This is a genomic window from Luteimonas sp. RC10 (assembly GCF_014192745.1).
Taxonomy (GTDB): domain Bacteria; phylum Pseudomonadota; class Gammaproteobacteria; order Xanthomonadales; family Xanthomonadaceae; genus Luteimonas.
The window spans coordinates 1-57,671 of record NZ_JACHYJ010000006.1 but is presented as its reverse complement, the minus strand read 5'-3'; the positions used below and the strand labels follow the sequence as shown (position 1 = coordinate 57,671).

General features: G+C 67.5%; 46 protein-coding genes, 1 other RNA gene and 1 riboswitch (1 of these 48 running past the window's edge). Of the genes, 15 read left to right on the top strand and 32 right to left on the bottom strand.

From position 1 onward, the window contains the following. From FHW73_RS11480 to FHW73_RS11430, 11 genes are all read right to left on the bottom strand, one after another. Positions 1-183, bottom strand: the 5' end (the start) of a protein-coding gene (locus FHW73_RS11480) for a DUF1684 domain-containing protein (protein WP_183426858.1). The gene continues 786 nt to the left of window position 1, outside the view; 183 of the gene's 969 nt are visible here — the first part of the coding sequence; the start codon lies at positions 181-183; its stop codon lies off the left edge, out of view. Between the two features lie 3 nt (positions 184-186). Further along, on the bottom strand, positions 187-3,189 hold the full coding sequence (locus tag FHW73_RS11475) for a TonB-dependent receptor plug domain-containing protein (protein ID WP_183426857.1): 3,003 nt from the start codon (positions 3,187-3,189) through the stop codon (positions 187-189). A 120-nt stretch (positions 3,190-3,309) separates the two neighbouring features. Beyond that, the gene (locus FHW73_RS11470; RefSeq protein ID WP_183426856.1) at positions 3,310-4,491 is read right to left on the bottom strand and encodes an OsmC family protein; all 1,182 of its coding nucleotides are present in this window, start codon (positions 4,489-4,491) and stop codon (positions 3,310-3,312) included. Positions 4,492-4,677: 186 nt separating this feature from the next. Next, on the bottom strand, positions 4,678-7,269 hold the full coding sequence (gene acnB / locus FHW73_RS11465) for a bifunctional aconitate hydratase 2/2-methylisocitrate dehydratase (protein WP_183426855.1): 2,592 nt from the start codon (positions 7,267-7,269) through the stop codon (positions 4,678-4,680). Between the two features lie 42 nt (positions 7,270-7,311). After that, positions 7,312-7,713 (bottom strand): type II toxin-antitoxin system VapC family toxin, encoded by a 402-nt coding sequence (locus FHW73_RS11460; protein ID WP_096006801.1) that lies wholly within the window; start codon positions 7,711-7,713, stop codon positions 7,312-7,314. Next, entirely contained in the window at positions 7,710-7,964 is a 255-nt protein-coding gene (locus FHW73_RS11455; protein WP_183426854.1) for an AbrB/MazE/SpoVT family DNA-binding domain-containing protein, read from the bottom strand. Before FHW73_RS11455 ends, FHW73_RS11460 begins: the two co-directional genes overlap by 4 nt. A gap of 155 nt (positions 7,965-8,119) precedes the next feature. Further along, positions 8,120-9,550 (bottom strand): porin, encoded by a 1,431-nt coding sequence (locus tag FHW73_RS11450; RefSeq protein WP_183426853.1) that lies wholly within the window; start codon positions 9,548-9,550, stop codon positions 8,120-8,122. Positions 9,551-9,750: 200 nt separating this feature from the next. Further along, positions 9,751-10,527: an ABC transporter permease gene (locus FHW73_RS11445; RefSeq protein ID WP_183426852.1), complete on the bottom strand. Its 777-nt coding sequence runs from the start codon at positions 10,525-10,527 to the stop codon at positions 9,751-9,753. Then, positions 10,511-11,302 carry an ABC transporter ATP-binding protein gene (locus tag FHW73_RS11440; RefSeq protein WP_241946099.1) on the bottom strand — a complete coding sequence of 264 codons (792 nt, stop codon included), beginning with the start codon at positions 11,300-11,302 and terminating at the stop codon, positions 10,511-10,513. Before FHW73_RS11440 ends, FHW73_RS11445 begins: the two co-directional genes overlap by 17 nt. A gap of 56 nt (positions 11,303-11,358) precedes the next feature. Next, positions 11,359-12,384 (bottom strand): ABC transporter substrate-binding protein, encoded by a 1,026-nt coding sequence (locus FHW73_RS11435; protein ID WP_183426850.1) that lies wholly within the window; start codon positions 12,382-12,384, stop codon positions 11,359-11,361. 55 nt (positions 12,385-12,439) lie between these two features. Then, positions 12,440-13,747: a 4-oxalomesaconate tautomerase gene (locus FHW73_RS11430; protein WP_255492935.1), complete on the bottom strand. Its 1,308-nt coding sequence runs from the start codon at positions 13,745-13,747 to the stop codon at positions 12,440-12,442. Between FHW73_RS11430 and FHW73_RS11425 the strand changes: the two genes are divergently transcribed. The 4 genes from FHW73_RS11425 to FHW73_RS11410 all read left to right on the top strand — a co-directional run bounded on the left by FHW73_RS11425 (position 13,658) and on the right by FHW73_RS11410 (position 20,449). After that, on the top strand, positions 13,658-14,575 hold the full coding sequence (locus FHW73_RS11425) for a LysR family transcriptional regulator (RefSeq protein WP_183426849.1): 918 nt from the start codon (positions 13,658-13,660) through the stop codon (positions 14,573-14,575). The two genes, FHW73_RS11430 and FHW73_RS11425, sit on opposite strands and share 90 nt — an antisense overlap. 151 nt (positions 14,576-14,726) lie before the next feature. Next, positions 14,727-17,486, top strand: coding sequence for an aconitate hydratase AcnA (acnA, locus tag FHW73_RS11420; RefSeq protein ID WP_183426848.1), 2,760 nt, complete (start codon positions 14,727-14,729; stop codon positions 17,484-17,486). A 198-nt stretch (positions 17,487-17,684) separates the two neighbouring features. Beyond that, positions 17,685-19,364 (top strand): long-chain fatty acid--CoA ligase, encoded by a 1,680-nt coding sequence (locus tag FHW73_RS11415; protein WP_183426847.1) that lies wholly within the window; start codon positions 17,685-17,687, stop codon positions 19,362-19,364. Positions 19,365-19,531: 167 nt separating this feature from the next. Next, positions 19,532-20,449 (top strand): crotonase/enoyl-CoA hydratase family protein, encoded by a 918-nt coding sequence (locus FHW73_RS11410; protein ID WP_183426846.1) that lies wholly within the window; start codon positions 19,532-19,534, stop codon positions 20,447-20,449. A 19-nt stretch (positions 20,450-20,468) separates the two neighbouring features. Here the strand turns inward: FHW73_RS11410 and FHW73_RS11405 are convergent, their stop codons facing one another. From FHW73_RS11405 to hrcA, 16 genes are all read right to left on the bottom strand, one after another. Continuing rightward, positions 20,469-22,601, bottom strand: coding sequence for an ATP-binding protein (locus FHW73_RS11405; protein WP_183426845.1), 2,133 nt, complete (start codon positions 22,599-22,601; stop codon positions 20,469-20,471). Between the two features lies 1 nt (position 22,602). Continuing rightward, a complete protein-coding gene (locus FHW73_RS11400; RefSeq protein ID WP_345776183.1) occupies positions 22,603-23,709 on the bottom strand; it encodes a two-component system response regulator in 1,107 nt (368 codons plus the stop codon). A gap of 82 nt (positions 23,710-23,791) precedes the next feature. After that, positions 23,792-25,312, bottom strand: coding sequence for a lysine--tRNA ligase (gene lysS, locus FHW73_RS11395; RefSeq protein WP_183426843.1), 1,521 nt, complete (start codon positions 25,310-25,312; stop codon positions 23,792-23,794). A gap of 225 nt (positions 25,313-25,537) precedes the next feature. Then, positions 25,538-26,666, bottom strand: a protein-coding gene (gene prfB, locus FHW73_RS11390) for a peptide chain release factor 2 (protein ID WP_183426842.1) whose coding sequence is annotated in 2 segments (ribosomal slippage) — positions 25,538-26,590 and positions 26,592-26,666 — 1,128 coding nt in all. Because the reading frame shifts where the segments join, the coding sequence is not laid out codon by codon here. Between the two features lie 94 nt (positions 26,667-26,760). Further along, positions 26,761-28,095, bottom strand: coding sequence for a hypothetical protein (locus FHW73_RS11385; RefSeq protein WP_183426841.1), 1,335 nt, complete (start codon positions 28,093-28,095; stop codon positions 26,761-26,763). A 184-nt stretch (positions 28,096-28,279) separates the two neighbouring features. Then, positions 28,280-30,007: a single-stranded-DNA-specific exonuclease RecJ gene (gene recJ, locus FHW73_RS11380; RefSeq protein ID WP_183426840.1), complete on the bottom strand. Its 1,728-nt coding sequence runs from the start codon at positions 30,005-30,007 to the stop codon at positions 28,280-28,282. Then, complete coding sequence (locus FHW73_RS11375) at positions 30,004-30,963, bottom strand: phosphoglycerate mutase (RefSeq protein ID WP_183426839.1); 960 nt, start codon at positions 30,961-30,963, stop codon at positions 30,004-30,006. Before FHW73_RS11375 ends, recJ begins: the two co-directional genes overlap by 4 nt. Before the next feature lie 4 nt (positions 30,964-30,967). Next, positions 30,968-31,444, bottom strand: a complete 477-nt coding sequence (gene greA, locus FHW73_RS11370; protein ID WP_183426838.1) for a transcription elongation factor GreA — start codon at positions 31,442-31,444, stop codon at positions 30,968-30,970. Beyond that, the gene (gene carB, locus FHW73_RS11365) at positions 31,441-34,725 is read right to left on the bottom strand and encodes a carbamoyl-phosphate synthase large subunit (RefSeq protein ID WP_183426837.1); all 3,285 of its coding nucleotides are present in this window, start codon (positions 34,723-34,725) and stop codon (positions 31,441-31,443) included. The genes greA and carB overlap by 4 nt, the downstream gene beginning before the upstream one ends. 180 nt (positions 34,726-34,905) lie before the next feature. Next, positions 34,906-35,463: a hypothetical protein gene (locus tag FHW73_RS11360; protein ID WP_183426836.1), complete on the bottom strand. Its 558-nt coding sequence runs from the start codon at positions 35,461-35,463 to the stop codon at positions 34,906-34,908. After that, a complete protein-coding gene (carA, locus tag FHW73_RS11355; protein WP_183426835.1) occupies positions 35,460-36,587 on the bottom strand; it encodes a glutamine-hydrolyzing carbamoyl-phosphate synthase small subunit in 1,128 nt (375 codons plus the stop codon). Before carA ends, FHW73_RS11360 begins: the two co-directional genes overlap by 4 nt. 131 nt (positions 36,588-36,718) lie before the next feature. Continuing rightward, positions 36,719-37,453, bottom strand: coding sequence for a 4-hydroxy-tetrahydrodipicolinate reductase (gene dapB, locus FHW73_RS11350; protein ID WP_183426834.1), 735 nt, complete (start codon positions 37,451-37,453; stop codon positions 36,719-36,721). A 1,449-nt stretch (positions 37,454-38,902) separates the two neighbouring features. Beyond that, positions 38,903-40,030: a molecular chaperone DnaJ gene (gene dnaJ / locus FHW73_RS11345; protein WP_183426833.1), complete on the bottom strand. Its 1,128-nt coding sequence runs from the start codon at positions 40,028-40,030 to the stop codon at positions 38,903-38,905. Positions 40,031-40,144: 114 nt separating this feature from the next. Continuing rightward, positions 40,145-42,070, bottom strand: coding sequence for a molecular chaperone DnaK (gene dnaK, locus FHW73_RS11340; protein WP_183426832.1), 1,926 nt, complete (start codon positions 42,068-42,070; stop codon positions 40,145-40,147). Positions 42,071-42,203: 133 nt separating this feature from the next. Beyond that, positions 42,204-42,734, bottom strand: coding sequence for a nucleotide exchange factor GrpE (gene grpE, locus FHW73_RS11335; protein ID WP_183426831.1), 531 nt, complete (start codon positions 42,732-42,734; stop codon positions 42,204-42,206). Positions 42,735-42,841: 107 nt separating this feature from the next. After that, the gene (gene hrcA, locus FHW73_RS11330) at positions 42,842-43,927 is read right to left on the bottom strand and encodes a heat-inducible transcriptional repressor HrcA (protein WP_183426830.1); all 1,086 of its coding nucleotides are present in this window, start codon (positions 43,925-43,927) and stop codon (positions 42,842-42,844) included. 117 nt (positions 43,928-44,044) lie between these two features. Between hrcA and recN the strand changes: the two genes are divergently transcribed. After that, a complete protein-coding gene (gene recN / locus FHW73_RS11325; RefSeq protein WP_183426829.1) occupies positions 44,045-45,715 on the top strand; it encodes a DNA repair protein RecN in 1,671 nt (556 codons plus the stop codon). Between the two features lie 60 nt (positions 45,716-45,775). Here the strand turns inward: recN and fur are convergent, their stop codons facing one another. Continuing rightward, positions 45,776-46,180, bottom strand: a complete 405-nt coding sequence (fur, locus tag FHW73_RS11320) for a ferric iron uptake transcriptional regulator (protein WP_047135112.1) — start codon at positions 46,178-46,180, stop codon at positions 45,776-45,778. A 128-nt stretch (positions 46,181-46,308) separates the two neighbouring features. Between fur and bamE the strand changes: the two genes are divergently transcribed. Continuing rightward, entirely contained in the window at positions 46,309-46,692 is a 384-nt protein-coding gene (bamE, locus tag FHW73_RS11315; RefSeq protein ID WP_183426828.1) for an outer membrane protein assembly factor BamE, read from the top strand. Positions 46,693-46,699: 7 nt separating this feature from the next. Here bamE and FHW73_RS11310 read toward each other — a convergent pair whose 3' ends face one another. After that, the gene (locus FHW73_RS11310; protein ID WP_183427098.1) at positions 46,700-46,978 is read right to left on the bottom strand and encodes an RnfH family protein; all 279 of its coding nucleotides are present in this window, start codon (positions 46,976-46,978) and stop codon (positions 46,700-46,702) included. Further along, the gene (locus FHW73_RS11305; RefSeq protein ID WP_183426827.1) at positions 46,975-47,409 is read right to left on the bottom strand and encodes an SRPBCC family protein; all 435 of its coding nucleotides are present in this window, start codon (positions 47,407-47,409) and stop codon (positions 46,975-46,977) included. Before FHW73_RS11305 ends, FHW73_RS11310 begins: the two co-directional genes overlap by 4 nt. Positions 47,410-47,447: 38 nt before the next feature. On the opposite strand from FHW73_RS11305, the gene smpB reads away from it, so the two are divergent. Then, positions 47,448-47,948, top strand: coding sequence for an SsrA-binding protein SmpB (smpB, locus tag FHW73_RS11300; protein WP_047135116.1), 501 nt, complete (start codon positions 47,448-47,450; stop codon positions 47,946-47,948). An 11-nt stretch (positions 47,949-47,959) separates the two neighbouring features. Here smpB and FHW73_RS11295 read toward each other — a convergent pair whose 3' ends face one another. After that, positions 47,960-50,077: a CHASE domain-containing protein gene (locus tag FHW73_RS11295; RefSeq protein WP_183426826.1), complete on the bottom strand. Its 2,118-nt coding sequence runs from the start codon at positions 50,075-50,077 to the stop codon at positions 47,960-47,962. A 323-nt stretch (positions 50,078-50,400) separates the two neighbouring features. Between FHW73_RS11295 and FHW73_RS11290 the strand changes: the two genes are divergently transcribed. Continuing rightward, positions 50,401-50,676, top strand: coding sequence for a hypothetical protein (locus FHW73_RS11290; RefSeq protein WP_183426825.1), 276 nt, complete (start codon positions 50,401-50,403; stop codon positions 50,674-50,676). A 105-nt stretch (positions 50,677-50,781) separates the two neighbouring features. On the opposite strand, the gene ssrA is transcribed toward FHW73_RS11290, so the two are convergent. After that, positions 50,782-51,134: a transfer-messenger RNA gene (gene ssrA, locus FHW73_RS11285) on the bottom strand. A 197-nt stretch (positions 51,135-51,331) separates the two neighbouring features. Further along, positions 51,332-51,460: riboswitch (yybP-ykoY riboswitch) on the top strand. Positions 51,461-51,513: 53 nt separating this feature from the next. On the opposite strand from ssrA, the gene mntP reads away from it, so the two are divergent. From mntP to FHW73_RS11250, 7 genes are all read left to right on the top strand, one after another. Further along, positions 51,514-52,104, top strand: coding sequence for a manganese efflux pump MntP (mntP, locus tag FHW73_RS11280; protein ID WP_183426824.1), 591 nt, complete (start codon positions 51,514-51,516; stop codon positions 52,102-52,104). A gap of 106 nt (positions 52,105-52,210) precedes the next feature. After that, on the top strand, positions 52,211-52,708 hold the full coding sequence (locus tag FHW73_RS11275; RefSeq protein WP_183426823.1) for a hypothetical protein: 498 nt from the start codon (positions 52,211-52,213) through the stop codon (positions 52,706-52,708). Between the two features lie 718 nt (positions 52,709-53,426). Further along, positions 53,427-54,572: a site-specific DNA-methyltransferase gene (locus FHW73_RS11270; RefSeq protein ID WP_183426822.1), complete on the top strand. Its 1,146-nt coding sequence runs from the start codon at positions 53,427-53,429 to the stop codon at positions 54,570-54,572. After that, positions 54,505-55,071, top strand: coding sequence for a hypothetical protein (locus FHW73_RS11265; protein WP_183426821.1), 567 nt, complete (start codon positions 54,505-54,507; stop codon positions 55,069-55,071). Before FHW73_RS11270 ends, FHW73_RS11265 begins: the two co-directional genes overlap by 68 nt. Then, positions 55,068-56,090 carry an AAA family ATPase gene (locus FHW73_RS11260; RefSeq protein WP_183426820.1) on the top strand — a complete coding sequence of 341 codons (1,023 nt, stop codon included), beginning with the start codon at positions 55,068-55,070 and terminating at the stop codon, positions 56,088-56,090. The genes FHW73_RS11265 and FHW73_RS11260 overlap by 4 nt, the downstream gene beginning before the upstream one ends. Beyond that, on the top strand, positions 56,077-57,465 hold the full coding sequence (locus tag FHW73_RS11255) for an McrC family protein (RefSeq protein ID WP_221187526.1): 1,389 nt from the start codon (positions 56,077-56,079) through the stop codon (positions 57,463-57,465). Before FHW73_RS11260 ends, FHW73_RS11255 begins: the two co-directional genes overlap by 14 nt. Before the next feature lie 66 nt (positions 57,466-57,531). Then, the coding region (locus FHW73_RS11250; protein ID WP_183426527.1) for a leucine zipper domain-containing protein at positions 57,532-57,671 on the top strand (140 nt) is incomplete at its 3' end.

Here is a 57,671-nt window from a genome sequence, read left to right as displayed (position 1 = left end):
CGTCCAACCATCGGGCTTGTTCAGTTCGTCGGCGCGCTGGCGCGCCCACGCCGCGTGCGCCTGGCGGAACTCGGGCGCGGTGTCCGCCGAGGCAGGCGGCGCCGCGCCGGGCGCGTCCGGGCGGTCGCAGGCGGCGAGCGCCGGGAGCAGCAGAACCGCGAATGCGAGCGTACGGGTCTTCATGGGTCACCAAGTCCTTGAAATGCCGAGATGCAGATAGCGGCCATAGGATTCGTGCAGGGCCGTCAGATAGTTACCAGCGGCGTTGAGCGGCGGCGACTTGTCGAACAGGTTGCGTGCGCCCACGTCCACCGTCGTGCCGGCGAGCGGCCCGCGGGTGAAGGCATGCGCCACCGACAACGCCCAGCGCTGGGTGGACGGGACGACGAACGGGCTGCGATCGGCATACGCACCGGCGGTCACGCTGCCGATGTAGTCGTCGCGCAGCCGCACCGTCCAGCCGGCACGCTGCCAGAGCAACGTCGCGCTGCCGCGCCATTCCGGCTTCGCACCGTTGATGCCCACTTCGTTGGCCGCGCCCAGGTTTGCGGCGACGATGTCCAGCACGCCGCTGTCGATGGCCTCGGCCACCTGTTGCACTTCGATCGGCTTTTGCTGGGTGTAGGCTTTGAGGCGGCTGACGTCGAGCAGCAACGCAAAGTCGCCCCACCCCGTCTCGCGGAACCGCCAGGCCAGGCGGTAGTCCACCCCGGACGCGGTCAGCGGTTGCCGGTTGCGATAGGTGTCGAGCACATGGGTCACGACACCGGCCGGCGCGATGCCCGAGCCCTCGAACAACGCGATGTCTTCGGCGGTCACCGGGGCGCGGACCACGTTCGGGTTGCTGCGGCCTTCGACGACGCGCAAATACGCGTCGTAGAGCACCTCCTCGCCCATGGTGCCGATCGGATTCTCCACTTCGATCCGCCAGGCATCCACGCTCAGACTCAGATGGCCGAGCCCCGGCGGCAGGAACCGGGGCTCGAACACCGCGCCCCACGAGGTTTGCCGGGTCGTCTCCGGTGCGACGTCGTCGCCGTAGGCAGTGACGGCACTGACCGAGGGCTTGACCTGCGATCCGTTGCTGTAGGCGTTCAGGCAGGCGGTGTAGTCGGGATGCGCGCCCTTGACCACCAGCGCATGGCAGCGCACGGCGTCGTTGTTGAAGCCGAACCCGTAGGTCGGCGGGGAGTTCACCAGTTCCAGGCCGGGCGCGCGGAAGCCGCCGCTGATCGACCCGCGCAGCAGCAGGCTGTCGTTGACGCCCCAGGCCGCGGCGATCTTCGGCTTGGCCACATCGCCAGCATCGCTGTAGTCCTCGTAGCGCCCCGCGATCTGCAGGTCCAGCGAACGCACCAGCGGGACGCCCTGGGCCGGCGCGATCAACGGCACCGCCAGCTCGATCAGCGCGGACTTCACATTGCGGCTGCCGCGCACGTCGGGCCGGGGACTGTGGGTGAAGAAGTTGCTCTGCGCGACGGTCCCGGTGTACCAGTCCACATAGGGCGTGCTGCCGTCGATGCTCCGGTCGCGATCGTCGAATCGGCTCTCGTAGCGGTACTCCACGCCCGCCGCCAGGCCGATGTCGCCGGCATACCAGGACAGCAGGTCGGGCCGGTCGACCTTGAGATCCCACAACGCCAGTTCGGTGGTCCCCTGCCGGGTGGCCTCGCCGATGAACGCCGACGTGTCGGACGGCGTGGCATCGCCGACCCGGATGCTGGCCGGATCACCGCCGTTGAACGGGTTGTAGGCGCTGGCATCGGGGCGGTTCACCGCGGCGATGAAGGCGTCGGTGAACCCACCCTGCTGCCGGTCGGTGCTGCGCGCCCGTGAGTACAGCAGCGCGGTCTCCCAGTTCCAGCCGGTGCCGGTCCAGCCGCGCAGCCCCAGCAGTGCGCGCGATTGCGTGTTGTCGACGCGGACCCGGCGGATGCCCGAATCGGCGAACTGGTAGTTGAGCAGCCGGATCGCGTCCGCGCCCCGCAGGGCGTCGGGCACCCAGTAGGCATCAGGCCGGATGTGCAACAGGAAGCCATCACCGCCGAACCCCGCCTCGCTGCTGACCCAGGATTCGGATTGCGCGCGGTAGTAGCCGAGTTCGCCGAACAGCTGACGGCTGTCGTCCAGGTCGAACCGTGCCGTGGCGAAGACATTGCCCTTGTCGATCGCAGGCGCGGTCGTGATGCCCGGCTCGGCACCGGCGTCGTAGTGGGAGCGGGTCGGCACCTGACCCGGCGCCAGTGCGCCGGTGGCCGGGTCGATGTGCCAGCTGCCGGTCCGCCTTCCGTCGACGTAGGTGTCGAAATGGCCCCAAGGCGTGCGGGTCGTAAAGCCCGTGGTGCCGTCGGGATCGGGGACGCTGGTGCCGTCGGCCAGCACGCGGCGGCCGTCGGTCGCGGTGAACCAGGCATCCGAATTGCGTTGCGCGGCGCGGGTGGACAGCCCATAGAGCACTGAGACATTGCCGCGGCCGCCGGCGAAATCGCGACCGACGTAGCCCTCGAGCGACACGTCCTCGCGGTGGCCGTCCTGGACCGCGCCGTAGCGCAGCGTGATGCCGCCACCGTCCTCCAGATTGGTCGGGGTGATCAGGTCGGTGACGCCGGCGATCGCATCGGAGCCGTAGATGGACGCCGCCCCATCGAGCAGCAGATCGATGCGCTCCAGGCCGAAGGTCGGAATCGCATTCGCGTTGTAGGTGGTGGTGTCCCCGCTGTTGCTGATCGGATGCTGCACGGTGCGGCGGCCGTTGATCAGCAGCAAGGTGTACTTGGCGCCGAGGTTGCGCAGATTGATGGCCCCCACGTCGCCACGCGCGACATTGGAATTGCGCCCCGAGTTGGTCGTGCCCTTCTCGGTCACGGCGACGTCGCCGAACTGCGGCAAGCTGCGGAACAGTTCGTTGCCGTTGGTCGCGCCGGTGGCCTGGATCTGGGCCCGGTCCACCGTCGCCACCGGCAGCGCCGCGGCGGCGCCGCCACCGGCGATCCGCGAGCCGAGCACCGAGACCTTGTCGAGCAAGCGCGCCGAGGATACGGACGCGGCGTCCGGCGCGTCGTCGGCCTGCGCGCTCGTCGACAGCAGCGCGCACAACGCCAGGGCCAGGCGGCCGCGCACCGGCGCGGGCAAGCGCGCGCCGCGGGGAGCGGCCGGCGGGACGGGATGGGCGCGGGCGGAACGGTGCATCAGGGACCCCGTGGTTCGATGGAAGGACGACACCGCTCGGTGGACCGCGCGCGCCCGTGCGCGTGCGATCCGGGCGCGTCGACTGTTCTGATGGCGCGCGGCGCACGCCGCGCGGCGACGCTAGCGCGGCGTCTGTACGAACGCGCCGCGCACGATGCGGCCGTCCAGCGTCTGCGCATCCTTGACCAGGTTGTAGAGCGGACAGGTCGCCTCGACCGCCTGGCGCAGGGCGTCGATGTCCTGCGCGGACGCAGGCGATGCGATGGTCGCGATGTAGCGGATGTTGCGGAACCGCGCCGGCGTGCTGACGTTCGCACCGAAACGCGGTCCGAGCTCGCCGTCCACGGTCAGTTCCAGAGTGTCGAGCAGCACATTGCGGGTGGCCGCCTGCACTTCGAAGATGTGCGTCAGGCAGGTCGCGGTCACGCCCAGCAGGTGTTCCTCCACGGTCGGCGCAAGCCCGTACCCCAGCAGCTCCGGCGCGCTGTCGTGCAGTTGCTGGTGGTAGCCGTCCTCGCCCAGGAACACCCGGCGCAGGCCGGTATGCGGCTCGACATGCGCGCGGGCGACCAGGGCGCGCGGCGTCGAGGTCCGCTCCGCCGCCTGGGCGCGCTTGCCCAGCACCGCGGGCCGCTTCTCCTCGGTGATGAAATCGCGCAGGCCGGGCGGCAGATCGGCTTCGCGCTGCGCCGGCGAGCGCGTGTAGCGCACCTCGGCATGGCCGACCTGCTGCGGTCGGGTGACCAGGTCGATCGCCGCCGATTGCGCATGGACGGCCTGGCGGAGCGAATCGAGCTGCGCGGCGTCGGCCGGCGAGTCGATGTAGGCCACATAGGACAGGTTGTTCGGATAGGCCAGGGTGTCACTCTTGCGCTCGGGCACGCTGGTGAACACCACATCCAGACCGTCGATCGGCACGTTCTGCACGGCGGCCTGCACGATGTACTCGTCGGCGACCGCACTGGCCAGCGTGCCGACCAGCGAATCCCAGGACCCTGCCCCGAGGTCGTAGCCGGCGTAGTCGCGACCACTGTCACTGAGGTACTGGTACTCGCCGGTCGGCCCCAGGCGCAGGCGGCGGACGCCCGAGCGGCTCTCGGCGGTGACCTTGCCATGCAGCGTGGTGGGCGCGGCGTCCTGCGCCTGCAGGGCCTGGATCGCCGCACGCTTGTCGCTCAGGTACGTGCGCAGCGGCGAGCCGGCGCCGTCATCGGCCCGGGCAAGTGGCGCTGCCACCAGCAGCACAGCGCAGAGTGCCGCGGCGACGGCCCAGGACGGAGACGCGGGGCGAGCGATAGACATGGACGAGCGTTCCTGCGGCGGTGACGTGATCGGCACTCTTTCACGATGCTGCGCCGCACGAAAACAACCATTCGGCATGTCCTCAGTCCTGCCCGCGATGGACTGCGACCGCGCTGCCGCAAGCAAAAAAACGCCGCGCCCGTCTGCACGGGCGCGGCGCTCAGGGAACGACCGGGACGTCGGAGGTCAGGCAGCGACCGACGACGCCGTGTCGCGGTACTCCTCGATCTGGTCGAAGTTCATGTAGCGGTAGATCTCCGCGCTCTGCGTGTTGATCACGCCCACGCCCGCCATGTACTCCTCGCGGGTCGGGATCCGACCCAGGCGCGAGCAGATCGCCGCCAATTCCGCCGAGCCCAGATACACGTTGGAGTTGCGGCCCAGACGGTTGGGGAAGTTGCGGGTCGAGGTCGAGAACACCGTCGCGCCCTCGCGCACCTGCGCCTGGTTGCCCATGCACAGCGAGCAGCCCGGCATCTCCATCCGCGCACCTGCGGCGCCGAAGGTGCCGTAGTGGCCTTCCTTGGTCAGTTCGGCGGCGTCCATCTTGGTCGGCGGCGCGACCCACAGCTTGGTCGGGATGTCGCGCTTGCCTTCCAGCAGCTTGGAGGCCGCACGGAAGTGACCGATGTTGGTCATGCACGAGCCAATGAACACCTCGTCGATCGCCACGCCGGCGACCTCCGACAGCGTCTTCACGTCGTCCGGGTCGTTCGGGCAGGCCAGGATCGGCTCGTGGATTTCGGCCAGATCGATCTCGATGACCGCCGCGTACTCGGCGTCGGCATCGCCCTGCAGCAGCTGCGGGTCGGCCAGCCACTGCTCCATCTTCTCGATCCGGCGCTGGATCGAGCGCGCGTCCTGGTAGCCCTGGGCGATCATCCACTTGAGCAACGTGATGTTGCTGGTGATGTACTCGATGATCGGTTCCTTGTTCAGGTGCACCGTACAGCCCGCAGCAGAGCGCTCGGCCGAGGCATCCGACAGTTCGAACGCCTGCTCGACCTTCAGGTCCGGCAGCCCCTCGATCTCGAGGATGCGCCCGGAGAACACGTTCTTCTTGCCCTGCTTGGCGACTGTCAGCAGCCCGGCCTTGATCGCGTAGAGCGGGATCGCGTTGACCAGGTCACGCAGGGTCACGCCTGGCTGCATCTCGCCCTTGAAGCGCACCAGCACCGATTCGGGCATGTCCAGCGGCATCACGCCGGTGGCCGCGGCGAACGCGACCAGGCCGCTACCGGCCGGGAACGAGATGCCGACCGGGAAGCGGGTGTGCGAGTCACCGCCGGTGCCGACGGTGTCGGGCAGCAGCATGCGGTTGAGCCAGCTGTGGATCACGCCGTCGCCGGGACGCAGCGAGATGCCGCCGCGGGTGGAGATGAACTCCGGCAGCGTGTGATGGGTCTTGACGTCGACCGGCTTCGGATAGGCCGCGGTGTGGCAGAACGACTGCATCACCAGGTCGGCCGAGAAGCCCAGACACGCCAGATCCTTGAGCTCGTCGCGGGTCATCGGGCCGGTGGTGTCCTGCGAGCCGACCGAGGTCATCTTCGGTTCGCAGTACGTGCCCGGACGCACGCCCTGCCCTTCGGGCAGACCGATCGCGCGGCCGACCATCTTCTGCGCCAGCGAGAAGCCCTTGCCGCTGTCGGCCGGCTGCTGCGGCAGGCGGAACAGATCGGTCGGGGCCAAGCCGAGCGACTCGCGCGCCTTCGCGGTCAGACCACGGCCGACGATCAGCGGGATGCGGCCACCGGCGCGCACCTCGTCGAACAGCACCTGGGACTTGACCTCGAACTCGGCGATCGTCTCGCCGTTCTTCAGCGCGCGCCCCTCGTAGGGGCGCAGCTCGATCACATCGCCCATCTCCATCTTCGAGACGTCGAGCTCGATCGGCAGCGCGCCGGCGTCTTCCATCGTGTTGTAGAAGATCGGCGCGATCTTCGCACCCAGGCACACGCCACCGGCGCGCTTGTTGGGGATGTAGGGAATATCGTCGCCGGTCCACCACAGCACGCTGTTGGTCGCCGACTTGCGCGAGGAGCCGGTGCCGACCACGTCGCCGACGTAGGCGACCAGATGGCCCTTCTGCTTGAGGTCGGCGATGAGCTGGATCGGCCCACGCTTGCCGTCTTCTTCCGGCACGAACGGCGCGTCGTCGCGCTTGTTCTTGAGCATCGCCAGCGCGTGCATCGGGATGTCGGGACGCGTGGTCGCGTCGGGCGCCGGCGACAGGTCGTCGGTGTTGGTCTCGCCCGGCACCTTGAACACCGTCAGCGTCATCGACGCGGGCACTTCGGGCTTGCTGGTGAACCACTCGGCCTCGGCCCAGCTGCGCAGCACGGCCTGGGCATTGGCGTTACCTGCCTTGGCCTTGTCCTCGACATCGTGGAAGGCGTCGAACACCAGCAGCGTGTGCTTGAGGCCATCGGCGGCGATCGCGCCAACGGTGTCGTCGTCGAGCAGTTCGACCAGCGGATGGACGTTGTAGCCGCCGAGCATGGTGCCCAGCAGCTCGGTCGCGCGCGCGCGGTCGATCAGCGGGTTGTGCTCGGTGCCCAGCGCAATCGCGGCCAGGTACGAGGCCTTGACCTTGGCGGCGTCGTCGACGCCGGCCGGCACGCGGTGGGTGAGCAGATCCAACAGGAACTCAGCCTCGCCGGCCGGCGGGTCCTTGAGCAGCTCGACGACCTCGGCGGTCTGCTGCGCGTTGAGCGGCAGCGGCGGAATGCCCAGCGCTTGACGCTCGGCAACGTGGTGGCGGTAGGCTTCCAACATGCGGGCAACTCCAAAAGTCTTGCGGTACCGGGAGAACCGGTCTCAGGCCGACGGTACGATCAGCTTGAGACCCTTGAAATAGGTGCGGAAGAACGCGTCATCGCGCGTGATCAGGCCATTGCACTGCAGCAGTGCGTGCGCCCCGACCAGGAAGTCGCGCGCCGCGCGGCCGGACGTGTCGCCGCGCTGCCAGGAGCGGCGCTGCATCTCGCCGGCACGCAGCGCCGACTTGGCCTCGATCGCGGAAAAGCGCACGCCCATGTCCTCGAGCACCGCCATGGTCTCGGCGCCGTCGCGCAGTGCGCCGCAGATCTCGGCCAGTGCCACGTCGCAGACCACGACCGGGCCTGCGCTCAGATACTGGCGCAGGCAGGCCTCGGCGGCGTCGGCCTGCGGGCCGTCGGCCAAGAGGTCCACCAGCACCGGCGCGTCGACTGCGATCACGGCGTGGCGTCGCCATTAGGGGCGTCGGCCGCCTCGCCACGGACTGCGCGCATTGCCGCGTCGGTGTCGCCGAAGCCTTCGAGCTTGAACCGGCCGCGCGCACGCGACACCGCGTCGTCGACGCTCTTGCGCAGCACGATCCGGCTGCCTTCCAGTTCGACCTTCAGGATCGTGCCCTTGCTCAGGCCCAGCGCATCGCGCACCGGCTTGGGCAGGGTGATCTGGCCGCGCTCGGCGACAGTGGCTTCCATGGCGGGCTCCCGGAAAGTATGCGTGCATTATACATACCTGACTGCGCATACTCCATCGCAAGCGCCGACCCGGATGTCCTGCGATTCACGCGTTCCAACGCAAACGGGCCGGGTTCAGACGCCCCGGCCCGTCGGACATCGCGTGGCGCGAGGCCTCAGAACGCCAACTGGAATCGGGCATTGAGCGTCGTGCCGCGATCCTCGCCGCGGTACTCACCGCTGCGGTTGTCGGTCTCCCAGCGGATCGCGTCGAGCATGACCCGGCTGAAATCGTTGAGGTACCAGTTCACGCCGACCGTCAGCGCATCGCCGGTGCCGCCGGCCGGCAGTTCGCCGTAGTCGACGTTCTCGTACCTCGCCTTGAGCTCCCATGCCCCCGGCCCGCCCGCGGTCACCGGCCGTGCGACCTTGACCCGGCTCCAGGTGCCGGTCTTGGCCGCGAACGCCGGGCTGGCGCCCGACAGGAACCAGCCGGCCGACAGCGCCCAGGCATCGTGCGCCACGTCGAAGCGCCCCGCCCCGCCGACGCCTGCGACCTCACGCCGGCCCCATTCGCCGTAGCCCCAGAACGGCCCGCGCACGCCCAACAGTTCCACGCCATAGCCCTGCCCATGGTCGGCGCTTGGCAACGCACCGGGCGCGATCTTGACCAGATCGTTGAGATGCCCGGCGATCGCCGAGCTGCGGAACACGCCGCTGCTGCCCGGCGCGATGTCCTCGTAGAACCCCCAGGCGCCCAGATGCAGCAGGCCGTCCGCACGCTTCACCGCCGTCCAGTGCACACGACCGGCCAGCGTCATCGAATCGTCGCTGTCGCCGACGTTGTTGAGGTCGTTGCCGGCGATCGACAGGCTCGCATGCCAGTGCTCGCCGTAGACGCGCTCGGTCAGACCGACGCCGAACAGCCCGCGCTGCGGCACGATCTGCGTGCCGACGACATTGCGGTCCTGGAACGGGGTGTTGCCGGTGCCGCTGGCGCCGTCGATGCCGCGGTCATTGAGACGGTTGCCGACCGTCAGTTCGGCCTCGCGGCCGAACAGCGTGTGGCCGATGGTCACATACGCCGATTTCCAGGCCACGCCGTTGTCGGCGAAGTCGCCCTCGACTGCGTAGCCGAGGATGCCGTAGCTACCCTCGACGCCCAGGCGCACCGAACGGATCTCGGTGCCGGTGATGTTGCGGGCGTCGAAATCGGAGCCATGGGTGCTGGAGGTGTCGACGAAGACCCGGCCACGTGGCCGGAAGGTGACTTGGCCGTCGGCGCTGGCGAACTGCGGCGCGCCTTTCGACCAGCTCACCGCCGGGGCCTTGGCCTGCGCGGCCTCGATCCTGGCCACGCGCTCGACCAGCGCGGCATCGGCAGTGGGCGCGGCGCGCGTTGCCGGCGGCGTGGTCGACACGCCGGGCGTCGGGCCGGCCTCCAGCGCGGACAGGCGGGCCTCGAGTTGGCGAATCTGTTCGGCCTGCTGACGTACGAGTGTCTCCAGCGCGGTCGGGTCCGATTGCGCGGACGCGGCACAGGCCGCGAGCAGACAGCCGACAGCGGCAGCCAGCGCGGTGGAACGGGGACGGAACGTGGGATGCATGGGCGATCTCCGGGCATGGCGTGCCGTGCAGCCAGCGACCAAGGCCGGCCAACGGGCAGCCGCAGACGGGCCTGCCGCAGCAGCGGCAGACAAGGCGGACGCAAGAGGAGCCGGCGCCGCGGACGCGGCGACCGGCGGGCACCCGGACGTGGGAACGGGTGTCGATGGGCCGCCCGGCGCAGTGCGCTAGGCGGCGACGCTCAGCTGGTGGCTTCGCGCGAGGCGTTCGGACGCCAGGTGATCAAGCGGTTCTCGGCGACGTCGAGCACCGCATCGATGATCAGCACGAACGCGGCCAGCAGGATGATGCCGGCGAACACGCCGACCGCGTTGAAATTGCCTTCGGCCTGCGCGATCAGATAGCCCAGGCCTGCCGAGGCACCGAGGTATTCGCCGATGATCGCGCCGACCACCGCAAAGCCCACCGAGGTGCGCAGCGACGACAGGATCCAACTCGCCGCAGCCGGGAAGTACACGTGCCGTAGCAGCGCGCTGCGGTTGGCGCCGAGGATGCGGGCATTGGCCAGCACCACCGGGTTCACCTCGCGCACGCCCTGCATGGCGTTGAAGAATGTGATGAAGAACACCAGCGTGACCGCCAGCGCGACCTTCGACCACAGCCCCAGGCCCAGCCACAGCACGAAGATCGGTGCCAGCACCACGCGCGGGATGGCATTGAAGCCCTTGATGAACGGATCGAGGATCCGCGCTGCACGTCGGCTCAGGCCCAGCCACACGCCGCCGGCCACGCCGAGCGCGGTACCGATGATGTAACCCAGCGCGGTCTCGGTCAGGGTGATGTACACGTGGGTGTAGAAGCTCGTGTCGGCCCGCCAGGTGAACATCTGCCGCGCGATGTCGAACGGCGCCGGGAAGAAGAACGGATCGATGACCTTCGCCGACACGCCGGCCTGCCAGCCGCCGAACACGACGACGACGAGCATCACCTGGATCAAACGGTCAGTCTTGGCGTGCATAGCTCTTCTCCACTTCGCCGCGCAGGCAGGCCCAGATATCGCGGTACAGGTCGGTGAAACGCTGGTCGAGCTTGATCTCGGCGACGTTGCGCGGGCGTTCCAGGCGCACCGGGAAACTCTCGACGACGCGGCTCGAGGGGCCCGAGGACAGCACCACCACGCGGTCGCCCAGTGCGATCGCCTCCTCCAGGTCGTGGGTGATCAGCATCACCGCACGCCGGTCCTCCTGCCACAGCCGCAGCAGTTCGTTCTGCATCAGGTGCCGGGTGTGGATGTCGAGCGCGGAAAACGGCTCGTCCATCAGGATGACCTTCGGCTCGACGATCAGCGCCTGCGCCATCTGCACGCGCTTGCGCTGCCCGCCCGAAAGCTGGTGCGGATACCGATGTTCGAAGCCCGACAGGCCGACCTTGGTCAGCCAGGCGCGGGCCTTGTGCTCGCGCTCGTCCTGGGCCACACCGCGAAACCGCAGGCCCAGTTCGACGTTCTGCAGCGCGGTCTTCCACGGCAGCAGGGCATCCTGCTGGAACAGGTAGCCCACGCTTTCCTGCACGCCACGCACCGGCTTGCCGTCGATGTGGATGCTGCCCGCCGACGGCGTCAGCAGGCCGGCGACGGCGTTGAGGATCGTGCTCTTGCCGCAGCCGGTCGGACCGACGATGGCGAGAAACTCGCCGTCGGCGACCTGCACGTCGACATCGCGCACGGCGGTGAAATCACCGAAGGACATGGTGACATTGTCGATCGCCACCGTGGGACGGGTCTGGATCGGCATCGGGTCTACTTCCCGCAGTCGGGCAACACTGGCGACAGCCATGGAACCTCCTGGCGTTACTGGGCCGGATCCGCGAGCGCGCGGTCGACGAAGGCGTTGGTGTAGGTCTTCTCCAGATCGATGTCGGCGTTGGCGACATCGGCGTTGAACTCGCGCAGCACCGTCAGCGGCGTGCGCAGGTCCTCGGGATTGAAGCGACCGTCGCGGGTGAAGATCGCGCGCGCGGCTTCGACCGCCTTGGCGTAGATCTCCCGATCGCCCGACACATACTTGTCGGGCAACGCGGCGACAATCTCCTCGGCTGAATGGTCGGCGATGAACGCCAGCGCCTTCTGTTGCACGCGAACGATCTTCTCGGCCACCTCGGGGCGCTTGTCGAGGAAGGACTGATCGGCGTACATCACCGACGTCGGGTAGATGCCGCCGTACACCTCCCGAGCACCGGCGTCGCTGCGCGCGTCGATGATGATCTTGCCCACGCCCCGCTCGGCGATCAGCGTCGCTGCCGGGTCGTAGTTGACCAGCAGGTCGACTTTGCCCTGGTCGAGCGCGGCAACCGCGGCCGCGCCCGAGCCCACGCCGATGATCGAAATGTCGTCGACCGGGATGCCATGCTGGGCGAGGAAATGCCGCACGAAGAAGTCCGACGACGAGCCTGGGGCGGTGATGCCGACATTCATGCCGCGGATCGAAGCCGGATTGGCCGGATCGAAGGTACTGTCGGGCCGGCCAGCCAGCACCAGGCCGGAGTTGCGCGACAGCAGCACGAAGCCGACCACGTTCTTGTGCTTGGCCTGCATCTGGATGGTGTGATCGTAGAAGCCCACCGCGACGTCGGTGGAACCTGCGACCAGCGCCTGCAGCACCTTGGAGCCGCCCTGAGCGAAGTTCTCGGTGCGCACGTCCAGCCCGACTTCATCGAAGTAGCCGTTGGCATCGGCGATGAAGAACGGCAGGTTGTTGAGGTTGTAGGAGCCGACGCTGATGCGGACGGACTCGGTGCCCTCGCCGCCGCGGCCGCTACAGCCGGCCAGGCAGACGAGTGCCGCCGCGCAGGCGGCGAGAATGAAGCGCTTGTACATCGATCCCTCCCAGGATGGTGATGGTGCGATCCGGGCTGCGCCCGGGTGAGTCAGGTCATGCCGCCGAGCTCCATGCTGCTGCCGCGTCCCTGCGCGGATCCGTGCTGGCGAACACACGGCCTTCGAACAGGCGTCGCGCCGTCCTGACGACGCTGGCGACGATCGCGGCATCCGGGCCAGGTCGGTGCAGCGCCACATCCAGGCGGCCGCTGGGGTGTTCGAGGGCGACGTCGGCAGGCAACGCCAGCTCGCCCGCCATGCGCTGCGCCAGGGTGCCCGGGGTCACGCACGCCGTCGAGATGCCGACCGCACCGGTAATCGCCAGCGCACTGTGGCACTGGTGCGGCATGAAGTACCGCACCTGAAGCGTGCCGCCGGCACGCGGCGGCAGCAGTAGCACCGGCTTTGGGATCACCCGGTCGGCGGCGTCGGCGATGCCCATCCGCTGCCCGGCCTCGATGCGGATCCGTTCCAGCCGGGCCAGCATCGCGGTGTCGGCATTGAGCGCGGCGACGCTCTCCTCGCCGGTCACGCCGAGCGCGGACGCGGCCAGCATCACCATCGGCATGGCGCAGTCGACGCAGCTCACTTCCACGCCATCGATCCACTCGCTGGCCGCGCCGGTGGGCAGCAGCTTGCCGGTGCGCGCGCCCGCCGCATCGAGAAACGCCAGCGAGATCGGCGCCGCGGTGCCCGGCGCGCCGGCGATGGCGGTGTCGCCCCGGTAGCTGACCCGGCCGCGCGGCGTCTGCACCGTCGCCAGCACCACCTTGCCGGTATTGACGTTGTGGATACGCACCAGCGTCTGCGGATCGGACGCGGCAACCATGCCCGATTCGATCGCGAACGGGCCCACCGCGGCCAGCATGTTGCCGCAATTGGGGGTGGTGTCGACCACCTTCTGGTCGGGCCGGACCTGCGCGAACAGATAGTCGATGTCTGCATCGGCACGGCTGGCCGGGCCGACGATCGCGACCTTGCTGCTCAGGGCGTTGCCGCCGCCGATGCCATCGATCTGCAGCGGATGCCCCGACCCCATCAGGTCGAGCAGCAGCCGATCCCGCTGGGCAGGATCGCCGGGCAGGTCCGAGGCGAGGAAGAACGGCCCTTTAGAGGTACCGCCCCGCATCAGGACACAAGGCAGGCTGTAAAGATCGTTGGACATGGCGCGGCCAGATTGATATGTATATCGAATCAATAATTCGATTCGTTCCGATCTTGTCATGGGCCGAATTGATCTGTGAATTGCTTTCTTCTGGATGATTGATCCGATATGAGCATTAATTGCGAAATTCTCGATCTGCGCGCCTTCCTGCTCGTCGCCGATACCCGCAGCTTCCATCGCGCCGCCGAGGCGCTGCATGTCTCGCAACCGGCGCTGAGCCGGCGCATCCAGAAGCTCGAACATGCCGTCGGGGCACCGTTGCTCGAGCGCACCACGCGCAGCGTCGCGCCGACCGCGGTCGGGCAGAACCTGCTGCCGCTGGTGCGGCGGATGATCGAGGAGTTCGACGGCTCGCTGTTCTCCTCGCGCGGCGTCGACGACGGCCGCGGCAGCCAGGTCACGATCGCCTGCCTGCCGACCGCGGCGTTCTACTTCCTGCCCAGCGTCATCGCCCGCTTCCACGAGGACCATCCCAATGTCCGCTTCCGGATCCTCGACATCCCGGCCACCGAGGGCCTGCAGGCGGTCGAGCGCGGCGAGGTCGAGTTCGGGGTGAACTTCATGGGCGCGTCCGACCCCGAGCTGGAGTTCGACGTCCTGGTCGAGGACCCGTTCGTGCTCGCCTGCCGCCGCGATCATCCGCTGGCGAAGAAGCGCCGCGTGACCTGGCACGACATCGCCCAGCACCCGTTGATCACCGTGCATCGCACCAGCGGCAACCGCACTCTGCTCGACGGCGCCCTGGCGCGCGAGAACCTCAAGCTGAGCTGGTTCTACGAGGTGACCCATCTGTCGACGTCGCTGGGCCTGGTCGAGGCCGGCGTCGGCATCTCGGTGCTGCCACGGATGGCCACGCCGCAGGAGGAACACTCCATCCTGGTGACCCGCGAGATCGCGCCCCCGGTGGTGTCACGTACGATCGGCATCGTGCGGCGGCGCGGTGCGATGCTGTCGCCGGCGGCCGAACGGTTCCTGCAAATGCTCAAGAGCACCTGGCAGGATCCGGCCACGGCCTCGCGGCGATGACACCTCCGCCACGCCGTGCGATCTACACTGACCGGATCGATACGGTGACACCCGCCCATCCGTCACAGACCGGGCCGACGTCCGGCCGCATGCAGCACGCCATGACCAGCCCGGCTGCGTCACCGCCAGCAACCGCGACAGGAGCTCCTCCATGACCGATTCCTTTTCCACGCGCGCCGAACTCGACGTCGCCGGCCAGCGCTATACCTATGCCAGTCTCCCGGCGCTGGCGGCGAAGTTCGATATCGCCCGCCTGCCCTACTCGATGAAGATCCTGCTGGAGAACCTGCTGCGCCATGAGGACGGCGAAACGGTGACCGCACGGCATATCGAGGCGGTCGCGCGCTGGCAGGCGACGGCCGAGCCCGATACCGAAATCGCCTTCATGCCGGCCCGCGTGGTGCTGCAGGACTTCACCGGCGTGCCCTGCGTGGTCGACCTGGCGGCGATGCGCGACGCGGTCGTGCGCCTGGGCGGACGGCCCGAGCAGATCAATCCGCTGATCCCCTCCGAACTGGTCATCGACCATTCGGTGCAGGTCGACGTGTTCGGCCGTCCCGACGCGCTCGATCTCAACGGCAAGATCGAGTTCGAGCGCAACAAGGAGCGCTACGGCTTCCTGCGCTGGGGCCAGAAGGCGTTCGACAACTTCAAGGTCGTGCCGCCCAACACCGGCATCGTCCACCAGGTCAATCTCGAGCACCTGGCGCGCGTGGTCATGACCGCCGAGCGCGAGGACGGCACGCGCTGGGCCTACCCCGACACCGTGTTCGGGACCGACTCGCACACCACGATGATCAACGGCATCGGCGTGCTGGGCTGGGGCGTGGGCGGCATCGAGGCCGAGGCCGCGATGCTCGGCCAGCCGTCGTCGATGCTGATCCCGCAAGTGGTGGGCTTCAAGCTGACCGGCCGTCTGCCCGAGGGCGCGACCGCGACCGACCTGGTGCTGACCGTGACCGAGATGCTGCGCAAGCACGGCGTGGTCGGCAAGTTCGTCGAATTCTTCGGTGACGGGCTGCAGCATCTGCCGCTCGCCGACCGCGCGACGATCGGCAACATGGCGCCCGAGTACGGCGCGACCTGCGGCATCTTCCCGATCGACGCCGAATCGCTGAACTATCTGCGCCTGTCGGGCCGCAGCGAGGACCAGATCGCGCTGGTCGAGGCCTATGCCAAGGCGCAGCAGCTCTGGCACGAGCCGGGCGCGCCCGAAGCCGAATACAGCAGTGTGCTGACGCTCGACATGGGCACGGTGCGGCCGTCGCTCGCCGGCCCCAAGCGCCCGCAGGACCGCGTGCTGCTGGAGGATGTGCAACAGAATTTCCGCGACAACGTCGGTGCGTTGACCGCGCGCCGCGATGCGGCCAACGACACCCAGATCGACCGCTTCGAAAAGGAAGGCGGCGGTCAGCCGCAGGCCGAGCGCCTCGCCGCCCGGCCGGTCTCCAAGATCATGCTCGAAGACGGCGAGCACGAGCTGACCGACGGCTCGGTGGTGATCGCCGCGATCACCTCGTGCACCAACACCTCCAACCCCGCGGTGATGCTCGGCGCTGGCCTGCTTGCGCGCAACGCGGCCGCCAAGGGGCTGAAGGCGGCGCCTTGGGTCAAGACCTCGCTGGGGCCCGGCTCGCTGGTGGTCACCGACTATCTCGAGAAGGCGGGCGTCATGGACGACCTGCAGAAGCTCGGCTTCTATGTCGTGGGTTACGGCTGCACGACCTGCATCGGCAACTCCGGACCGCTGCCCGATGCGGTGTCCAAGGGCATCGCCGAGAACGACCTTGCGGTCGCGTCGGTGCTGTCGGGCAACCGCAACTTCGAGGGCCGCATCCACGGCGAGGTCAAGATGAATTACCTCGCCTCGCCGCCGCTGGTGGTCGCCTACGCGATCGCCGGCACGGTCGACATCGACCTGTCGCGCGATCCGCTGGGCAAGGACCCGGACGGCAACCCGGTCTATCTGCGCGACATCTGGCCGTCGAACAAGGAGATCGGCGACTTCATCGCGCGCACGATCGGGCCGGAGATGTTCGCCAAGAACTACGCCGACGTGTTCAAGGGCGACACGCGCTGGAACACCATCGAGTCGCCCGACGGCGAGCTCTATGCCTGGGACGAGGCCTCGACCTACATCAAGAACCCGCCCTACTTCGAGGGCATGACGATGGACGTGGGCAGCATCGACGACATCCATGGCGCGCGGGTGATGGGCCTGTTCGGCGACTCGATCACCACCGACCACATCTCCCCGGCCGGCAACATCAAGAAGGACTCGCCCGCCGGTCGCTTCCTGCAGTCGCGCGGCGTCCAGCCCGCGGACTTCAACAGCTACGGCTCGCGCCGCGGCAACGACGATGTGATGGTCCGCGGCACCTTCGCCAACATCCGCATCAAGAACCTGTTCTTCGGCGGCGAGGAAGGCGGCAACACGCTGTACTTCGGCAAGGGCGAGCCGGAGAAGCTGGCGATCTATGACGCGGCGATGAAGTACCGCGCCGACGGCGTGCCGCTGGTGGTGTTCGCCGGCAAGGAGTACGGCACGGGCTCCTCGCGCGACTGGGCGGCCAAGGGCACCAACCTGCTCGGCGTCAAGGCGGTGATCGCCGAAAGCTTCGAGCGCATCCACCGCTCCAACCTGGTCGGCATGGGTGTGCTGCCGTGCCGGTTCCAGGATGGCGAGAACGCACAGACGCTGGGGCTGGACGGCACCGAGACGATCGATATCACCGGTCTCGACGACGGCCGCGCCAAGCGTGCGCAGGTGGTGGCGACCAAGGCCGACGGCCGCCAGATCCGCTTCGAGGTCCACGTGCTGCTGCTGACCCCGAAGGAAGTGGAGTACTTTCGCCACGGCGGTCTGCTGCACTACGTGCTGCGTCAGCTCGCCGGCAAGAAAGCAGCCTGAGCCCGGATCGGGCACGCACCCTGCCCGCCGCCGCAGCGCGGCGGGCAGTCGGCGGGGACACGCGCGCGGCGTGCGCATACGCGGCGCGGCTGCCGCGCCGCGCCTTGCCTCGCCTGGAAAGCCTGTGCTCCAATCGAACGCGATTGCGCAGGTACGCTCACCGCTTCGAGTGACGGCCTTCATCAGGGAGAAGACCGAATGACCGACCAACGCCCGTGGCTGGCGAACTACCCTGCGGGCATCCCCGCCGAAATCGATCCCAACGAGTACCCCTCGGTCCCCGCGGTCCTCGATGAAGCGATCGCGAAGTACCGCGACAAGCCCGCGTTTTCGAACATGGGCAAGACCCTCACCTACGGCGAGCTCGACACCTACAGCCGGCAGTTCGCGGCCTACCTGCTGGGCGAACTCAAGCTCAAGAAGGGCGACCGCGTCGCGATCATGATGCCCAACTGCCTGCAGTATCCGATCGCCATCTTCGGCGTCCTGCGCGCGGGGCTGACGGTGGTGAACACCAATCCGATGTACACCGCCCGCGAACTGCGCCACCAGTTGGTCGACTCCGGCGCCGCGGCGATCCTGGTGATGGACAACTTCGGCAAGACGGTGCAGGACGTCATCGCCGACACCCAGATCAAGCAGGTCGTGACCACGGGCCTTGGCGACCTGCTCGGCTTCCCGAAGGGCGCGATCGTCAATCTGGTGGTCAAGCACGTCAAGAAGATGGTGCCCGACTACACCATCCATGGCGCGATCCGCTTCCGCGAAGCGCTCGCGCGCGGCAGCAAGCACACGCTGCCCGAGGTTGCGATCGCGCACGAGGACATCGCGTTCCTGCAGTACACCGGCGGCACGACCGGCGTGGCCAAGGGTGCGATGCTCACCCATCGCAACATGGTCGCCAACATGCAGCAGGCGGCGGCGTGGCTGGGCACCAACGCCAAGCGCGGCGAGGAACTGATCGTCACCGCACTGCCGCTCTATCACATCTTCGCGCTGACCGCGAACTGCCTGGTGTTCATGGAGTTCGGCGGCCACAACCATCTGATCACCAACCCGCGCGACATGCCCGGCTTCGTCAAGGAGCTCAAGGGCATCCGCATGACCGCGATCACCGGCGTCAATACGCTGTTCAACGGCCTGCTCAACACGCCCGGGTTCGACCAGGTGGACTTCTCGCGCCTGCATCTGAGCCTGGGCGGCGGCATGGCCGTCCAGCGCGCGGTGGCCGAGCGCTGGAAGGCGGTCACCGGCACCACGCTGGTGGAAGCCTACGGCCTGACCGAGACCTCGCCTGCGGCCTGCATCAACCCGATGACGCTGGCCGACTACAACGGCTCGATCGGCCTGCCGGTGCCCTCCACCGAGGCCTGCATCAAGGACGAGAACGGCGCGCAACTGCCGGTCGATGAGGTCGGCGAACTGTGCATCCGCGGGCCCCAGGTCATGAAGGGCTACTGGCAGCGCCCGGACGACACCGCAGACGCGATCGATGCCGAGGGCTGGCTGCATACCGGCGACATGGCGCGGATGGATGCCGGTGGCTACTTCTACATCGTCGACCGCAAGAAGGACATGATTCTGGTCTCGGGCTTCAACGTCTATCCCAACGAGATCGAGGACGTGATCGCGATGATGCCCGGCGTGCTCGAGGTCGCGGCGATCGGCGTGCCCGATGAGCGCTCGGGCGAGGTGGTCAAGGTCGTCATCGTGCGCAAGGATCCCAACCTGACCGCCGACCAGGTCAAGGCCCATGCCCGCGAGCACCTGACCGGCTACAAGCACCCGCGCATCGTGGAGTTCCGCAGCGAGTTGCCCAAGACCAACGTCGGCAAGATCCTGCGCCGAGAGCTCCGCGAAGCCGCCCCCGAATCGTGATATCGATCACACTTTTGAGACGATATCCGTCCCAAAGTGCCTGCAAGCCATTGAAGCCATTGCCCTGACGCCCCGATGCGCGCATAGAGCGCGCATCGGGCGATTCAGCATCCACGCGGGTTTGCACCGGCGCCCGACGGTGCGAACCCCGTTTCAGGGGATTTTCAATGCACACCATCGAACCCATTCGTCGCGAAGGCGCTGCCGCGCCATCACTCCTCCGCCTGCACCACGACGCTTCCAGCGATGCGCACTGGTGCTTCATGCATGCGCAGCCGGCCAGTGCGCAGCCTGACTACCGGCCCTGCTTCTCTCCCGGACTGCTTCGCGAACTGCGGCTGTTCGCCCAGGCGAGCATCGAGCAGATTTCTGAGCGGGCCCGGGTCGCGCCTGCGCATCTGTCGCATATCGTCCTGGCCTCCGATGCCCCGGTGTACAACCTGGGCGGCGACCTGCAGCTGTTCGTGGACCTGATCCGACTGCGCGACCGTGAGGCCCTGACCCGTTACGCCCGGCAATGCGTCGACAACATCCACCTGCTGCAGACCCGGTTGCACCCCAACGCCCACACCATCGCGCTTGTCCAGGGCGATGCGCTGGGCGGCGGCCTGGAACTCGCCCTGGCCTGCCGCACCATCGTCGCCGAGCGCGGCGTCCAGATGGGCTTCCCCGAGGTATTGTTCGGCCTGTTCCCGGGGATGGGGGCCTACTCGCTCCTGGCCCAACGGGTGAGCCCGCACGTCGCCGAGGAGATGATGCTGTGCGGCACCATGTACAGCAGCGAGGACCTGCACCGGCTCGGCCTGGTCGATGTGCTGGTCGAGCCTGGGGAAGGCGTGCAGGCGGTCCACGAGCAGATCCGCAAGCATCGACGGATCGCCACCGCGCGTCTGGCGCTGCACCGCGTCCGCGACGGCGCCCATCCGATCCCGCTCGCCGAACTGGTCCGCATCACCGATATCTGGGTCGATACCGCCCTGCAGCTCGAGGCACGGCATCTGCGGACGATGGAACGCCTGGTCCGCGCGCAACAGCGGCTGCAGCCCGCACCGGCTGAGGTCGGGCGCACCGCCGTCGGCGGCTGAGCGCAACACGGCCCCCGGGTCAGACGGCGTCTGACCCGGGCAGGCCGATCCGTGGCAGATCACCGCGCACCCGCAGCGCCTCCAGCGCGTCGTCGAGCGCCCGACCCAGCCCCTGCAGCAACAGCCGCCATTCGATGGCCAGGCGGTCGGACGGCATCCGCATGCCCCGGGAGGCCTGCGCCTCAAGTTCGGAGGCGCCGAGGTTGGCGGCCGTGCCCTTGAGCGCGTGACACAGGTCGCGCACTTCGTCCCATCGTCCCGCGTCCGATGCGCCCGCCAGGTCGACCAGGCACTTGCGCGCGTCGCGCGCGCATTCCGACAGGAAGCGTCGGATGAACGCCTCGTCGAATCCCATGTCGCGCATCTCGTCGATCACCGGTGTCGACATCCGATCCACTCGCGGCCGCAGGTCGGACGCGCGTCGCCCAGCCTCCACACCCGGTGCGATCTCGGCCAGCGTTTCGAGCAAGCGCTCGATGACCACCGGCTTGGTGAGATAGGCGAACGCGCCCGCACGTCGACAGTTCTCCTGCGCCTCGGCGGTGGCGTCGGCGGTCAGCACGATGAACGGCGTGCGCCGGCCGCTGCCCGCCTCGATGACGCGGGTCTGCCGAAGGACGTCCAGGCCGTCGGCGCCGGGCATGTGCAGATCGGTGATCACCGCATCGAAGTGCTCGCGCTCGAGCGCATCGAGCACGGCTTCGCCATCGTCGACGAGCAGCGGGCGGTGCCCGGCACGCTCGAGCAGGCGGCGCAGCACCATCAGATTGGCCGATTGGTCGTCAGCGACCAGCACGCGCAGCGGCGCGACCCGGGCCCGATGGCGCACAAAAGGATCGGCGAACGCAATCACGTTGCCCTCCCCCGCCCGACGCGCTGGCGCATCGCCGGCCACGCGGCCGAACGGCAACTCCACCCAGAAGTGCGACCCCTGCCCCGGCTGGCTTTCGGCCTGGATGCTGCCGTCCATCTGTTCGGCCAGGCCCTTGGCGATCGTGGTCCCCAGGCCCGTGCCCCCGTAGCGCCGCCCCAGGCCCGAGTCCACCTGCTCGAACGCATCGAAGATACGGACCAGGGCATCGGGGGCGATGCCGATGCCGGTGTCGCGGACCGAGAACCGCACCCGCACCCGCTCAGGCCCCGCCTCCACGGTGGAGATCGCGAGCGTGACCTCGCCGCGCTCGGTGAACTTGATCGCATTCGACAACAGGTTGACCAGGATCTGCCGCAGGCGGTTGCTGTCGCCATACAGCGTAGCGGGCACGTCGTCGGCGATCGACGAGGCCAGCGCCAGCCCCTTGGCCTGCGCGCTTGGCCCGAGCATGACCTCGATGCCGCGCACCAGGTCGTGGAGCGCGAAGGCGCTGTCGTTGCGCTGGAACTTGCCGGCCTCGATCTTGAACAGGTCCAGCACATCGTCGACCAGGGCCTGCAGGGCCTTGGCCGAGGTCTGGATGACCAGCGCGCTTTCGCGCTGCTCCGCACTCAGCGGCGTGGTCACCAGCAATTCGGACATGCCCACGATGCCGTTGAGCGGGGTGCGGAACTCATGGCTCATGTTGGCCAGGAACCGGCTCTTGGCCTCGCTGGCGGCCCGCGCGGCGGCGGTGGCATCGGTGAGTGCACGCAACAGCGAGCTCAGGTAGAGCGGGACCGCGACCAAGCCGGCGAGCAGGCCCAGCGCCAACGGCAGGTTGTGCTGTTGCCAGTACGGGGTGGTCGCGATCGCGACCCCGAACGTGATCACCGCAAACCCGATCGCCGCGTACAGGTAGCGCGGCCCGAACCGCAGGCCGTTGCCGACCGTGACCCACATGATCACCACGTACAACCAGGCCAGCAGGTCGCCGAGCAGGTACAGGCCCACACCCATGAGGCTGTAGTCGGCCAACATGCCCAGCACCCGGCGCGGATGCGAGACGCCGGGGCGCCACAGCAGCCAACCGGCGATGCCCAATGCGACTGCGACCTCGACCGCGAGATAAGCCTCCGACAGGCGCAGCTCGCGAGCGACCTCGGGGTGGCGGCCCACCACGAGCTGGAGGTAGGCATAGATCACGCACAGCATGACCAGGCGCACGGCCGCCTGGCCATGCTCGCTGTCGGGCCGCCCTGCCAGGCGGCTGCCGATCCAGCGCACGACGCCTTTCACGTCATTGCAGCCGGGTCGCGGTCCGGTCCAGGCGTGCGCAGATCTCCTCCAGCCGCGCCCGGTTCGACAGCAGCGCCTCCACGCAGCGCGGATCGAACGCGCGTCCACTGTTGTGCCCAATGTACTCGAGCGCCTCGTCCATCGACCAGGCGCGCTTGTAAGGGCGACGCGAGACCAGCGCATCGAACACGTCGGCCACCGCGACGATGCGCGCCTCGAGTGGGATCTGCTCGCCCGACAGCCCATCGGGGTAGCCGCTGCCGTCGAAGCGTTCTTGATGGCGCAATGCGATGCTGGCGCTGAGCTGGACGAACCGGTTGTGGCTGTCGCTCAACAGTTCGTAACCGATCCGCGGGTGTTGCCGCATCACGTCCAGTTCGGCCTCGTCCAGCGGTCCGGGCTTCATCAAGATCGCATCGGGCATCGCGATCTTGCCGATGTCGTGCAGCGGCGCGGCCAGTTCGATCATCCGCACCTCGTCCTCGAACAGCCCCATCGCCTCGGCGACCATGCCCGCGACCGCGGCCACGCGCTCGAGGTTGGCGCTGGTGCTGGCATCGCGATAGGCGATCGCGCGGGCCAGCCGGGTCAGGGTCTCGCGCTCGCGTTCCTCGACCTCGTGCATGCTGCGCAGCAGCCGCTGCTCGAGCGACAGCGCCCGCTGCTTGACCGATTCGGCCTGCTGACGCAACTGCAGCAGGTTGCGGCAGCGGGCCCGCAGCTCGCGTGGGCGCACCGGCTTGACCAGGAAATCGATGACGCCGGCATCGAGCGCAGCCTGGCGAATCGGCTCGTCGCCGACCACGGTGACCAGCACGACCGGGACATCCCGATGCGGCGGCAGCTTGCGGAAGCGGCGGGCGAACTCCAGCCCGTCCATGCCCGGCATCCGGTAATCGAGCAGCAACAGGTCGGCGCGGTGGCTGTCGCACCAGCCCAGCGCCTGCTCCGGATCCTCGAAGTCGAAGACATCGAGCTCCGGGCTGATGTCCTCGAGGATATGCCGCAACATGGTTCGCGCGGACGTCTGGTCGTCGACGATCACGATGTTCAACGCAGGCCCCTTCTGACGATGCGCGAAATACCGGTGGCATCGCGCTTGGCCGATCTTAGCGCGCCCTGCCAGCAACAGGGGAAATCGTATTCAGCGATGCATCGAAGCGCCGGTGGCCGTTGGATCGCCGCCGGTCTCAGGCCTCGCTCTGTGGGCGCATGTACGGGAACAGCAGCACGTCGCGGATGGACGATGACCCGGTCAGCAACATGACCAGCCGGTCGATGCCGATGCCCAGGCCGCCCGTCGGCGGCAGGCCGACCTCGAGCGCGCGGATGTAGTCGGCATCGAAGTGCATCGCCTCGTCGTCGCCGCCTTCGCGAGCGTCGACCTGGGCGCGGAAACGCGCGGCCTGGTCCTCGGGATCGTTCAGCTCGGAGAAGCCGTTGGCGATCTCCTTGCCGCCGATGAACAGTTCGAAGCGGTCAGTGATGCCGGCCTCGGTGTCCGATTCGCGGGCCAGGGGCGAGACCTCGACCGGATAATGGGTGATGAAGGTCGGCTGGATCAGGCCGGTCTCGACGGTCTTTTCGAAGATCTCCAGCAGCAGCTTGCCCCAGCCGTAGCCCGGCTTGACGTGCACGCCCAGGCGCGCGCAATGGGCGGCCAGCGCGTCGCGGTCGCGACAATCGGCAACGCTGATCTCCGGGTTGAGCTCGCGCACCGCCTCCTCGAGCTTCCAGCGTCGGAACGCCGGGCCGACGTCGATCGCATGGCCGTCCCATTCCAGTGCGGTGGTGCCGACCGCCTGCACCGCCACGTCGCGGATCAGCGCCTCGGTTAGGTCCATGACCTCTTCGTAGGCGACGTAGGCCTCGTAGAGCTCGAGCATCGTGAACTCGGGGTTGTGTCGCGTCGACACGCCCTCGTTGCGGAAGTTGCGGTTGATCTCGTAGACGCGCTCGAAGCCGCCGACGACCAGACGCTTGAGGTAGAGCTCGGGCGCGACGCGCAGGTAGAGATCCAGGTCCAGCGCATTGTGGTGGGTCGTGAACGGCTTGGCCGCCGCGCCGCCGGCCAGGTAATGCATCATCGGCGTCTCGACTTCGAGGAAGTCGCGCGCGTCGAGCCACTGGCGGATCGCCGCGACGATCCTCGAGCGCTTGACGAACACCGCGCGCGCGTCGGGCGAGACGATCAGATCGACATAACGCTGGCGATAGCGCTGCTCGACATCCGACAGTCCGTGCCACTTGTCGGGCAACGGCCGCAGCGACTTGGTGAGCAGGCGCAAGGTCTCGGCCTTGATCGACAGCTCGCCGGTCTTGGTGCGCATCAGCGTGCCTTCGGCCGCGACGATGTCGCCCACATCCCAGCCCTTGAACGCCTCGTAGCGCTCGCCCAGCGTGGTCGATTGCAGGAACAACTGGATCCGGCCGCTCACGTCCTGGATCTGCGCGAACGCGGCCTTGCCCATGACCCGCTTGGCCATCAGCCGGCCGGCCACCGCGACCCGCCGGCCTTCGGCCTCCAGCGCCTCGCCTGTCCAGCGCTCGGCATCGGCGTACGTCGCCTGCAGCGCGCCGGCCTCGTCGCGGCGGCGGAAGTCATTGGGGAACGCCACGCCCTGCCCGCGCAGCGCGGCCAGTTTGCCGCGACGCTCGGCGATCAGGGCGTTGTCATCGGCGGGCTGGGGGCTGTCGGGCTGCTGGCTCATGAGGGTCTCGGAAAAATCAGGTGTTGGCCGCGGATCGACGCGGAGAAAACGGATCGGAACGGGACGACGTGCAGTTGGGCACGATCCTGCCCGCAGGCGCTGGGCGCCAGGGGCATGGACCGGCTGCGCGGGTATCGCTCCCGTTCCTGCGCCGGGCGCACGCCCGGTGGCGCAGGGCGGCGTGCGCCGGATCGGCGGTCATCGCACCGATCCGCAGCGCAGCACTCAGTTGGCATCCAGCCGCTTGGCGCCGGCCTCCAGGCCGGACTTGAGTGCGGCCTCGACGAACTCGTCCAGATCGCCGTCGAGCACCTTCTGGGTGTCGCTGCGCTCCACGCCGGTGCGCAGATCCTTGATGCGGCTCTGGTCGAGCACGTAGTTGCGGATCTGGCTGCCCCAGCCGATATCGGACTTAGTCGCTTCCAGCGCATCCTTCTCGGCATTGCGCTTCTGCAGTTCCAGTTCGTAGAGCTTGGCGGCGAGCATCTTCATCGCCCGATCGCGGTTGGCGTGCTGGCTGCGTTCGGTCTGACAGGCGACGACGGTGTTGGTCGGCACATGGGTGATGCGCACCGCCGACTCGGTCTTGTTGACGTGCTGGCCGCCGGCACCGGACGAGCGGTAGACATCGGTCCGCAGGTCGGCCGGGTTGATCTCGATGTCGATCTTGTCGTCGACCTCCGGGGACACGAACACCGACGTGAACGAGGTATGCCGGCGGTTATCGGAATCGAACGGCGACTTGCGCACCAGCCGATGCACGCCGATCTCGGTCTTGAGCCAGCCGTAGGCGAAGTCGCCCTCGACGCGGAACGTCGCCGACTTGATGCCGGCCACTTCACCGCCCGACACTTCCATCAGTTCGGCCTTCCAGCCACGGCTCTCGGCCCAGCGCAGATACATGCGCAGCAGCATCTCGGCCCAGTCCTGGGCTTCGGTGCCGCCGGCACCGGCCTGGATGTCGACGAAGGCGGCGGCCGAGTCCATCTCGCCGGAGAACATGCGCTGGAACTCCAGCTTGTCGACCTGGCTGGCGTAGCCCTCGACATCGGCGACGACCGCCTGCGCGGTGTCCTCGTCGTTCTCCGATTCGGCCAATTCCAGCAGCTCGGCCGCGCCGTTCAGGCCCTCGGTCAGCGTGCGGATGCCATTGACGGTCTTGTCGAGCGTGGCGCGCTCGCGACCCAGCGCCTGCGCGCGCTCGGGATCGTTCCAGATATTCGGGTCTTCGAGCTCGCGCTCGACTTCTTCTAGACGTTCGCGACGGGCATCGTAGTCAAAGATACCCCCTCAGCGCATCCAGCCGACCGCGAAGGTCGGCGATGCGCTGGCGAACAGGATTGAGTTCGATCATGAGTGCGGTGGGACTCGCGTAAAGAGCCGGGGATTCTAGCAAGCCGCGCACCCGGCAGTCCCGGCCGGCGCACAGCGCCGACCGGGATGCCGCCTCAACGGCGTTCGAGCAGGATGCGGTACGGGCCGCCGGCGTCGCCATCGAGCGCGGAAGCCTCGACCACGTAGCGACCGGGCTGGAGCCGCTGGACGATCCGGGCATCGAGCCCACCGGCGCCGTCGTCGTCGCTGGCCACCTCGTTGCCGTCCTTGGTCAGCGACAGGTAGCTGTCGATCTGGCTGGAGCGCATCTCGATCGCGTAGTCGCCGGCACTGCGGACCTCGAACGACCAGCGGTCGGTCATGCCGGGCAGCAGGGCGGTCTCGACCGGGCGGCCGATCGTCAGCGCACCGCCGCCTGCGCCTTCCGGCACTTCGGTCGCGGTCAGCGACAGCGTGTAGGGGCCTGCGCCGGGCGTCGCGCTGTCGGCCTCGAGCGTGTAGGTGCCGGCTTCGAGCAGCATGCCGATGCGCGCATTGAGGCGTTCGCCGCCATCGTCGTCCTCCTTCTGCACGCCCTGGCCGGACAGTCGCATCAGCGGATCGATCTCGTCGCTGCGCATGTCCAGGCGGACCACCCGGCGTTGCGGCAGCGTGAAGCGATAGGTGTGCGGGCGCCCGGCGTACAGGCCGGTGACCGTCGACCCGATCGCCAGCTCACCGCCTTCGCGCAGGTCGCCGGTCTCGAAGCTCGACGCGGTGACACTGATGCGGTAGGCACCGCTGGCACCTTCGCTGCCGTAGCGCTTGGCAGTCAGGCGATAGCGGCCCGGGGCCAGACGCAGCGTCAGACGCGCGTTGCTGCCCTCGCCGCCGTCATCGTTGCTGACCGAGACGCCCGGTCCATCCAATGCCAGGACCGCATCGAAGTCATCGGACATCATGTCGATCGTGTAGATCCCGTCGCGGTCGATCTGCAACGGCAGCTCCCGCTCGCCATCGGTCCAGTCGCCGATGGTCGAACCGACGCGCAGCGCCTGGCCGTTGTAGGTGTCCACACGCGAGGAGATCAGCGTGTAGGGGCCGTACGACGAGGCGTCGGTGCCGCTGACGGCGATCGTGTAGCGGCCCGCGCGCCGGGCCCGGATCGTCAGCGACGCGGTCTCGCCGCGGTCGTTGGACGAACCGACCAGTTCATTGTCCAGGAATGCCGCCAGCCGCGCGCGCAGCGCGCCGGTCACCTTGAACGTGGCGACTTCGCCCTCGCGCAGATCCACGCGGTAGAGCTGGCTGCGCGAGCCGTCCTGGTGGTTGAGGCTGGAGCGGCTGGTGATCTCACCGCGCACCTCGCCGCCGATCGACAGCGGTGCGGGATCGGTGGCCTGGGCCTGCACCAGAGCAGGCGCGATGGCGAGCGCGATCGCCAGCGAAAGCGTATGGACGGTTTTCAAGCGAATCTCCCTTCGACAGTAGAGGCGCCCTGCGCAATCGCGGGCGCGGCGGCGCATTCTCGCACCCGTTCAGGGAAAAAGGGATCACCGTCCTTCCGGGGGCACAAGGACTTCGCTGCGCCCTGGCCGATAGGCAGCCCCACCCTGGCGATGGATCGCTCGCAAACCGGCGTCCAAACCGGGGTCAGCCCGCCATCGGCTCGCGGTGCTCGACCAGCAACTGCACCGCATCGCCGCCGCGGTAGTCGTCGGGCGCGAGCCGGTAGACGATGCGCTCGCGCGGGGCCGGCGCGACCTCGCGCCAGGCGCCGAAATGGATCGCATCGACGGTCGCCGGACGGCCGTCGAGCCGCAGGCTGAGCTTGAGGTGCCGCCCCCCGACCACCCGCCAGTCGACGACCGCGAACTCGCCGTCGAACAACGGCTCGGGGAAGCCCTGCCCCCAGGGCCCGGCATCGCGCAGGTGCGCGGCGTGCACGATGTCGAACTCGCCGGGCCCGAGCGGACCGTCGGTGACGATCTCCGCCCGCAGCAGCGCCGGATCGAGCAGGGTCGCAACCGCCTGCCCGAAGGCGCGCTCGAACGCGGGCAAGGCCTCGCGCCGCAGGCTCAGGCCGGCGGCCATCGCATGCCCGCCGAAGCGCTCGATCAGGCCGGGATGCGCCACATCGACCGCGGCCAGCACGTCGCGGATATGCAGGCCTGGAATCGAGCGCGCCGAGCCGCGCAACTGGTCGCTGCCGGGCTCGGCCGGTGCGAAGGCGATCACCGGCCGATGCAGCGCGTCCTTCATCTTCGAGGCCACAAGACCGACGACCCCCGGATGCCAGTGCGGATCGTGCAGGCAGACCCCGATCGCCGCAGGGTCGACCGGCGGCCGGCCGGCGACCGCGGCCTCGGCGTCATCGAGCATCGACTGCTGCACTGCGCGGCGCTCGGCATTGATCGCGTGCAGCGTCGCCGCGAGCGTCTGCGCCTGGGTCGCGTCGTCGGTGAGCAGGCATTCGATACCGATCGCCATGTCCTCCAGGCGACCGGCGGCGTTGATGCGCGGCGCGATCCCAAAGCCGATGTCGCCGGTGGTCAAGCGCGCCGCCTGTCGCCCCGACACGTCGATCAAGGCCTGCAGGCCTGCGCAGCCCTGCCCGCTGCGCAGCCGGCGCAGCCCGGCCGCGACCAGCGCCCGGTTGTTGACGTCCAGCGGCACGAGATCAGCGACGGTGCCGACCGCGACCAGATCGAGCAGCGTCGCCAGGTCCGGCGCTGGACCTGCGAAGGCGCCGGTCTCGCGCAGCCGCCGGCGCAGCGCCAGCAGCACGTAGAAGATCACCCCGACGCCGGCCAGCGCCTTGCTCTGGAAGCGGTCGCCGGGCAGGTTCGGATTGACGATCGCATCGGCCGGCGGCAGGGCCTCGCCCGGCAGATGGTGGTCGGTCACCAGCACCTGCCAGCCTCGCGCTTTCGCCGCGGCGACGCCGGCGTGGCAGGCGATACCGTGGTCGACGGTCACCAGCAGAGCGGGATCCAGCGGCGCCAGCGCATCGACCAGGCCGGGCGACAGCCCATAGCCGTGGACGATGCGATTGGGCACGGCATGCACGACATCCCGCGCACCCAGCATGCGCAGCCCGCGCACCGCGACCGCGCAGGCAGTGGCGCCGTCGCAATCGAAGTCGCCGACGACCAGGATCCGTCTGCGCTGGGCGATGGCATCGGCGAGCAGGGTGGCCGCCGTATCGATGTTCGACAACCCGTCGGGCGGCAGCAGCCCGGCCAGGCGTGGCTGCGCGGCCTGCAGGTCGTGCGCACCGCGCGCCGCATAGATGCGCCGCAGCAGCGCCGGCACCGTCGCCGGCCAGTCGCCACCGGGCGCGCTGTCACGACGTCGGATCGTCGGCGATGGACGCGTCATGGCCGCGCCGCCGTCGCCGGCACAAGAGGCCGGCGCCAGATACGCAGGCGGTGCCAACGGCGCAAGGTCAGCACCCGGCCGTCCTCGTCGTCGAGGATCAGGGTATCGAGCCGGCCACCGGCCAGCGCCGCGAGTGCAGGCCGCAGCCAGTCGGCCTGCAGCTGGCGCAGATCGCGCAGCCCACCCAGGTCGATCAGCAGCGCGTCGCGCTGCGCGGGCCAGACCGACGGCAGCGGTTCGACTTCGGTCGCGATCGCCGCAAGCGCGCGCAGCGTCGCATCGTCGGTGAGCACGCGCGCCTGTGCGCCGCGCGGCACCGTCGACGCGTCAGGCAGCGGCCCCCCGCCCCAGAACCACAGCGCATTGACCGGAGGGCGCCCGGCCGCCGCCCTCGCGGTGTTCCAGGGGTGGGTGTGCAGGAGAATTTGCGCCTCGTTCGCCAGCGCCCGCCAGTGCCGCGCCTGGGCGCCGCCGTCATCGTGATCGGCCAGATCGGTGCCGAGCGCATCGGACGGGTCGACGAACGCCGGCAGCGCGGTCTCCCGCGGCAGCCGCAGATACCAGCGCGATGGCGATGGTGCGTCGAGCGCGAAGCCGGCCTCGGCGAACACCGGCTGCAGGACCGGCAGCAGCGCGTCGACATCGGCCTGCGCCAGACCCAGCGTCTCGCCGTGGCCCATCAGGCGCACACCATTGATGTCCGGCCGCAGCCAGGCCGGGTCGGCGCGCAGCCAGGCACTGCCCGGCGCGTCGGCATCGCCAACATCGACCTGGCGCGACAACGCCGCCAGCGGCCAGCCGCCTTCGGGCATCGCGACGTGCCGCGCAAGCTGCGGTCGACGCCCAGGCGCGGCCATCGTGCGATCAGCACGGCCCAGCGCACGCACGATGTCCGGCTGCCAGCGCTGCGCGCCGAAACGCGCGGCGGCGGGCAGCAGGAACGTCGCCGAGGTCACCGGCTCAGCCGAGATACTCGACGCTGACGATGTCGTAGTCGCGGGTGCCGCCAGGCGCATCGATGCTGATGCTGTCACCCTCATGCTTGCCGATCAGCGCACGCGCCACCGGCGAGGAGATCGCGATCAGACCCTGCTTGATGTCGGCCTCCAGGTCGCCGACGATCTGATAGCGCTTCTCTTCGTCGGTCTGCGCATCGGCGATCACCACGGTCGCGCCGAACACCACCTTGTCGCCGGCATTGAGCTTGGCGACATCGATCACATCGGCATGCGACAGCTCGCTCTCGAGCTGCTTGATCCGGCCCTCGATGAAGCTCTGCTGCTCGCGCGCGGCGTGGTACTCGGCGTTCTCCTTCAGGTCGCCGTGCGCACGCGCCTCGGCGATCGCATCGATGACTGCCGGCCGCTTGACCGACTTCAGTTCCTCGAGCTCCTCGCGCAGGCGCTGCGCGCCGCGCGTGGTCATGGGTGCCCTCATGGCGTCCCTCCTGTGTGTGAGTTGGATGGCGACGCGCCGCCGTCGAGCTGCGCGTGCAGTTCCTGCAGGGCCCAGACCGGGCCGCTGCCGCGATAGTCCAGCGAATGCAGCAATGCGCGGGCGCCGGCCACGGTGGTCGAGTACGTGACCCGGTGCTGCAGCGCTTCGCGGCGGATCGAGAACGAGTCGGAGATCGCCTGCTTGCCCTCGGTGGTGTTGACGATGTACGCGATCTCGCCGTTCTTGATCAGGTCGACGATGTGCGGCCGGCCCTCGACCACCTTGTTGACCTGCTCGCAGGCGATGTCATGCTCGCGCAGCCACTTGGCGGTGCCGGCGGTGGCGACGATCGCATAGCCCTTGGCCGCCAGATCACGCGCGACCGGCAGCACGCGCTTCTTGTCCGGGTCGCGTACCGAGACGAAGACCTTGCCGCTGGTGGGCGGGGTGCGGATGCTCGCCGCCTCCTGCGCGCGTGCGAACGCCGCGCCGAAGCTCTCGCCCACGCCCATGACCTCGCCGGTCGAACGCATTTCCGGCCCAAGGATCGGGTCCACATTCTGGAACTTGGCGAACGGGAAGATCGCTTCCTTGACCGAGTAGTACGACGGCACGATCTCGGTCGTCGCACCCTGCTCGGCCAGCGTCTTGCCGGCCATGCAGCGCGCCGAGATCTTGGCCAGCGGCAGCCCGATCGCCTTGGACACGAACGGCACCGTGCGCGACGCGCGCGGATTGACCTCCAGCAGGAAGATCGTCTCCACGCCCGCGTCGTCGGTCTGCACCGCGAACTGGGTGTTCATCAGGCCGACGACCTTCAGCTTGCGGGCCAGCGCCGCGACCTGCTCGCGCAGGCGCGCCTGCACATCGCTCGACAGCGAATACGGCGGCAGCGAGCACGAGGAATCGCCCGAGTGCACGCCGGCTTCCTCGATGTGCTCCATGACGCCACCGATCAGCACGTTGCCGTCCTTGTCGGCGATCACGTCGATGTCGACCTCGACCGCGTTGTCGAGGAAGCGGTCGAGCAGCACCGGCGAGTCGTTGGAGACCTTGACCGCGTCGCGCATGTAGCGCGCCAGGTCGGCATCGGCGTGCACCACTTCCATCGCCCGGCCGCCGAGCACGTAGCTCGGCCGCACGACCAGCGGATAGCCGATCTCGCGCGCCAGCACCAGCGCTTCCTCGGGGTTGCGGGCGGTGCGGTTGGGCGGTTGCTTGAGGCCGAGCTCGTCGACCAGCTTCTGGAAGCGCTCGCGGTCCTCGGCCAGGTCGATCGAGTCGGGCGAGGTGCCGATGATCGGCACCCCATTGGCCTCGAGCGCGCGCGCCAGCTTGAGCGGCGTCTGGCCGCCGTACTGCACGATCACGCCCTTGGGCTTCTCGATCTCGACGATCTCCAGCACGTCCTCGAGCGTCAGCGGCTCGAAGTACAGACGATCGGAGGTGTCGTAGTCGGTCGAGACCGTCTCGGGATTGCAGTTGACCATGATGGTCTCAAAGCCGTCCTCGCGCAGTGCGAGGGCGGCATGGACGCAGCAGTAGTCGAACTCGATGCCCTGCCCGATCCGGTTCGGCCCGCCGCCGAGCACGATGATCTTCTCGCGGCCGCTGGGATTGGCCTCGCACTCGTCCTCGTAGGTCGAGTACAGGTAGGCAGTGTCGGTCGCGAACTCGGCCGCGCACGAGTCGACGCGCTTGTAGACCGGGCGCACGCCGAAGGCGCGGCGCAGTGCACGCACGGCCTGCTCATCGGTGCCCAGCAACTGCGCCAGGCGCGCGTCGGAGAAGCCCATGCGCTTGAGCGCACGCAGCCGCGTCTGGTCGAGCGCGTCGATGCCGTTCGCCGCGACCTCGCGTTCGGTGGCGATGATCTCCTCGATCTGATCGAGGAACCACGGATCGACGTACGACAGGCCGTGCACGTCCTCGACCGACAAGCCGGCGCGGAACGCGTCGGCCAGGTAGAACAGGCGCTCGGGACCCGGCTCGCGGACCTCGCGGCGCAGCGTCGCCAGGTCGCCCTCGTCGGTCAGGTCCAGGCCGGTCGGGTCGAAACCGACCTTGCCGGTCTCCAGGCCGCGCAGCGCCTTGTGCATCGATTCCTGGAACGTGCGGCCCATCGCCATGACCTCGCCGACCGACTTCATCTGCGTCGTCAGGCGGGCGTCGGCGGTGGGGAACTTCTCGAACGCGAAGCGCGGGATCTTGGTGACCACGTAGTCGATCGACGGCTCGAACGAGGCCGGGGTCTTGCCGCCGGTGATCTCGTTCTTCAGTTCGTCGAGCGTGTAGCCGATCGCCAGCTTGGCCGCGACCTTGGCGATCGGGAAGCCGGTCGCCTTGGAGGCCAGCGCCGAGGAGCGCGACACGCGCGGGTTCATCTCGATCACCACCACGCGACCGGTGGTCGGGCTGATGCCGAACTGCACGTTCGAACCGCCGGTATCGACGCCGATCTTGCGCAGCACCGCGATCGACGCATTGCGCAGGCGCTGGTACTCCTTGTCGGTGAGCGTCTGCGCCGGCGCGACGGTGATGCTGTCGCCGGTGTGCACGCCCATCGGGTCGAGGTTCTCGATCGAGCACACGATGATGCAGTTGTCCGCGGTGTCGCGGACCACTTCCATCTCGAACTCCTTCCAGCCCAGCACCGATTCCTCGACCAGCACCTCGCCGACCGGCGACAGCTCGAGGCCTCGCTTGATGATCTCCTCGAACTCCTCGCGGTTGTAGGCGATGCCGCCGCCCGAGCCGCCGAGGGTGAAACTGGGCCGGATGATCGTCGGATAGCCGACCTTGGCCTGGATCTCGATCGCCTGCTCGAACGTGCGCGCGACCTCGGCCTTCGGGCACTCCAGGCCGATCTCCTGCATCGCCACGCGGAACAGCTCGCGGTCCTCGGCCATGCGGATGGCCTCGCGCTTGGCGCCGATCAGCTCCACGCCGTACTTGTCGAGCACGCCGTTGTCGGCCAGGTCGAGCGCGCAGTTGAGCGCAGTCTGTCCGCCCATCGTCGGCAGCAGCGCGTCGGGCTTTTCCTTGGCGATGATCTTCTCGACCGTCTGCCAGTTGATCGGCTCGATGTAGACCGCATCCGCGGTCTCCGGGTCGGTCATGATCGTGGCCGGGTTGGAGTTCACCAGCACCACGCGGTAACCCTCCTCGCGCAGCGCCTTGCAGGCCTGGGCGCCGGAGTAGTCGAACTCGCAGGCCTGGCCGATGACGATCGGTCCGGCCCCGATGATGAGAATGGTCTGGATGTCGGTGCGCTTTGGCATGGCTTTCTCTAAGGTCGGTACCGCGTATCGGGGAGCGATCGCCCAGTGTCGATCAGGACGCGGGCTCGAAAGGGGACGACGGCGCGCATGCCGGGATGGGCCCGGGCAACGGCCTGCGTGACGTGGCGCGCCATGCGCCCGGGCGAACAGTGGACGCGGACCATCGGGACCAGGCCGCGATCACGACAGCGCCTCGACCGGAACCTGGATACCGCAGGTGCGCGCCATCTCGTCGCTTGCCGCCTTCACACGCTTGGGCGCAAAGCTGTGAACCTGATCGAATCCGCTCACGAGCGCCCAGAAGGCTTGCCCCTGGGTGAAGGCCTCGATCTGCGCCAGTTGCTCGGGCGAGAGGGTATCGGGCGGTGGCTGCATCCTGCCGGTCCGCATGTTGGCGAGCACCATGTCGGCGGCGACTGCCCCGGCCGGCGTGTCGATGAACGCGTTCCACGTCGCCAGATGCGCAGCGCCCTGCTCGCCCAACGCTTCGGTGAAGATCTGCCGCATATGGCCGATCACCAGCGTCCGCATCGGGCCCTGCGCGCAGTCGCATTCGCTCGCCTCCATCTCCACGAACGGCGGCACGGCCTGCACGATGTCCCGGGCGATCTCCTCACCGAAACGCTCGATGCCAAGACGTTGAAGCAGCGCCGCGACGCTGGTCTCGGACGCGGGCGCGGCCGCCACAGGCATGGCGACGCACAGCGCGGAGAGCAAGAGCAGGCGTGCGGCGGTCATGCCCGGCCGGTCGCCATCAGCGCCACGAACTGGTCGAACAGCGGCGCTACATCGTGCGGCCCCGGCGACGCCTCGGGATGGCCCTGGAACGAAAAGGCCGGCGCATCGGTCAGCGCGATGCCCTGGTTGGTGCCATCGAACAGCGAGCGATGGGTCACGCGGACATTGGCCGGCAGCGTCGCTTCGTCGACCGCGAAGCCATGGTTCTGCGAGGTGATCATCACCCGACCGCCATCGACGGCCTGCACCGGATGGTTCGCGCCATGGTGGCCGTGCGGCATCTTCATCGTCTGCGCGCCGGCCGCCAATGCCAGCAGCTGGTGGCCCAGGCAGATGCCGAAGGTCGGGACCTTGTTCTCGATGAAGGTGCGGATCGCCTCGATCGCGTAATCGCACGGCGCCGGATCGCCGGGGCCGTTGGACAGGAAGACACCGTCGGGCTTCAGCGCCAGCACCTCGCTGGCCGGCGTCTGCGCCGGCACCACGGTCAGTTCGCAGCCGCGCTCGGCGAGCATGCGCAGGATGTTGTGCTTGACGCCGTAGTCGTAGGCCACGACCTTGAACTTGGCCGGCGCCGACACGAAGGCGTTCGCGTCCAGATCCAGCTGGCCGTCCGACCAGCTGTAGCGCTCGGTCGTGCTGACCACCTTCGCCAGGTCCATGCCCTTCAGGCCCGGGAACTTGCGCGCGGCCTCGAGCGCCCGGTCCACATTCACCTCGCCGGCCATCAGCGCACCGTTCATCGCGCCACGGTCGCGCAGCAGGCGGGTCAGCTTGCGGGTGTCGATGCCGGCGATCGCGACGATCCCGCGCGCGCGCAGCCATTCGGGGAGCGCGATCTGGCTGCGCCAACTGCTCGGACGGCGCGGGACGTCGCGCACGATCAGCCCCGAGGCCCATACCTGTCCGGCCTCGTCGTCCTGGTCGGTACAGCCGGTGTTGCCGATATGCGGATAGGTCAGCGTCACCAGCTGGCGCGCATACGACGGGTCGGTGAGCACTTCCTGGTAGCCGGTCATCGCGGTGTTGAACACCGTTTCACCGACCGACAGGCCAGGAGCGCCCACGGAAACGCCCTCGAACACGGTGCCGTCTTCAAGGACGAGAATTGCGGAATCTGTCACGTGGTCTTCGCCTACGTCAGGTTGCAGGAAACCGCCAGAGCGGCGGCAGCCGGTCCGGAGGCGAGAGGTTCAGGCGAGCGAGAATTGTACCGACGCCGGCCCCGCTACGCCAGCGCGGCGCACGCGACCGGTCACGCAACCGGCGTGTCGCCGGCGCCGAGCAGCTCGGCAATCGCGTAACGGCGCGGCGCGCGCCCGGCCAGCCGCGCCGCGACGTGCAACGCCCCGGCCGCGAAGATGTCGCGATCGCCGGCCCGGTGAACGAGCTCGATGCGCTCGCCGCGGGTCGTGAACTGCACCAGATGCTCGCCGACGATGTCGCCGGCGCGGATCGAGGCATAGCGCGGACGAGCGCCCTGCCCCTCGACGGCCGCGCCCAGCGTCAACGCGGTCCCCGATGGCGCGTCGAGCTTGCGCGTGTGGTGCGACTCGACGATGTCGCAGTCCCAGCCCGGCAGCATCGCCGCCGCGCGCGCCACCAGGTCCTGCAGGACCGCGACGCCGAGGCTGAAGTTCGAGGCCCACAGCACCGGAATCCGCGCCGCTGCGGCGTCGAGCGCCGCATTCTGCGCCTCGGACAGGCCGGTGGTGCCCGAAACCAGCGCCGCGCCACGCCGCTCGCACAGCGCAAGCAAGGCGTCGAAGCCCGCCGGCAGGCTGAAGTCGATGGCGACGTCGAAAGGCGGCGCACCGCCGAGCTCGGCAGCGCCGAAATACGGCACCCCGCCGATCACCCGCTGGCGCGGCGCACTGCCCGACACCGCCGCCACGACTGTTAGGCCGTCGCAGGACGCCGCCAGCCGCAGCACGGCCTGCCCCATCCGGCCGGACGCCCCGTGCACCAGCACCCGGACAGGCGAGGTCACCGGGCCACCGCCAATCGCAGCAGCGGGGTCGAAAGGGCAAGACAGTCGGGTCGGATCTTCATGTCGCGCATTCTAGCCTCGAGGTGGAAGCGTGGCCGGCCGCCTCGAGCGAAGATCGCATCGCGTCGTTTCCAGGACTGAGCGTTCCAACAACGAACGCAGATCCACGCATCTCACATCGCCCGCGGCGGGCGCGGCGCAATCCGCTGCGCGGGTCAAGCACAGCTTCGTTGCCTCCGGGCGACGCATGGTGATTTTTTCGCCACCACGAGCGTGCCGCGCCAATGAAGGGCCGCCCCCGCTTATCCACATCTTTGTGACCAGGCCATCCACACCGGCTGTGGACGACCGCGGCCGGAAGCGGCGCGGCGCAGCCGTCAAGTCGCGACCTGACCTCCGTCCTCGCCGGCCCGGGAGGCGACAGCATGCGATGCACTCCCAATTGCGCAGGTCAAGTCCGGATTCTCCGGTTGCCCAGACGGATGGCGAAAATTTCACCACGCAGAATGCACCCGCCTGCGAAGCGGCCGCGCGATGCTTATCCACACCTTTGTGACCAGACCATCCACATCGCTTGTGGATGACCGGCGCGGAGGCCGCGATCGCGACGTCGTCAAGCGGCCGCGGAGCGCTCTCCCCGCCTGGGGTTCGACCGCAACACCATGCCTGCAATGCCATCGCCCACGTCGTTGGGCGTGCAGACCCTACACGCGCCGCGCGCATGCAGAACCGAGTGCGCAAAGCAAGCCCTGCGTTGGGCTGCGAACCATTGCCTGGCGAAAAAATGACCACCCCAAAGCACGCCTGATCGCAAGCGGACCGGCGCGGCTTATCCACATGTTTGTCGTCATGACATCCACACCGGCTGTGGATACCGATCGCGCGATGGGCGATGTGTCCGTCCGTCAAGCAGTCCGGTCGCGGAATCGACGCGCCATGCCCATCGCGCGTTTCGAATCGCATCGACGATCGTCCGCAATGCGGATGCACCCAACGACCTGCAGGCCACAATCGCCGTACCGGGCGCGGCCCATCGGCGGCGCTGGCATCGCGTGACGTACCGCGTCAGCCGTTCGCCGCTCGACTGCGGAGCGCCCAGTCGGTGCGCGACCGGCGCCCAGGTCGAAGACGTCGGTCCCATCGCCTCAGCGACGAAGTGCGTGGGCGGTACTTTCAATGCGGTGCGCCAGGCTGACAGGCGCACGAAGCGGCCTGTCGTCCACGCATGGACCGTCCATGGACGCCCGCGCCGTGTCTGCGACTCGCCTTGTTTGCGCCAAGAGGGGCAAGTGACGATGCGCCCGCTCGGGCACGGCTTGCCTGACGCCGTGGGGTCAGCACTGCGGCACAAGCGTATGGATGAAACCTGTCGGCAGAAGGCGGTCGACGCCTTCGCCGCATCTGCATCGCGCGCGCCGACAAGCGCCCTGCGGAGCGGCGCGCGCGGGCTCAGGACGTCATGCGTTCCCAGAAGCCCTTGACGCCATCCATGAAGGTGCTGGACTTGGGCGAATGCCGGCGCGCGTTCTCGGTGGTGAACGTCGCCTCGAAGCGCTGCAACAGATCGCGCTGGTCGGCCGTCAGATTGACCGGCGTCTCGACGAAGATCTTGCAGTACAGGTCGCCGACCGAACGGCTGCGCACCGACTTGACGCCCTTGTCGCGCAGGCGGAACACCTTGCCGGTCTGGGTCTCGGCCGGAATGCGGATCTCCGCCTCGCCGCCAAGCGTGGGCACGCGCACCGTATCGCCGAGTGCGGCCTGCGAGATGCGGATCGGCACCTCGCAATGCAGATCGTCGCCGTCGCGCACGAAAATATCGTGCGGGCGCACCCGCACCTCGACATAGAGATCGCCGGGCGGCGCACCGGCCGGACCGGCCTCACCTTCACCCGACAGGCGGATGCGATCGCCCGAATCGACGCCGGCGGGAATCTTCACCGACAGCACCTTCTCGTCCTCGACGCGCCCCGCGCCATGACACGTCTTGCAGGGATTGGCGATCACCTGGCCATGCCCGCCGCAATGCGGACAGGTCTGCTGCATCGTGAAAGGCCCGCGCTGCATCCGCACCTGGCCGCGACCGGCACAGGTCGAGCAGGTCTCGCGCTTGCCGTCCTCCGAGCCGCTGCCATTGCAGTCGTCGCAGCCGGTCAGCGTCGGCAACTCGATGCGCTTTTCCACACCTGCGACCGCTTCCTCGAGGTCGAGCTCCATCACATAGCCCACGTCGGCACCGCGACGCGGGCCGCTGCGTCCGCCACCGCCGAAGATATTGCCGAAGATGTCGCCGAAAATATCGCCCATGTCCGGACCGAAGCCCGGTCCGGCATTGCCCCCGCCCATGCCGTGCTCGAACGCGGCATGCCCGTGCTGGTCGTACATCCGGCGCTTGCCGCCGTCCGACAGCACCTCGTAGGCCTCCTTGCACTCCTTGAACGCGGCCTCGGCGGCGGCATCGCCCGGGTTGCGGTCCGGGTGGTGCTTCATCGCGCAACGGCGATACGCCTTCTTCAGCTCGTCTTCGCTGGCGGTGCGGGAGACGCCAAGGACTTCGTAGTAATCGCGTTTGCTCATGAGGCCGTGATTCGTAATGCGGAAGGGGGGATGCCAAGCGTCAGAGTGTGATCACGCGAGAAAGAAGCGGAGCTGAGCTCCGCTTCTTTCCATCACGTATCACGACTGCGCCGATTACGCCTTCTTCTCGTCGTCCTTGACCTCGGTGAACTCGGCATCGACCACGTCGTCGGACTTGGGCGCATCGCCCTGCCCGCCGACGTCGCCACCGCCCTGCTGGCCGGCCGCGGCCGCGGCGGCGAACAGCTGCTGCGAGACTTCCTCGAGCTTCTTGGACTTGGCCTCGATCTGCGCCTTGTCGTCCCCCTTCATCGCGGTCTCGACCTCGGCGATCGCCGCCTCGGCGTTGCCGATCACATCGCCGGGCACCTTGTCGCCGTTGTCCTTGATCGCGCTGCGGGTTGCGTGCACCAGCGCATCGGCCTGGTTGCGCGCAGCGACGAGCTCCTGGAACTTACGGTCGTCCTCGCGGTGCGCCTCGGCGTCGGCGACCATCCGCTGGATCTCGTCATCCGACAGACCCGAACCGGCCTTGATCTCGACCTTCTGCTCCTTGCCGGTCTTCTTGTCCTTGGCCGACACGTGCAGGATGCCGTTGGCGTCGATGTCGAACGACACCTCGACCTGCGGCATGCCGCGCGGCGCCGGGTCGATGCCGGTCAGGTCGAAGCGCGCCAGCGACTTGTTGAAGCGGGCCTGCTCACGCTCGCCCTGCAGCACGTGCACGGTCACGGCCGACTGGTTGTCGTCGGCGGTGGAGAAGGTCTGCGAGGCCTTGGTCGGGATCGTGGTGTTCTTCTCGATGATCTTGGTGAACACCCCGCCCAGGGTCTCGATGCCCAGGCTCAGCGGGGTCACGTCGAGCAGCAGCACGTCCTTGACGTCGCCGGCCAGCACGCCGCCCTGCACCGCCGCGCCGATCGCGACCGCCTCGTCGGGGTTCACGTCCTTGCGCGGCTCCTTGCCGAAGAAGTCGGCAACGGCCTGCTGCACCTTGGGCATGCGGGTCTGGCCGCCGACGAGGATGACCTCGTTGACGTCGGACGCGCGCAGGCCGGCATCGTTGAGCGCGATGCGGCAGGGCTCGATCGAGCGCTTGATCAGGTCCTCGACCAGCGCTTCGAGCTTGGCGCGGGTCAGCTTGATGTTCAGATGCTTCGGGCCCGAGGCGTCGGCAGTGACGTAGGGCAGATTGACTTCGGTCTGCTGCGACGAGGACAGCTCGATCTTGGCGCGCTCGGCCGCATCCTTCAGGCGCTGCAGCGCCAGCGGGTCCTTGCGCAGGTCGATGCCCTGATCCTTCTGGAACTCCTCGACGAGGTAGTCGATGACGCGCGCGTCGAAGTCCTCGCCGCCGAGGAAGGTGTCGCCGTTGGTCGCCAGCACCTCGAACTGCTTCTCGCCGTCGACTTCCGCGATCTCGATGATCGACACGTCGAAGGTGCCGCCACCCAGGTCGTAGACCGCGACCTTGCGGTCGCCGCCGCTCTTGTCCAGGCCGTAGGCCAGGGCCGCTGCGGTCGGCTCGTTGATGATGCGCTTGACGTCGAGACCGGCGATGCGACCGGCGTCCTTGGTCGCCTGGCGCTGACTGTCGTTGAAGTACGCCGGCACCGTGATCACCGCCTCGGTGACCTTCTCGCCCAGGTAGTCCTCGGCGGTCTTCTTCATCTTCTCGAGGATGCGCGCCGAGACTTCCTGCGCCGACAGCTTCTTGCCGTCGCTGGTCGCGACCCAGGCATCGCCGTTGTCGTGCTCGAGGATCTTGTAGGGCACAAGACCGATGTCCTTCTGGACCTCGGCGTCCTTGAACTTGCGGCCGATCAGGCGCTTGACCGCGAAGAACGTGTTGTTGGGATTGGTGACGGCCTGGCGCTTGGCCGAGGCGCCGACCAGCACCTCGCCGTCCTTGGTATAGGCGACGATCGACGGCGTGGTGCGGTCGCCTTCGCTGTTCTCGATGACCTTGGCCTTGCCGCCGTCCATGATCGCCACGCACGAATTGGTCGTGCCGAGATCGATGCCGATGATCTTTGCCATTGCAGTGCTTCCTCTAGGAAATGTCGTTGTGCGGGGACGGCGGCGAGGCCGTCGATGCGGGGTATCTGGGGACGCGCAACACAGCGTTCAAGCGGTGTGATGCGCAATGGCGCCCGTCTGGCGCCGGTCGTGCTCAGTCGTCCTTGGCCACGACCACCATCGCCGGGCGCAGCAGGCGCTCGTTGAGCAGGTAGCCCTTCTGGAAGACCTGGGCGACGGCGCCCGGCGGCACCCCCGGCACCTCGACGATGCTCATCGCCTGATGGTGTTCAGGGTCGAAGGGGTCACCCGCCGCCGGCGCGACCACGCGCAGGCCGTTGCCCTCGGTCGCCTTGACCAGTTCGCGCAGCGTCAGTTCGACGCCGGCGCGCAGCGGATCGTTTTCCGGCGCACTCGCAAGGCCTGCCTCGAGCGCATCGAACACCGGCACCAGCGACGAGAGCAGGCGCTCGTTGGCGAACCGGCGCGCGGTCTCGATCTCGCGCGCCAGGCGCTTGCGCTGGTTCTCAAGGTCGGCGCGCTCGAGCAGGCTCTGGGCGCGCACCTGTTCGAGCTCGGCCTTCAGCAGCTCGACCTGCTCGGTCAGCTGGGCCTCGACCGGCGTGGCCTGGTCGTCGGACTCCTGGGTTTCGGGGTGCTGCGTCTCGTGCTGTTCCTGGGTCATGTCTGGTTCCGGGGCGGGCGTCTGGCCGCCGACCCGCCCAGCTATGGGGCTGGCCGCCGCGGTTTCAAGCCGCGGCCGGGAACTCGACGCCTCCGCGCCCGGTGACGTTAGGCCGCGTCTGGCGTGCGGCCCGGCGCACCGTCGCCTGCCGCGGGATGGCCGCCGAGCGCTGCGCCCAACAGATCGGCGGTCGCCTGCACCACCGGGATCACTCGGTCGTAGGCCATGCGGGTCGGGCCGATCACGCCCAATACGCCCAGCGTCCGCCCGCCCGCGGCATAGGGCGCGGTGACCAGCGACACGCCCTCCAGCGGCGCCAGGCCGGTTTCCTCGCCAATGAAGATGCGCACGCCCGGTGCGTGCAGGGTGCGTTCGAGCAACTGCAGGATTTCGCGCTTGCGGGAAAACGCCTCGAACAGCTCGCGCAGCCGGTCCAGATCCGACAGGTCCTGCACCCCGATCAGCCGATTCTGCCCGGCCAGCACCATGTCCTCATCTGCCGGCACCAGCGCCTGTTCGGCCAGTTCCATCGTCTGCGCCAGCAGCGCCTCCATCTCGTCGCGGGCGTGGCGCAGTTCCTCGACCAGCGTCGCCCGCACCACCGCCATCGGCCGGCCGGCGCAATGCTGGTTCAGGTAATTGGCCACGCGCTCGAGCTCGGCGGCGTCGAAGCTGCGCCGGGTCTGGAAGATCCGGTTCTGCACCTCGTGGTCGGCGAACACGATGATCGCCATGACCCGCTGGCCGTCGAGCGGCACGAAATCGATGTGCCGGAACGCCAGTTGCTCGCGTCGCGGCACCGAAACCACGCCGACGAAGCGCGTCATCGCCGAAACCAGCTCCGACGCGCTGCCCAGCAGCGACTGGTGCCCGCCGGCGCCGATCAGTTCGCCGCGCAACCGCACCAGTTCCTGCTCGCGCAGCGGCTTGACCTGCAACAGCGAATCGACGAACACGCGGTAGCCCTGCGCGGTCGGCACGCGGCCGGCCGAGGTGTGCGGGGAGCTCAGCAGCCCGGCCTCCTCCAGGTCGGCCAGGATGTTGCGGATGGTCGCCGGGCTCACATCCAGCCCGGCATGCCGGGCGAGCGTCTGCGACCCGACCGGCTCGCCGTCGCGGATGTGCCGCCCGATCAACGTGCGCAGCAGTTGGCGGGCGCGCGGGTCGAGCGGATGGCGGGTGTCGGACGACATGCGGGCGGTATACGGCGCCGCCGCCACCGATGCAAGCGCGGTCTCCACCGGTGAGACGCGCGCGGGCTATCAAGCCGCCGCTACACGACCGCAGGCCGCCAAGGCACAATTCCACCGATGCTCACCCACCTCGCCATCCGCAACTTCGCCGTCGCCACCGCCACCGACCTCGAGTTCGGTCCGGGGCTGACCGTCATCTCCGGCGAGACCGGCGCCGGCAAGTCGCTGCTGGTCGATGCGCTGGGCTTTCTGTCCGGCCAGCGCGCCGACAGCGGCATCGTCCGCCACGGCGCCGAGCGCGCCGAGCTGCATGCCGAATTCACGCTGGACGACGCCGCGCCCGCGCTGCGCTGGCTGCGCGACAACGAGCTCGACGAAGGCGTGACCTGCCAGTTGCGGCGCACGCTGCGCGCCGACGGCGGCTCGCGGGCCTGGATCAATGGGCGGCCGGCGACGATCGCCCAGCTGTCCGAGCTCGCCGGACGCCTGGTCGAGATCCACGGCCAGCACGAACACCAGGCGCTGCTGGCACGCGGCAGCCAGCTGGCGCTGCTCGATGCCCAGGCCGGTAATGGTGCGCTGCTGGCCGCGGTCCGCAGCGCAGCGCAGGACTGGCGCACATTGCAGGGCGAGCGCGAGGCGCTGATCGGCATCGGCGATGTCGGCGAGCGCCGCGACTGGCTGCGCCACCAGCTCGACGAGCTGGAAGGCGAGCGGTTGGAGCCCGAAGCGATCGCCGAACTGCACGTCGCGCACCGGCGTCACGCCAACGCCGCCGGCCTGATCCAGACCTGCGACGCCGCGCTGGCCCGGATGAGCGGCGAGGACGCCGTCGGCCTGCCGCAGGCGCTGCATGCCCTGCGCCACGAGCTGGGCCGGATGCGTGCGCACGAACCGCGGCTGGGCGAGGTGGACGCGATGCTCGATGCCGCCACGATCCAGCTCGACGAGGCCACCCGCCTGCTCGGGCAGGTCCGCGACGACCTCGACATCGACCCGGCCGAACTCGAACTGCTCGAGCAACGCCTGGGCCGGCTGCACGAGCTGGCGCGCAAACACCGGGTCACGCCCGAGGAACTGAGCGAGGTCCAGCAGCGGCTGGCTGCCGAACTCGAACAGCTCGACGGCGCTGGCGAACGCCTGGCGCGCCTGGACGGCGAGATCGACGCGGCATTCGCACGCTGGCGCACCGCCGCCGACCGTTTGGGCACCGCCCGCCGCAAGGCCGGCAAGGCGTTGTCGAAGGCGACGACCGCGCTGATCCACGAACTGGGCATGGGCGGCGGGACGTTCGAGATCGCGTTCGAGCCGGTCGAGCACGACCGGCCCGATCCGCAGGGTGCCGAGCGCATCGAGTTCATGGTCTCGGCGAATGCCGGTCAGCCGCCGCGGCCGCTGCGCCGGGTGGCCTCGGGTGGTGAACTGTCGCGTATCTCGCTGGCGATCGAGGTCGCGGCGCTGGGCCACGACGCGGTGCCGACGATGGTCTTTGACGAGGTCGACTCGGGCATCGGCGGCGCGGTCGCCGACATCGTTGGCCGCAAGCTGCGCGCGCTGGGCGCCAGCCGTCAGGTGCTGTGCGTGACCCACCTGCCCCAGGTCGCCTCCAAGGGGCACGCGCACTATCGCGTGCACAAGGCCGCGAGCGGCGGTGCGACCGAAAGCCGGGTCAGCCTGCTCGATGCCGAAGCCCGTACCGAAGAGCTGGCGCGGATGCTCGGCGGAGTCGAAGTCAGCAGCGAGGCCCGCGCCGCGGCCCGGAAGCTGCTGGAGACAGCCGGTCCCTGAACGGCGGCGTGGCCTCGGGCCGCGCCTGCAGATCGCGCGCTCGGCCGCCGGCCGCTTCGTTCAGCGGCGCTTGCGCACGTACAGCACCAGCGAGTGATCCTCGAGGTGGTAGCCGTAGCGCTCAGCGATCTCGTGCTGCAGCTTTTCGATCTCTGCGCTTTCGAACTCGATGATCTTGCCGGTGTCCACGTCCACCATGTGGTCGTGGTGGCCGCCACGGTCGAGCTCGTAGACCGCGTGCCCCCCCTCGAAATTGTGCTTGAGCACCAGGCCCGCGGCCTCGAACTGGGTGAGCACCCGGTACACCGTCGCCAACCCGATCTCGTCGCCCTGCTCGAGCAACTGCCGGTAGATGTCCTCGGCGGTGAGATGCTGCCGCGGCGTGCGCTGCTCCAGCAGGTCCAGAATCCGCATGCGCGGGTGGGTGACTTTCAGTCCTGCCTTGCGCAGGTCGAGCGATTCCATGAAGTGTCTCCGAGTACAGGCCGGCATTCACTGGCGGTTGAACGCCGGCTGCCTGAATCGCGGTGGCGGCGTGACGCGCAGTGTATCATCGGCCCGGTCTCCGCAGCCCCCGGCCCCTGCCCTCCGCCATGCAGAAAGTCATTCTCGTCTCGGCCCTCGTCCTGGCCACCAGCGGCTGCGCCCTGGTCTACAAGCAGCCGATCTATCAGGGCAACCTGATCGAGCAGTCCGCGGTCGAACAACTGCAGGTGGGCATGGGCAAGCCGCAGGTCGAGGCGCTGCTGGGCTCGCCCGCGATTGCCGACCCGTTCCATCACCAGCGCTGGGATTACACCGCCACCCAGCGGGTCGGCCGCAGCGGCCAGACCGAGGTGAAGAACTTCACGGTCTACTTCGAGAACGACCAGCTCGCACGCTGGGAAGGCGACTACTTCCCCAACCGCGATCAGGAACTGGCCGAGCAGATGCGCAAGTTCGGCAACCTGCCCAAGGAGCGCGGCAAGCGCCGCTGACGGCGCGTCAGTCCGCGTCGCGCTTCGCCGCGCGGCGCCTGCGCGCTTCTTTGGGGTCGAGCTGCAACGGGCGCAACAGCTCCAGGCGGTCGCCGTCAAGCAGTTTCGCAGCGGCTTCCACGCGTACGCCATACACCGCATAGCCGGCAATGCCGGCCAGCACCGCCGGATCGGGCAAGGCCGCCAACGCCATCGCGACATCGGCGCCGTCAGGCAGCGCGAGCGTCCAGCTGCGGTACGCCCGCGGCTGCGCGTCAACGACCTCGATCCGCATCGTCGCGCTCAGCCGGCCGGCTCGCGCTCGGCGACCCGGATGAAATCGTTGACCATGCGATCGGCAAGCCCGCGGAACCCGAGTGTGAGCGCCGGCAGCATCAGGCGGCTGCTGGGCTCGAACTCCAGCGACAGCGACACCTTGCACGAGCTCGGATCCAGCGCACGGAACGTCCAGCGCCCGTGCAGCGACTTGAACGGGCCGTCGCGCAACTGCATGTCGATGGTATCGGGCGGCGACAGGATGTTCTCGGTCGTGAACCACGTCCGCAAAGCGCCCAGACCCAGATCCAGCCGGGCGACGATGCGGTCGTCGCCCGATTCGAGGACCTGCGCCGAATCGCACCAGGCGAACCGGCGCGGATAAGCAGGCACATCATTGACCAGCGCAAACATGCGCTCGGCCGGTTGCCCGACAAGGGCGCTACGTTCGATCTTGGGCATGACTCGCCTGGAGGACGTGCTTCGAGGACAATGGGGAAATGAGCAAGAAAAGCGGCAAGGCCAAGGATAAAGCAAACAGCACCGGCACCATCGCGCTGAACAAGCGCGCGCGCCACGAATACCACCTCGAGGACCGCTACGAGGCCGGCCTGGCGCTGCAGGGCTGGGAGCTCAAGGCCATCCGCGCCGGGCGCGCCAACATCGGCGAGAGTTACGCCGTCATCCGCCACGGTGAACTGTTCCTGTTCGGCGCCCAGATCACCCCGCTGATCCAGGCCTCCACGCACGTCGTGGCCGATGCCCACCGCACGCGCAAGCTGCTGCTGCATAGGCGCGAGATCGACGTGCTCGTCGGCCGCGTGCAGCGCGACGGCTACACCGTCGTGCCGACCGCGCTGTACTGGAAGGGCAACAAGATCAAGGCCGAGATCGCGCTCGCCAAGGGCAAGCAGAAGCACGACAAGCGCGAGACCGAGCGCGAACGCGACTGGGCGCGCGACAAGCAGCGGCTGCTGCGCCGGCACAACAAGGACGCCTGACCGCCGACACCTCAGGGCCGCGACGGCTCCGGCTTGCGCGCCAGCGTGAAGCGGAACGTCGCGCCCTGCCCCGGCGTGCCTTCGGCCGAGATCGTGCCGCCGTGGCGCTCGACGATGCGCTTGACCGACGCCAGCCCCACCCCGTGCCCCTTGTACTCGTCCTCGCGGTGCAGGCGCTGGAACGGACGGAACAGCTTGCCTGCATACTCGGCGTTGAAGCCCGCGCCGTTGTCGCGCACGAAGAACGCGCCATCGGCGCCGCGGCCGAACTCGATCCTGGCCTCGCCGGTATCGGCGGTGAACTTCCAGGCGTTGCCGAGCAGGTTCTGCAGCAGGTTGCGCACCAGCGCCGCGTCGCCCTCGGCAATCAGCCCCGGCGCGATGACGACCTCGACCCGCCGCGCCGGCTCGGCCTGGCGCAGCTCGGTCACTACCTCTTCCGCTAGCCGGCTCAGGTCCAGCGGGCTGCGCTTGAATTCACCGCGGCTGATGCGCGACATCTTCAGCAAGGCGTCGATCAACGCGTCCATGCGCGCAGCCGCATTGCGCACCCGCGCCAGATAGTCCTGCCCCTGCGCATCGATCGCATCGCCGTAGCGCTCGGCCAGGATCCGTCCGAAGCCGTCGATGCTGCGCAGCGGCGCACGCAAGTCGTGCGAGACGATGTAGGCGAACGATTCCAGTTCGTGGTTGGCCTGGGTGAGCTCGCGGGTCCGCTGCTCCACACGCGATTCCAGCGTGCGATTGAGCGCATGCACCTGCGCCTCGGCGCGCAAGCGCTCGGTCACGTCGTCGACCTGCACCAGGCGCGTGACCTCGCTATCGGCCTCGCCCATCACCAACGTCGAGGCCAGATGCACCTGGCGGATGTCGCCATCGCAGCGGCGCAGGCGCCGGGTGCTGCGGTGCACCCCCTCGCGCAGGGCCTGCATTTCCTGTGTCCGTGTGACCTGATCCTGCGCGTCGACGAAGTAGTCGCTCAGCCGCGTGCCGGTCATCGCCGCCTGCTCCAGACCCGCGATCTGCGCCATCGCCGGATTGGTCTCGACGATGGCGCCGTTGCGGTCCAGCAGCACCATGCCGATGGCCGAGTAGCGCATCGCATTGCGGAATCGCTGCTCGCTGCGGCGGTAGGAATCACTGAGCCGGCGCGCCAGGAACTCCGCGCGCGACTGTGTCCTGGCCAGGGTGAGCACCACCGCGAACAGCAGCAACGACGCCAGCACCCCGGTCACCAGCGTGGTCTGCAGCTCGCGCATGCCGCCTGAGGTCAGCGGCCCGATGTGCTGGAAGTCGTAACGCCAGGTGCGCCCGTAGACCGTCTGGGTCAACGAATGGAGCACCCGCCCCGAGGGATCGGCGTCGAAGTTGCGCGTCTGCAGCACCGGCGCATCGCCGCCATCGGTCACATCCACGATGCGGAAGGCCGTCTGCGAGCCGGCACCGACGCCCGACCGATCGATGAACTCCTCGGAGCGGAACGGCGCGAACACCCAGCCCATCAACGCGTTCTCGCGCGCGACCGGCGTCTCGGGAAACCGCGCCGTGCGGTAGACCGGCCCGAACATCAGCACTCCCGGCTCGCCATCGGCGACCATGGGACGCAAGGTCACCGGCGCACTCAGGCGCACCTGCCCGGTATCGCGCGCAGCCTCCATTGCCGCGCGGCGCACCGGATCGCTGAGCTGGTCGTAGCCGATCGTCGCGCGCGAGCCGAGCGTCTCCGGCTCGAAGTACACAATCGCGCCATACTGCTCGCGCGCGCCGCGCGGCGTGACCGAAAACAGGCCCTCGCCCTGCGCCCGCCGCCGCAACTGCAGCTCGGCCAGCCCACGCGGGTCCACATAAGCGACATAGCCCAGCCCGACCATGCCCGGCAGTTGCCGGGCGATGTCCAGGCCCTCGACATAGCCGCGCCATTGCCGGGTGGTCGGCATGTCCGCCGCCGCACTGTGCAGCGCCACCCCGCCCCGGATACTCAGCTCGTACTGCAGCAGACGCTGACGGACCGCGTCGGCCAGACGCTCGGCCTCGGCGACGAAGCTGCCCTCGGCCAGCCGCTGCTCGCGCTCGCTCGCGTTGTGCGCGTACAGCGCGACCATCAGTAGCGCGCCAACCAACACCAGCACCGCGAGCCCATACCCACGGCGCAGCCGCGCCCGCAGCGAAGCGGGCGTAAGGCGTTGAAAAGGCGAGGATCCAGCCATCGCGACAGGATAACGGCCTGACGACGCGAAGACATCGCCCCCCAGCGCCGCCAACCCGGCATGGACAGGAACTGGACGGCTCCGCGCAGCACCCCCGCTGTCCGATCCGCTGGAGTAGGTAACTGCACGGCCGCTCCCTCACAGACGCGCTGAGCGCGGAACCGCACCGACCGGGTGGCCCACAGGCTGCTAGCCTGGCGGCCCCAAGGGGCGCTGGACGCGGCCCCTGGCCCCAAGAGCACCCCATGCACCGCTTCTCCATCGAAATCGATGCCATCGGCACCCAGGAGTCGGATCTGCTCGAGTGCCTGACCCGCATCGACCTGCAGCAACCCCTGGATCCCGAGGCGTCACCACTCATCGATCGACTCGTCGCCAGCGGGCTGGTCGATCGGACGCCCGACGGCGAACTGGCGCTGACCCTCGCCGGCATCGAGCGCTGCAAATCGCTGAACCTGCGCGTCTCCTCCGACAGCGCAGCTCGCGGCGTGCTCGATGCACGTGGGCGGCGCGGGTCATAGATCTGGTCTCGACCGTCCCGCCCCCGCCTTGACGCGGACACACACGCGGCACACGAAACGAAAAGGCCGGAGAGATTCTCCGGCCTTTCGTGTGGGACCAATGTTTGGTGGAGGTGGCGGGAGTCGAACCCGCGTCCGAAGGCACTCCATCCCCGGTACTACATGCTTAGCGCACCGTTGGATCTCGCCCCGGAACAGCACGGTGCGCAAAGCGCATCCCGGGACCAGCCTGTCAGTTCAACCACGGCAGACAGGCGGCCGCCGCGGCTGGTTCCTGTGATGATGACCCTACATCCACGAGCACAGGCACAAGTGGGTTCGGGGCTTACGCCTTAAGCGGCGAGAGCGTAGTTGTCGTCGTTGGCAACTAAAAGTTTGCCGCTGGATTTACGAGGAAAGCTGCCCCCTCGGCATGCACCAGGTAATTTCGCGACCCCCGTCGAAGCCATGGCACCCCCGGGGAATCAGAACTTACGCTGATGCACGCAGTATAGGGGCGGCCTGATGCGATGCAAGCGGGCGGCGCCAGGATGCGAGCGCAGGTTCATCGGCGGGCCGGCCCCACGGCATCATGCCCAGTGCAATCGTTCCAACTATGAGAAATGTCATCGGCTATAACGTCGCATCGTTCGATCGGTGCTGCTAGCATGCGCGTCCCCTTGGGGAGTAGCCGGCTTCCGCACTGCGGAAGCGCCCGCGTCAACACACTCGATCCATTGCGATCGTGGCGCGTGCGACCAGTCCAGGTTGGCGAGACCAGCGGTGTACCGGCATCACGCGGGTTGGGCGTGCCGGCATGCCGTTGTCGCGCTTGCCCGGCCCCGATCGATGCTCACGATGTCCCTGGCTTCTATCCTCCTGATCGGCTTCGCCATGTCGACCGACGCCTTCGCCGCGGCTGTTGGCAAGGGCGCGGCGATGCGACGCCCCCGCTTTCTCCAGGCGCTACGCGCCGGTGTGATCTTCGGCACGATCGAGGCGCTCACACCCGTGATCGGCTGGGCATTGGGCCTGGCTGCGGCCGCCTATGTCACCGCCTGGGACCATTGGATCGCGTTCGTCCTGCTGGGCCTGCTCGGCGCGCGCATGATTCACGCCGGCCTGCGCAAGACACCCGAAGACGACCCGGATGCTGCCCCCGCCCGACACGGCTTCTGGAACCTCGCCGCGACTGGCTTTGCCACCAGCATCGACGCGATGGCCGTCGGTGTGGGCCTGGCCTTCCTCGACGTCAACATCGCCCTGGTGGCGACCGTCATCGGCATCTGCACCCTGGTCATGGTGACCACCGGCATCATGCTCGGACGCGTGCTGGGCGCGCTCGCTGGCAAACGCGCCGAAATCATTGGCGGATTGATCCTGATCGGCATCGGCGCGGCCATCCTCTATGAGCACCTCGGCGGCGGAGGTGGTCTGCCTACGCTGTAACAGTGCGCCATGCGTGCGCGGCGGCGCCGTCCACGATGCGCACGGTTCACGGTGGCCACACGAGGGCTCCCCGAAGCTCGAATGATCGTCAGCCGGAGCGTCCTCGATGAAAGTCCGCCGCGTCTACAGCACCGATTCCCTGCCCGCCGCACAGACCGCCATCCGTGAGGTGCGCGACGCGGGCATCGAAGACGATGCCATTTCGGTGATCGCTCGGTCGGACATCGAACTCGAAAGCGTGCCCGAGCATCAGAAAGAAGCCCCCACCGACTTCAAGCACGCCGCGATGCGCGGGGCCGGCTTGGGCGGGGCGACAGGCCTGATCGCAGGCCTGGTGGCGGTGGCGGTGCCGCCGCTTGGACTGACTCTCGCTGGCGTCGCCTTGACGACGCTGGGCGGCGCGGCCGTCGGCACTTGGGCATCGTCGTTGGTCGGCGCTTCCCTGCCCGATCCGGTGCGGCGCACGTTCGAGGATGAGATCGAGGCGGGCCGCATCCTGATCGTCATCGATGGTGAAGGCGACGCGTTGGCGCGTGCCGAGGCCGCGCTGCAAGCCGCGGGTGCGCGACATCTGCCGTATGAGGAGGCGTCGGCGTTGAGTTGAGGCGAGGATTGGCGGAGAGAGGGGGACCGGATCAACTCTCACCCAACCCATTGATCTCATTACAGAACCCAAATCAGGATGTGTCCTGTTTTGTGTCGAGATCATAGCCAGCCCGCCAACTTCCGTGGCACGCGATGCTCTCGCGGTTGGCCTGCAGTCAGCCAAGCGCCGCCGCGGGCGGCATCACACGCATGCGGGCCGGATAATCAGGATGGCGGAGCGTGCCCATGTCCCAATCTCGCTTCTCGGCCCTTGCTGTTCGCGAACGCGAAGCGCTTGGGGTCAAGGGGCGCCAGCCCCTTGCGCACGCATTCCGTAGGAATGCCTAAGTGCGCTCTTGCTTGATTCGCTTTTGCTTCGAAGTTGCATTTGATGGCTTTGCACAGAAGCCCGAATGCGCGACCGACCTCTTGTGCAAGGCCGCATAGACAGCGAAAGCTCTGCCAACGCCTGAGACTTGAGGCGCGCTTGACGAAACCCACTTCTCTGCTTGACTGACTTCTCCTTCAACTGGTCAGGAGCTACGAATCCAAAGTTCGGTGTCGTCGCGCCCCTTGAGATCGGTCCAGCGCACGCTCTCACTAGGACTCGACGAGGTCCAAGTCGTGTGCTAAAACGTCGCACCTCGGCATTGTGATGACGGCTCTTGGGCCTCAGAAGATGTAGGGATCTTGTTTGAATCGGCATGCTTTGAACTGCCGCTCCACCCTTGTTTGAGATGAAGATGGCTGCCAAACCAGCGAAGAAGCATCCCGCTGAACCGATTGTCAGCGCGCCCACCCTGAGCGAGATCCAAGCGGATGCGAGAGCAATCCCGCTCGACGGCCCGCTGGCGGACGTGGTGGTAACGTCCCCTCCCTATTGGCGAAAGCGCGACTACAACTTTGCCGGGCAGATCGGGCAGGAGGCCACTCCGAAGGAATTCGCCGCGACGATGGTGGACTGCCTTCGGGAGTGGCGCCGCCTTTTGGCTCCTCATGGGTCGGTCTTCGTCAACCTTGGGGACACGTATCACAAGAAGTCCCTGGCGGGCGTTCCGGGACGTGTGGAAGCTGCAGCGGCGGACGATGGCTGGAGGCTACGCAACCGAATCATTTGGGCCAAAGAGGGCGGCATGCCGGAGCCTGCCAAGAACCGCTTGGCTAATCGGCACGAATACATCCTTCACTTCACCCGCGATGGCGACTACTATTACGACACGTTTGCCTACGCAGAGCGTTTTGGTAACGGGAGCACGCCCAGCGACGTCTGGAACATCGCGCTTCAGCGAAGCATGGGAAGTCACCTCGCGCCTTTCCCTGAGGAGCTGGTGGAACGGGCAGTGACCCTGGCTTGCCCCTTGATGGTGTGCAATGCCTGCGGCAAACCTAGGCAGCGCATCATCGCTCGCACTGCCGAGCTCGACCCCTCGCGACCCCAGGCGGTGCGAGCCATGGCGCTGGCCAAGGAGCACGGACTCACGCCGCGTCATATCGCGGCAATTCAGGCCACGGGCATCTCAGACGCCGGTAAGGCACTACGAGTTCAGACAGGCACCGGGCGCAATGCTCCCAGCGTTCAAGTGCTTGCTGCGGAAGCGAAGAAGGTTCTTGGTGGCTACTTCCGAGAGTTCACGTTTGCCAAGAAGAAGACCGTCGGGTGGTCGGATTGCGGTTGCAACGCTGGATTTCGCCCAGGCCTTGTCCTCGACCCGTTCAAGGGAACAGGGACCACCCTCCGCGTCGCTCAAAAAATGAACCGATCCGCAATCGGTATAGACTTCGCTCCAGTCACGGATAAGGCCGTATGGAGCGACTATGGCAAACACAAGGCGATTGAGAAGAGAAGCAGTCGGCGCGGCGTGGTCACAACTCGAGCAAAGTAACGTCCACACTCACTTCCTGGGCTACCTCGCCGTTCGAGAGGCAGCGCGCATCGAGGGACGAACAACAGATCTTATGGTCGGATTTAGGGACTTCTTTGATCGTTTTCTTCGTGCTCGTGGAATGACTTACGCAGACCCCTACATCAAGCCTTTTGGCGGCCCTACCAACAACAGGAACGTTGCGGGCTCCTATGCTCTTAGCTCGCTTCGAAACGTTGCCCCACTAACCAGGGTCGTCTCTGCCAGGAAAGAAGGATCGACCACTCTATTTAGCCTTAAGACGGAGCACTCGAAACTCGCGCTGGAGGCTCTGCTCAGGGGAAATCGTATCTCCTCGCTGGCTTTAAGCGTGTTTCTTTATCGGGACTACGAGATCTCCGAATCGCATGCGTCATCAGAAGGGTTGTTGGATATTTTCAACCACGACTTCAACATCAAGCGGCACGAAGAACTAACAATGTTCCGCGTTCCATTTGCTTACAAGGGAGCTTACTTTTGAAAGGAAACTACCACGAGGGCCGTTCCGAGCTTCCCGTAGAAGAGGAAGAGCGTTTTAGTCCAAGTGACTTGGGAATCGAGATCAAGGGCCTGCCATCACAGGCGACCCGCCTGTCGGTTGCAGAAGACCCACCAGCGGACTACCAAGAGCCGATTCTGGTTGAAATTGCCGATGACCATCCGCTTTGGGTTTCGACCGAGCACGCTGTGGCGGACGGATACGCAGGCGTGATACTGAGTGGACCGCCCGGGACGGGTAAGAGCTGGTATGCCGAACAGCTAGCCCTCAGGATGACAGGATCTCGTGGACGGGTTCGAACAGTTCAGTTCCATCCAGGCTACCAATACGAAGATTTTGTAGAAGGCTGGCGCCCTGACGACTCGGGTGGGTTTGTGAGGCGGTCCAAACACCTTTTGGTCTTGGCTAGAGCCGCCCGTATGGCGCCGGATGCTCAGCACGTCTTGGTCATCGATGAAATAAGCCGAGCCGATGTCCCGAGGGTCTTCGGTGAAGCATTGACCTACTTGGAAATGTCGATGCGAGGAAAGATTTTTCACCTCGCATCGGGTCGCGCGGTGAGCCTGCCGCCCAATCTTTTCATTATCGCCACGATGAATCCGTGGGACGTGTCGGTGGACGAGCTCGACGTTGCGTTGGAGCGCCGGTTTGCACATCTGGAGGTCGGCCCTAGCCTGACCGAGCTGGAGTCCATCTTGCGGTTGAACAATGCGAGCGAGCGAGTCATCGACCGCTCAAAGCGCTTGTTCAATCTTCTGCAACGCTCTAACAACCACATGCTTCACATGGGCCATGCGTATTTCGCAAGGGTGGTGAGCGAAGAATCACTGGACCGTCTATGGCAGTTCCAAGTTTGGCCGCACATCAAGCGGGTCACTCGCTTGGATCCCAGCGAGGGCCAGCGGCTAGAAACGGCTTGGTTGGCGCTATCCCGGCCCACCCCTCCAGAAAACGAGGAGCTGGCGTCAGGCCTACGGAGTTCGGATAATGCCGCCCCCTGAAGCGGACACTCCGGATCCTTCTAGCCCTCTGATTTGCAAGACCGTGGAACACGGTGAGCTAACAATCTCGCCTAGTTATATCTTTAGCGGTGACCGGCTGCTTTTAAACCCAGAAGTTCAAGAATCAGGGTATTTGGCGGTTTCTCTCGATAAGGGGAGGATTCGACTGCGGGCGACCTCTTGGGTTGGCTTTATCCCTCTAAATGCTCGGCTTGCTGTTGAGGTACGGCCCCGAGTGCCCATCAGTGTAATGGGAGAATTGCTTGAACATGTAGCCGTTAACAAGCAGCGAGTTATCCACATTGGAAGCGTGAGCTACACAACAGGCCAGCTTCGTCCGCAAAACTTGATAGACCTTCTGGCTCTGCGGCTAGTGACTTTGACTAAGCAAATGCGATTGAACGGGCTGGATCATTCTTATCGACCAACAGTGGTCGCGGGCCGCACGCCTGTCGGAAGTATACTGCCTTTCGCCACCAGGGTCAGACAGGCCTTCAAAGGAAACCGGGCGGAATCCGTTTCCAGCGCGTGGATCAAAACGATTGACACGCCGGCAAACCGGATGGTTCTCGCCACGCTCCTTTACCTTCATCGGCTCTACATGCGGCTCGGCCACTCGAAAGGGGCGCCCACCATGCGGGCAGAACTGGGTGACGGCATTGAGGTCTTTCGCCGCATCGAAGCCGGTCGCCAAGAGCTCTCCATGCTCGCCCTCACCCCCATCGAGGGCAAAGCCGCGAAAAGGCCGGAATACCTGGAAGCGAGCTCTATTGCACGCGCCGTCTTCGGGCAGGCGGGCATACAGCCCCAAGCGACTGGTCTGCTCAGCCTGTCGCCAGTTGTCTTCAACCTTGAAGACGCTTTCGAGGCGTTTCTACGCACTCGGCTGAGGGACTCTCTGACAGAGTCCGGGCTGAGGGTTCTGGATGGGAATATAAAGCACCCTGAGGGACTCCAAGACGTGCTTTACAGCGAGCCGAAGCATAAAAAAGCAGAAGGAATTCCGGTCAAGCCAGACATTGTTATCTGTCGAGGCAGCGAAGTTTTGGCAGTTATCGACGTCAAGTACAAACCTTACGGAGGAGGCCTGCCTGATCGGGCGGACGTGGAGCAGGTTGTCACCTATGCTCAAATTTACGAAACCAACCTCGCAATCGTCGCCTTGCCGCAACGCCCTCCAAACGCGCACCCTTTGATACCGATTGGGCGGATTGGACAGACAAACATTGCGGTACTGGCAGTCAACCTCAACACAAATGATTTAGCTTCCGAAATCGAGATTGTCGCAGGATCGATTACACGAGTTTTACTTAAAAGGCCAGGCCCTGTTCAATCTGATCTAGTGAGCCCAGGCCTAGCTGTGATCTCTCAGTAGGTTGTTCATCCGGGGCATCTCTGGAAGATGGGGGTTACGAAGCCAACCAGCCCCCAGGAGCCCCGGATGAACCTGCATAAACATGCCCGATTAACGCCGCATGGTCGAGCTTTGCTGGTGCGTCGGATCCTGCATGAAGGCTTGCGCGTGGAAGAGGCAGCGCAGGCGTGCGGAGTCAGCGCACGCACCGCGTACAAGTGGCTGGA

Excerpts from the sequence above, each read along its gene's own strand:
- fur (WP_047135112.1), bottom strand. The coding sequence starts at position 46,180 with ATGGAATCGCTCGACCTGCGCAAGGCAGGACTGAAAGTCACCCACCCG.
- FHW73_RS11265 (WP_183426821.1), top strand. The coding sequence starts at position 54,505 with ATGGCAAACACAAGGCGATTGAGAAGAGAAGCAGTCGGCGCGGCGTGG.
- FHW73_RS11305 (WP_183426827.1), bottom strand. The coding sequence starts at position 47,409 with ATGCCCAAGATCGAACGTAGCGCCCTTGTCGGGCAACCGGCCGAGCGC.
- bamE (WP_183426828.1), top strand. The coding sequence starts at position 46,309 with ATGCAGAAAGTCATTCTCGTCTCGGCCCTCGTCCTGGCCACCAGCGGC.
- smpB (WP_047135116.1), top strand. The coding sequence starts at position 47,448 with ATGAGCAAGAAAAGCGGCAAGGCCAAGGATAAAGCAAACAGCACCGGC.
- mntP (WP_183426824.1), top strand. The coding sequence starts at position 51,514 with ATGTCCCTGGCTTCTATCCTCCTGATCGGCTTCGCCATGTCGACCGAC.
- FHW73_RS11450 (WP_183426853.1), bottom strand. The coding sequence starts at position 9,550 with ATGCATCCCACGTTCCGTCCCCGTTCCACCGCGCTGGCTGCCGCTGTC.
- FHW73_RS11425 (WP_183426849.1), top strand. The coding sequence starts at position 13,658 with ATGAGCATTAATTGCGAAATTCTCGATCTGCGCGCCTTCCTGCTCGTC.
- dnaK (WP_183426832.1), bottom strand. The coding sequence starts at position 42,070 with ATGGCAAAGATCATCGGCATCGATCTCGGCACGACCAATTCGTGCGTG.
- FHW73_RS11360 (WP_183426836.1), bottom strand. The coding sequence starts at position 35,463 with ATGACCGCCGCACGCCTGCTCTTGCTCTCCGCGCTGTGCGTCGCCATG.
- FHW73_RS11445 (WP_183426852.1), bottom strand. The coding sequence starts at position 10,527 with ATGCACGCCAAGACTGACCGTTTGATCCAGGTGATGCTCGTCGTCGTC.
- dnaJ (WP_183426833.1), bottom strand. The coding sequence starts at position 40,030 with ATGAGCAAACGCGATTACTACGAAGTCCTTGGCGTCTCCCGCACCGCC.
- FHW73_RS11270 (WP_183426822.1), top strand. The coding sequence starts at position 53,427 with ATGAAGATGGCTGCCAAACCAGCGAAGAAGCATCCCGCTGAACCGATT.
- acnA (WP_183426848.1), top strand. The coding sequence starts at position 14,727 with ATGACCGATTCCTTTTCCACGCGCGCCGAACTCGACGTCGCCGGCCAG.
- FHW73_RS11435 (WP_183426850.1), bottom strand. The coding sequence starts at position 12,384 with ATGTACAAGCGCTTCATTCTCGCCGCCTGCGCGGCGGCACTCGTCTGC.
- FHW73_RS11255 (WP_221187526.1), top strand. The coding sequence starts at position 56,077 with ATGCCGCCCCCTGAAGCGGACACTCCGGATCCTTCTAGCCCTCTGATT.
- acnB (WP_183426855.1), bottom strand. The coding sequence starts at position 7,269 with ATGTTGGAAGCCTACCGCCACCACGTTGCCGAGCGTCAAGCGCTGGGC.
- FHW73_RS11455 (WP_183426854.1), bottom strand. The coding sequence starts at position 7,964 with ATGGAAGCCACTGTCGCCGAGCGCGGCCAGATCACCCTGCCCAAGCCG.
- FHW73_RS11440 (WP_241946099.1), bottom strand. The coding sequence starts at position 11,302 with ATGCCGATCCAGACCCGTCCCACGGTGGCGATCGACAATGTCACCATG.
- lysS (WP_183426843.1), bottom strand. The coding sequence starts at position 25,312 with ATGAGCCAGCAGCCCGACAGCCCCCAGCCCGCCGATGACAACGCCCTG.
- FHW73_RS11415 (WP_183426847.1), top strand. The coding sequence starts at position 17,685 with ATGACCGACCAACGCCCGTGGCTGGCGAACTACCCTGCGGGCATCCCC.
- greA (WP_183426838.1), bottom strand. The coding sequence starts at position 31,444 with ATGAGGGCACCCATGACCACGCGCGGCGCGCAGCGCCTGCGCGAGGAG.
- FHW73_RS11430 (WP_255492935.1), bottom strand. The coding sequence starts at position 13,747 with ATGCAGCGCCTCGGCGGCGCGATGGAAGCTGCGGGTATCGGCGACGAG.
- hrcA (WP_183426830.1), bottom strand. The coding sequence starts at position 43,927 with ATGTCGTCCGACACCCGCCATCCGCTCGACCCGCGCGCCCGCCAACTG.
- FHW73_RS11475 (WP_183426857.1), bottom strand. The coding sequence starts at position 3,189 with ATGCACCGTTCCGCCCGCGCCCATCCCGTCCCGCCGGCCGCTCCCCGC.
- carB (WP_183426837.1), bottom strand. The coding sequence starts at position 34,725 with ATGCCAAAGCGCACCGACATCCAGACCATTCTCATCATCGGGGCCGGA.
- FHW73_RS11470 (WP_183426856.1), bottom strand. The coding sequence starts at position 4,491 with ATGTCTATCGCTCGCCCCGCGTCTCCGTCCTGGGCCGTCGCCGCGGCA.
- grpE (WP_183426831.1), bottom strand. The coding sequence starts at position 42,734 with ATGACCCAGGAACAGCACGAGACGCAGCACCCCGAAACCCAGGAGTCC.
- FHW73_RS11290 (WP_183426825.1), top strand. The coding sequence starts at position 50,401 with ATGCACCGCTTCTCCATCGAAATCGATGCCATCGGCACCCAGGAGTCG.
- FHW73_RS11275 (WP_183426823.1), top strand. The coding sequence starts at position 52,211 with ATGAAAGTCCGCCGCGTCTACAGCACCGATTCCCTGCCCGCCGCACAG.
- recJ (WP_183426840.1), bottom strand. The coding sequence starts at position 30,007 with ATGACGCGTCCATCGCCGACGATCCGACGTCGTGACAGCGCGCCCGGT.
- FHW73_RS11410 (WP_183426846.1), top strand. The coding sequence starts at position 19,532 with ATGCACACCATCGAACCCATTCGTCGCGAAGGCGCTGCCGCGCCATCA.
- recN (WP_183426829.1), top strand. The coding sequence starts at position 44,045 with ATGCTCACCCACCTCGCCATCCGCAACTTCGCCGTCGCCACCGCCACC.